The organism is Pseudoalteromonas sp. BSi20429, assembly GCF_000238895.1.
In the GTDB taxonomy this organism is placed as follows: Bacteria; Pseudomonadota; Gammaproteobacteria; order Enterobacterales; family Alteromonadaceae; genus Pseudoalteromonas; species Pseudoalteromonas arctica.
In genome coordinates, this window is record NZ_BADV01000067.1 from 1 (window position 1) to 43,153 (window position 43,153).

The following is a 43,153-nucleotide window of genomic DNA, read 5'->3' on the forward strand; positions in this document are numbered from 1 at the left end:
TACCCAATTTAAGTAATCAGCAGGATTTTTTAAACTGCCATCACTTTTATATGCGTTTTGCATTTGCGCATTAGGAAATGGCACTACATCACCATTTTTTAAAAGCTCGCCTACTTTAACCTTGGGGTTATAAAATGGATGATAGCTGAAAATAAAGCGCTTATTTTGCGTATATGTAATACCGCCTACTGCGGCATCTGTTTGTGCGTAAATCTCTGACTTAACCGTTTCAGGCTCAGCCATTACTGTTGAGCTTACAAGTATGGCAATTGCCGTTAAGCCTAATTTAGATTTATCTAAAAACATAACTTACCCTACTTTTGTTGAATGTAATTAGCAGTACCATCTATCCAGTCTTGACGCGCTGGGGCAAAAAAGTCGATATCTACAGTATCTTCACTGAAGTGAAACTCGTGCGGTACGTTAGCAGGTATTACCATCATATCGCCTGCTTTCATAAGATATTGTTTGCCACCGGAGAACACTTTGGCCTCGCCAGAAATGATCCACGTAACTTGCTCGTTTGGGTGTTTGTGTAAAGGCACTTTACCGCCTTTTTTAGCCACCCATTTCACAAACGTAGATTGTGTACCATGAAAATATTGACGTGTTAAATACGGCCCCATCTGCTCTTTAGGTTGGCTATCAAGATTGAGTAAAAATGGCGTGTTAGTGATATGTTCGTTGTAGTTTGCAAATATTCCCATGCCCGGCGCGGATGTTATTTGATCTTCAATTGTTGCCTTTGCAGCAAACGAACTTGCGCCTAAAAGAGAAGTTGCCAGCAATAACGTGTTAATTTTCATAATTTCACCTAAATAATAAACTATGTGCTGATGCACTAACTATTGAGGTAAAGTTTACAGGCTATAAATTTTTGAAAAACCCGCATTGGAGAGAAACATTTTCAAATAAAAACGAGTAATAACTTTTTTATTAGTAATAAAAACCCAGCGTCAATGCTGGGTTTTATAATAAAATGGGTTAGCACAAAGTGATTTAACCTACTTGAAGCTGCGCAGCCTGAATGTATTGCACTAAATCTTCAATAGAAACCACAGTCATATTATGTTTATTAGCATAATCACTCACCTCAGGTAAGCGCGCCATTGAACCATCTGGATTTGTTAGTTCGCAAATTACGCCAAATGGTTTTAAGCCGGCAAGCTGCATTAAATCAACGGATGCTTCGGTATGACCACGACGAACTAATACTCCGCCCGTTTGTGCTTTTAAACCAAATACATGCCCAGGGCGCGATAAATCACTTGGTTTAGCGTTATCGCCTGTCGCTGCTTTTATAGTAGTTACTCTATCAGCAGCAGACACGCCTGTTGTAACGCCATGCTTAGCTTCAATAGTGACTGTATAAGCGGTGTTATTTTGACTGGTGTTGTGGGTTACCATTTGCGGTAAGTCGAGCTGTTTAATGCGCTCCTCCCCCATGCATAAGCAAACAATACCGCTGCCTTCGCGGATCATTTCGGCCATTTGAGAAGTCGTTAAATGCTCAGCTGAAAATACAAAGTCGCCTTCATTTTCACGGTTTTCATCATCAACAACAAGTACGCCTTGCCCTTGCTGTAGTGCAGTAATTGCGCTTTGTACGCGGATATGGCTTTCGCCGAATTGAGTAAGTAGAGACTGAATCATCATTATATTCCAAATAAAAAATAATAGATTCAGGACTGTGAAAGGATCAGTAATATATCGCTTTAAATTTAAAATGATCACTACCAAAATAGCTTAAATAAAATAACAAAAAGCATGCAGCAAAAAGCAGCGCACACTGTTATACCAACTGCATTAAATTAGTGACCTATTATAACGCTAAAAAATAGCTCACTTAACGCGATACAATGATCGTGTCTTTAATAAAATTGGTATTAGTATAATAAGCCATATTCTCTTTCATCCGGACTGTAACCGTCGGCTCTGGCATCTCACCAGATCTGCTTGACCTTTACTGAACCTAGGTTAAATAAAGCGCTCGCGGGCTCGTTTAAGTTATAAATAACATTAGACATACCGCCGGTGGGGAATTTCGCCCCGCCCTGAGAATGTACTTTTATAACTAAAGCGCTATAAAAGCGGGCTTATTATACCCTTTAACTTAATTACTTATCAAAGGTAAGTGAATAAACTTCTAACAAAGCTCGGTATTTAATGAGGCTTTGACTACTTTACCTTCATTTATGTCAGCGGTGATTGTACAAGTAGCGCCGTTTACTAAATTTAAGTTAGGTGGAGCATGACCAATATCGGCATCAATAATCACAGGAAATAAACACCCACCTAGTGCAACATCAAGCGCGTGGCGGTAATCAAAAGAAGCATCTTGACCTTGAGTGATCACGCTGCGACCAATAATAATACCGTTTATATCGTCAAATATACCTGCTAATTTTAATGAAAGTAAAAACCGTGCAACGGTTGTTGGCGTCAGCTCTGAGTTTTCTAGGTATAAAATAAGCCCTTCGGGTGCACTGTGTTTTTTAAATTCATGTAGTGCCAAAAATGGAGAGTCGAGTAATAAGCCGACTGTATCTAAGCACCCACCAAATAAACGACCCGACATTTCAATAGTGCGTGCATCAAAGTAATTTAAACACTGCCACTGAGTAACTTCTGAGTGTTCAAACAATGCATTTGGGTTTTGTACGTAATCAGGTCTATTTTTTTGATAATGCGATGACGGGGCTTGCTCAAATTTGCTACCTGCTTCATAACTTAGTGTTTCAAATATTTGCAGGCAATAAGGACTTTTTTCGTCAGGATGTAACTGCATAAGATTAGCGCTGTGTAGTGTTGCCCATTGGCATTTTGCCGTGAGTGCGCATGCAATGGTGCTTACATCAGAGAACCCAACTAACCATTTAGGCTTTGCTTCTTTAATTGCATTAAAATCAAGTAGGGGCAGTATTTCCATTGCAAGCTCGCCACCAAATGGAGGCATAATTGCATCTATCTCATCATCTAATAAAAAACCCATTAACTGCTGAGCGTGCGCTTTAGCGTTAAGCTGTCCATGCGGTTTGCTTTGACGTAAAAACTCTCCTTCAACAACATCATACCCTCGATGTTTTAATCCATTAATAACAATGTCTAACCGTGCATGGTACTTTTCTTTAAGGCCTGATGAAAGTGAACAAATTGCTATTTTTGATCCTACTTTTAAAGGCGCTGGGTAAAGTATATTAGGCATATATTTTCCTTTTTAGAGAATACGTTAATACCAATTACATTAAATCAGCGAGTTATTTGATGCGCTAAATGCTCATGTTTTTAATAAATTGATATAAGTACCTACTATACCAACATAGACCATATTTATAGAATATGAATACTGTACAAACGCGCCTACCATTAAAGGTTAAATTACAGACATAAAAAAACCGATGTAATTACATCGGTTTTTATTTAAAAACGTTAAAGTGAGTTATGCGTTAAAGATACTCAACTTCAATGATTTCGAACTCAACAATACCTTTTGGCGTTTGAATAGACACTGCGTCGTCCATTTGTTTACCAATTAAGCCACGTGCAATCGGTGAGTTAACAGATATTAAGTTGTTTTTAATATTTGCTTCGTCATCGCCCACAATACGGTATTTTACTTCAGCATCGGTTTCTACATTTACAATAGTTACCGTAGTGCCAAAAATAACTCTACCGGTATTTGGCATTTTAGTTACGTCGATAATTTGAACATTTGAAAGTTTAGCTTCAATTTCTTGAATACGCCCTTCACAAAAACCCTGTTGCTCACGCGCAGCGTGGTATTCAGCGTTTTCTTTTAAGTCACCATGTTCACGTGCAACCGCAATATCACTTACGATTTTAGGACGGGTAACTGTTTTTAATTCGTTAAGCTCTTTACGCAGTAAATCTGCGCCACGAACTGTCATCGGAATTGATTGCATACTTTTCTCACTTAACACCAAGGCCCTAGTTGGCCTTGGCACATTTCCTTAGTTCAATCGCAGATGTAGCTCTTGAACTGACGTCACTTTGCTGCGGTCATCTGCTTTATTAGCAGTACAGTTAGCGAATGCCGCGTTCAAGGTTGTCGTATAGTTGGTTTTATTTTGCAATGCACCACGACGTAACACCTTCGAATCTTCGATCGCTTGGCGACCTTCGGTGGTATTAACGATATAGCTGTACTCTTTATTCTTGATATAATCAAGAATATGCGGGCGGCCTTCATATACTTTGTTTACACGTCGTACTTCAATGCCAGCTTCTTCAAGAGCTTGTGCCGTGCCACCAGTTGCGTCAAGTTCAAAACCTAAGTCGGTCATGATTTTGGCTAATTCAACAATACGTGGCTTATCGCTATTACGAACAGATAATAGCGCGCGACCACCGCGTGGTAAAGTGTTGCTTGCACCTAATTGTGCTTTTGCGAATGCTTCGGCGAAAGTATCACCAACACCCATCACTTCACCTGTTGAACGCATCTCAGGACCACGGATTGGATCCACACCCTGAAACTTAGCAAATGGTAAAACAACTTCTTTAACGCTGTAGTAAGGAGGGATCACTTCTTTAGTAATACCTTGGCTTGCTAAAGACTGACCAGCCATACAACGTGCAGCTACTTTTGCAAGCGCCACACCGGTTGCTTTTGATACAAACGGTACAGTACGTGCAGCACGCGGGTTAACTTCGATTAAGTACACTTTGCCATCTTTTACTGCAAACTGTGTATTCATCAAGCCAACAACACCAAGTTCAAGCGCCATGTCGGTTACTTGCTTGCGCATTACATCTTGCACTTCTTGTGATAAAGAATGTGCTGGTAATGAACAGGCTGAGTCACCCGAGTGAACACCCGCTTGCTCAATGTGCTCCATAATACCGCCGATAATTACTTGCTCGCCGTCACAAATTGCGTCAACGTCAACTTCAATCGCGTTATCTAAGAAACGGTCCAGTAATACAGGTGCTTCGTTTGATGCTTGTACAGCTTCGGTCATGTAGCGACGTAAATCATCTTCGTCGTATACAATTTCCATTGCACGACCACCTAGTACGTACGACGGGCGTACAACTAATGGAAAGCCAATTTCAACTGATTTAAGTAAGGCTTCTTCGGTTGAAGTTGCTGTTGCATTTTCTGGCTGAAGTAAGTTTAAACGCTCAACAAGTTGTTGGAAACGTTCGCGGTCTTCTGCACGGTCAATCGCATCAGGTGAAGTACCAATCACTGGTACACCATTCGCTTCAAGCTCACGCGCTAGTTTAAGTGGTGTTTGACCACCGTACTGTACGATAACGCCTTTTGGCTTTTCAACACGTACGATTTCGAGTACGTCTTCAAGCGTAATTGGTTCAAAGTATAACCTGTCAGATGTATCGTAATCGGTAGATACCGTTTCAGGGTTACAGTTAACCATAATAGTTTCGTAACCGTCTTCGCGAAGCGCAAGCGAGGCATGTACACAACAGTAATCAAACTCAATACCTTGACCGATACGGTTTGGACCACCACCAATAACCATGATTTTATCACGATCTGTTGGGTTAGCTTCACACTCTTCATCGTAAGTTGAGTACATGTAAGCAGTGTCTGAGCTAAATTCTGCAGCGCACGTATCAACACGTTTGTATACTGGCACGATGTTTAATAAATGACGTTTTTTACGAATTTCAGCTTCAGATACACCTGCAATTTCTGCTATACGCGGATCTGCAAAGCCTTTGCGTTTAAGTTTACGTAGGAAGTCAGCATTTAAACCCGCCATGCCTACTTTCGCTATTTTTGCTTCGTCTTTTAAAATGTCTTCTATTTGTACTAAGAACCAGCGGTTAACTTTAGTCAGTTCGTAAACATCATCAACGCTCATACCATGGCGCATTGCATCGGCAATGTACCAAATACGCTCAGCGCCTGGCTCGCGTAGTTCACGAATTATTTTTTCTTTTGCTTTAGGATCATCAAGCGCAACTATCGGGTTAAATCCCGTTGCACCCACTTCAAGACCACGTAATGCTTTGTGTAATGATTCTTGTTGGTTACGACCAATTGCCATTACTTCGCCAACTGATTTCATTTGCGTAGTTAAACGGTCGTTTGCACCGGCAAATTTTTCAAAGTTAAAGCGAGGAATTTTTGTAACAACGTAATCGATTGAAGGCTCAAAAGACGCGGGAGTTTTGCCACCAGTAATGTCGTTTTGAAGCTCGTCAAGAGTATAACCTACGGCTAGTTTTGCTGCAATTTTAGCAATTGGGAAACCCGTTGCTTTTGATGCTAATGCAGATGAACGTGATACACGTGGGTTCATCTCAATGATAACCATACGGCCATCTTCAGGATTAATACCAAACTGCACGTTAGAACCGCCAGTTTCTACACCAATTTCACGTAATACAGCCATAGAGGCGTTACGCATAATTTGGTATTCTTTGTCGGTTAGCGTTTGCGCTGGTGCAACGGTGATTGAATCGCCAGTGTGAACACCCATAGGGTCAAAGTTTTCAATGGTACAAACAATAATACAGTTGTCGTTTTTATCACGTACAACTTCTGTTTCGTACTCTTTCCAACCAATCAGTGATTCATCAATTAGTAATTCGTTCGTTGGCGATAAATCTAAGCCACGTTCACAAATTTCTTCAAACTCTTCTAAGTTATACGCTACACCGCCGCCGGTGCCGCCCATAGTAAAAGAAGGTCTGATAATACATGGTAAACCAATGCGCGTTATGATGTCTTTGGCTTCATCCATAGAGTGAGCAATTTCAGCACGAGGACATTCAAGACCAATATTTTTCATTGCTACGTCAAAGCGTTCACGGTTTTCTGCTTTGTCGATTGCATCAGCCGTTGCACCAATTAGTTCAACACCATGTTTAGCCAATACACCGTGCTTGTCTAGTTCAAGCGCACAGTTTAATGCCGTTTGACCACCCATTGTAGGCAGTACTGCATCTGGCTTTTCTTTTTCAATAATTTTTTCTACCACTTCCCAGTGAATTGGTTCGATGTATGTTGCATCGGCCATATCAGGGTCGGTCATGATAGTTGCAGGGTTTGAGTTAACTAATATAACTCTGTAGCCTTCTTCTCTAAGTGCTTTACACGCTTGAGCACCAGAGTAGTCAAATTCACAAGCTTGACCAATTACAATTGGGCCTGCGCCTAAGATAAGAATGCTTTTTATGTCGGTACGTTTTGGCATTATTACTCCAGTTAAATTAGTGTTTACGCGCTTGCATCAAATCGATGAAGTGGTCAAATAATGGGGCTGCATCGTGCGGACCAGGGCTTGCTTCAGGGTGACCCTGGAAGCTAAACGCAGGTTTATCTGTACGATGAATACCTTGAAGCGTTCCGTCAAATAACGATTTGTGCGTGGCACGAAGCGTACTTGGCAGGCTTGACTCTTGAGCTGCAAAACCATGGTTTTGAGCTGTGATCATAACTACATCGCGGTCTAGGTCTTTAACTGGGTGGTTAGCGCCGTGGTGGCCAAATTTCATTTTTTCTGTTTTAGCACCTGAGGCAAGGGCTAATAACTGATGACCTAAACAGATACCAAAAATAGGTGTGTCGGTTTCTAAAAAGGTTTTAATTGCATCAATAGCGTAAGTACATGGCTCAGGATCGCCAGGGCCATTAGATAGGAAGATACCATCAGGGTTTAAAGCCAGTACGTCAGCGGCAGAGGTTTGCGCTGGTACTACTGTAAGTTTACAGCCACGGTCTACAAGCATACGTAAAATATTACGCTTTACACCGAAGTCGTAGGCAACAACATGAAACTTTTCATCAGCAGCATCAAGGGTTTTAAATCCTTCGCCTAATGTCCAGCTTGATTCGCGCCACTCAAAATTTTCCTTGGTTGAGACAACTTTTGCTAAATCCATACCTTTTAAACCTGGGAAGGCTTGCGCGGCTTGTAGCGCTTTATTTTCGTCTAGCTCGTCGCCAGCAATAATACACCCGTTTTGTGCGCCTTTATCACGCAAAATTCGAGTTAACTTTCTGGTGTCGATGTCCGCAATACCTAAAATATTACGTTCTTTTAAGTAATCATCTAACGATTGCTCGTTACGAAAATTACTTGCTAGCAGTGGCAAATCACGGATCACTAGGCCTTTAGCCCAAATTTGATTCGCTTCTTCGTCTTCGCTGTTGGTACCCGTATTACCGATATGTGGGTACGTCAAAGTTACGATTTGTTCCGCGTATGATGGATCAGTCAAAATTTCTTGATAACCAGTCATAGACGTATTGAATACTACTTCACCGACTGACATGCCGTCAGCGCCGATTGCAGTACCGCGAAACACTGTGCCGTCTTCTAGGACTAACAGAGCGGATTTAGTCAAGTTAAACCTCCTAACAGTAAAAAACGGGAGTAAGCAATTGCTTAACACCCCGCCAATACCCAGAGGGATCGTCAAAACCAGATTTCTGTGAGCTTAAATTGTTTTACGCAGTCTTAAATGATGCAGATGTAAAGCATTCAACCTTCAATCATTTTTTCTTGCCTAAAACTATTTTTATTCCCACTGAAACCCCGGATTTACTAGCCACTTGGGTATAATTGGAAACACGCATTTAGTAATTTTTGGCAAATTGGCTGCATATTACATTAAGTTAGCTTTTAGGTCTAATATTATTTAGTAAATTGTTACAAACAAGTCACTGTAGGCAAAATTAGACCCAAACAGTTAAAAAAGTAACTAAACTACTTCAGATCTAGTACATCTTGCATATCATAAAGTCCTACAGGTTTATTTTTCAACCAGCTTGCAGCCCTTACAGCACCTAGAGCGAATGTCATTCTTGAACTTGCTTTATGGGTTAATTCGAGTCTTTCGCCCATTGTGGCGAAGTATGCGGTGTGTTCACCTACTATATCGCCCCCTCTTAGTACCGAATAACCAATTTCATTTTGCGATTTAGCGGTCTCCACTTGGCTGCGGTCATATACAGCAACCTCGTCGTGGTCCCAGCCTTTAGCCTGTGCAATTGATTCGCCAATGGCTAATGCTGTGCCCGATGGCGCATCGATTTTATGACGATGATGCGCTTCAAATATTTCAATATCTAAATCGTCACCAAATTTGGTCGCTGCGGTTTGCACAAGGTTCAGTAATACATTGACTCCTACACTGTAGTTTCGCGCAAATACAATAGGAATATGCTTAGCGGCATCGTGTAAAAGTGCCATATCGTCGCTTGTTAAGCCCGTTGTACCAATAACCATAGGAATTTTTTGTGCTACAGCGGTTTTTAAATGGTTTTTCATACCAGCGGGAAGCGTAAAGTCGATTAAAACATCTACATTATCTATTGTGGTTTCTTCTCTAAAGCTAACACTGTTATCGGCTGCGCTATTTACTTGATTTACATTAATACCTAATAACGATGAACTGCTACGAACGTATGCACCTGTAAGTTGTGTTTGCTCTTTAATTGTCGCTGCTTCTAATAGAGCTAAGCCCATTCTGCCATTAGCACCAAAAACGCCTATTCGATTTGTAGTCATTGTTTTTACCTAATTTAAATTTGGATCCGTTTTTTACTAATCTGAGTATATATCCGGTGCATTACAAATACGCGCTTGGGCATTTTTATGCAGTTGGACAAATATTAATCGCTGAAAATAGCGTTACTTTGTAGATATTATCTAAAAGTCATGCAATAGTCAGGTGACCTTTTAATTTAATAATAATAACAATACCAGTTTACTTTAGCCATCTATACATTTAAACTTCTCTTTCGCGTCGATTTGGTCTTTGGCTTGCGGGCGCTGCACTCTCCTAATTTTGTTAATGATTAACATAGTAGGTAGATTTGCTAAATTCAGCTAAAAGAGGAATTTTTGGCTGTTGTAAATTAACTGGTTTCGAGGATTATGATGCAGCCATCATTTAACAAAAATAAAGCAATACTTTCTTTACTACCCCTTTTAACCTTTGTAGCACTATTTTTGGGCTCTGGTTTATATTTACAATCGCAAGGGGTTGACTACGCTTTTTATCAACTTCCTGCTCCAGTGGCTATATTACCCGCCATTATGCTTGCGTTTATTTTAAATAAAGGCACAGTAAACGAGTGTGTAGAGACCTTTATTAAAGGTGCCGGACACAACAATATTATTACCATGTGTTTAATCTACTTACTTGCGGGTGCGTTTTCTGCTGTTGCCAGTGCAACCGGTGGTGTAGATGCGGTAGTAAATGCTGGCTTATCACTTATTCCACCTTCGCTATTACTTCCTGGTTTATTTTTAATTGCAGCGGTTGTATCTACTGCAATGGGTACGTCGATGGGAACAATTGGTGCTATTGGTCCTATTGCTTATGCGGTATCAATTAAAACAGGTATCGACCCTGCGTTAATGGCCGGTACGATTGTATCTGGCGCTATGTTTGGCGATAACTTATCAATTATTTCCGACACCACTATTGCAGCTACGCGAACGCAGGGCTGTGAAATGAAAGACAAGTTTAAAGAGAATCTTAAAATTGCAGTCCCTGCTGCAATACTAACTATTGGCTTGTTGTTTTATTTAACACCTGCAGCACAAGTAGTTGAAACCAAAGATTACGATATTTGGTTAGTACTTCCTTATGCCTTTATTTTAGTGTTAGCCGTTGCTGGCTTGAACGTATTTGTCGTGTTGTTTAGCGGTATTATTTTTGCTGCATTAATGGGCTTTACAGGAAGTTATGAAGGCGCAAGCTTTGTAAAAGACATTTACAAAGGCTTTACCGATATGCAGGAAATATTTTTACTATCGATGTTTATTGGTGGCTTATCTGAATTTATTCGTATTAACGGTGGCCTTGATTTCATTGCTCAAAAAATTCAAGCCATAACTAAAATCATTGCAAAATGGCACCGTAAAGTGGCCGATCAATTAGGTATTGCAGCATTGGTTATGACAAGTAATATGTGTATTGCTAATAATACCGTATCTATTATTGTTGCTGGCCCTATTGCTAAAAAGCTAGCAGATGATGGTGAAATAAGCGGTAAACGCTCTGCAAGTTTGCTTGATATATTTGCTTGTGTAACGCAAGGCTCACTTCCTTATGGCGCACAAGCGCTACTGTTAGGTGCTACGTTTAAAATTAGCCCGTGGGAAGTATCAACGTCTTCTTATTACTGTTTTATTTTAGCATTTACGGCGATTACTATTATTTGTTTGCGCCGTAATAAAGCGTAATAAATTGAGTCATTACATGTTGCAGCTTATTAAGTAGGCTGCAACATGTGTTAAATTAGCGATCAACAAATCAATCTCTTCTGCTATAATTGCCGCTTCCGCGTGTCACTAAAATTATAGTTATAAACAGTTATGAAATTTAAAAAATTACTCCCTTTTATTACCCTTACTTCTCTCGCTTTATCATCGTCGGCTTTCGCTGCCAATTGGAGCAGTACAGCAGTACATATAAATAATGGCAGCCAAAAAAATCCATTTTCTAAGCAAGAGTCAGACACCACTGTTTACTCGCTTCAACATGCATCGGGCTATGACTACGGCGATAATTTCTTTTTTATTGATTACAGTAAAGACGATATAGATGACGGTTACCAAGATGCTGATTTTTATGGTGAGTGGTACTCAACGGTTAGCTTATCAGCCATCACTGGTAAGCAAATTGGCTCTGGCGCATTATTAGATGTTGGCCTAACGGGCGGTATTAACGTTGCTGGTGATGCAAAAGTAATGAAGTATCTACCAGGTGTTAAATTAAGCTGGGATGTACCTGGGTTTAACTTTTTTCAAACGCTGTTCACAGCCTACATTGACGATAGTGAAGGTGTAGCAAAAGGCGGCGCACCTATTGAAACTAATAGTTGGATGCTTGATGTAGCTTTTGAATATCCTTTCACTATTGGCTCACAAAAGTTTAGCTTTAAAGGCCACGCTGAATACATCGCAGAGCGTGAAGATGAATTTGGTAACGATGTACAAGCTTGGATATTAGCACAGCCTATTTTAGTGTGGGATATGGGTCACGCCCTTCAAATGAAAGAAAACACACTACTGCTGGGAATAGAATTACAATACTGGCACAACAAATTAGGTACTGAAGTCACTGAATCGGTACCACAAATCCATATTGAGTGGACATTTTAAGCTTCAACAATCAGCTCTTTACTCAGTAATAATAAGCGAAGCACTATTTTAGCTTCGCTTTTTTTCGTCCACGTAAAACATTTAATTGAACAGGTTTAAATACTTAGTTATTGTTGTACTTCTTTTTAAGCCAAGCGCTCGCCTTTAATAGGAGTAACTGAATGTCGTCGATTAAAGTTATTTGTTTCTCTACATTATTAGTACTAACAAACAATGCCTTAGCTGGCACTTCTCAAGATACATCCGCCCTTTCTTATGATGCACTATTAAGCAATTACGAATACGACTTTAAGGTAAATTACTTTGCACTTGAGTCGCAAAAACAATCATTAAAAATGGCTTATATTTACTTAAAGCCTACTAAAGCCGGTATGCCTACAGTTACACTTATGCATGGCAAAAATTTTAATGCTGACTACTGGACTACCACTGCGCAATACCTGCAATCTTTAGGTTATGGGGTATTAATCCCTGATCAAATTGGTTTTGGCAAGTCGTCTAAGCCAACTAATTACCAGTATTCGTTTGCGACGCTTGCTCATCATACTCACGCGTTAATAGATTCACTTAATATTAAAGAGTCGATTGTACTTGGGCACTCTATGGGCGGGATGCTAGCGAGTCGTTTTGCATTAATGTACCCAAACGCCACTAAAAAGCTAATTTTATTAAACCCTATTGGGCTTGAAAACTACTTGCAGTATGTTGATTACAAAGATACTAATTTTTTCTATAAAAACGAGCTTTCAAAAACACCTGAAGGTGTAAAAAAATATCAGCAAAAAAATTACTACGATGGTAAGTGGAATACAACATACTCAGCCTTAACTGACTTTATAACAGGGCAAATACAAGGCCCAGATAAAGAACAAATGGCATGGGTGAATGCAAAAACATACGATATGATTTTCACTCAACCTGTAATAACCGAATTTAAAGATTTAACTGTGCCAGTTAAATTAATTATTGGTACACGCGATAGAACCGGTCCAGGCCGTAACTGGAAAAAAGATGATGTTGATTACGAGCTTGGTCGATACGATAAATTAGGCAAACACGCTGCAACACTTATTCCTGACGCACAATTATTCGAACTAGATAACTTAGGGCACCTGCCGCACATTGAAGATTTTGAACGCTTTAAAAATGTATTACAAAAAGCGCTTACAACTAAATAAAGGTGAGTACTGAATACAAAAACCCCTGTAAGTAATTACTCACAGGGGTTTTTATTTAGTAATTAAACTAGATTACAGCTTACATTGTGGGTTTTTACCCTGTGCTTTAGCAGTGCTTTGCTCACTAAGTGCTTTACTCATTTGTGCTTGTAAGTCTTTAATACGACTGCTTGGCGCTGGGTGAGTTGATAAAAACTCAGGTGTTGTACCACTACCTGCTGCACTCATATTTTGCCAAAGGGTTACTGATTCTTGTGGATTAAAGCCTGCTTCAGCCATTAAATCCAAGCCAATTTCATCAGCTTCTGACTCGTGCGAACGGCTAAATGGCAAAACAACACCATACTGTGCGCCTAAGCCTAGACCCTGCATAATTTCATTACGGTATTGAATGTTACCTATTTCAAGTGCTGCACTACCAAGTTGCATACCGGTATCTAAAATAGAGCTTTGTGAAACACGTTCATTAGAATGCTCAGCAATTACGTGCCCTACTTCGTGCCCTAGCACTGTTGCTAGTTGGTCTTGATTGGTGGCTATTTTTAATAAGCCCGTATGCACCCCAATGTAACCACCAGGTAGTGCAAAAGCATTAGCAGATTCATCTTCAAATACAACTACTTCCCAATTTTGCGACGCGTATTCTTTTGGTAATACAGCCACTACTTTTTCAGCAATGCAATTTACATATGCATTTGTTTTTGCATCTTTATTAATTGGTTGGCTTTTTTTCATATCTGCAAAACTAGCAGTGCCCATTTCACTCATTTGTTGATCTGAGTAAAGCGCTATTTGAGTGCGTCCTGTTGGTGACGTTTTACAACCGACTAAAACGGCTGTCGCTAATACTGCAAGTACTAGTTTTTTCATGATAATTCTCTTAAGTAATGAATTTTTTATTGCTTGTAGAATAGCAAACACAGTACCAATTTAAAATATTTGCTTTATATACCTTTATATTAAAAGGATGCGATAAGACGATAAACTTAGCAGGCAAACTAAGTTTATCCAAATACAATGCCCTGTTACACTATAGCCCTTGTTTTTAGTGATTGTTGAGTTTACACATGGACGCCTCAGCCTCGTCTTTTAATACCCGTATTTTATTGCCTTTATTAGCCAGTATCGTGGCGATTACTCCTTTGGCTATTGATATGTATTTGCCCGCCATGCTGGTAATTGCAAGCGATTTACAAACTAATATGCCAAATGTACAAATATCGTTGAGTATTTACTTAGCGGGTTATTCATTGGGGATGTTATTTTTTGGCCCTATTGCCGATCAAATTGGCCGCCGTAAGCTCGCACGTATTGGCTTAACCCTATTTGGCGCAAGCTCACTTGCACTCGCATTTACAACCGAAATCCATGCGTTTTGGACTATTAGAGCAGTGCAAGCATTTACCGGAGCGGCAGCAACCGTAGTCGTACCGGGTATTATTCGCCATATTTATCAGCAAAATACAGCTAAGGGAATGTCGTATGTGTCGATGATCATGATGGTAGCACCGTTAGTAGCCCCCTCTGTTGGTTCGTTTATTTTAGGATTTTCTGTTTGGTCAACCATATTTTTGGTTCTTGCTGGATATAGCTTTTTAATATTAGCGTTTGTACAAGTGTATTTAATAGATATACCTATTCATAAAAATGAGAAAAAAGGCCTCGCTCTGTTTTTTGATAGCTATAAAACAGTACTCAGTAATAAAGACGCACGTGCGGATATACTCAGTTCTATGTTTGTATCGTTTGGATTTTTTTGCTTTTTGACCTCAGTACCATTTATTTATTTAGATTTATATGAAGTGTCAGAACAGTTATTTGGTGTGTTATTTGCGTTTAATGTAATGGCGCTTATGTTTGGTAACTTTTTAAATACGCGAATTGTACCAAGGCTGGGCTCTCGAAAAATGCTCTATATTGGGCTTGTATGTGGGTTTGTATCGGGGCTTGCGCTGTTAACATTTAGCTTATTGCACTTATCACTTTATTATATTGTGGCTGCTATTGCGCCATTAATGATGAGTTTAGGTGTCACTGCAAGTAATGCTGATTCGCTAATATTGATGAAGTTTGAAAGAAACACAGGTACAGCAACGGCCGTAATTGGCACACTTCGTTTTGGTAGTGGTGCATTAGTTGGCCCGTTACTCGCCATTATGCATGCAAAAAGCGCAGTACCATTTTCAAGTTTAATGTTTAGTGCTGTGTTACTCACTATGCTCGTACAGCTAATTCACTATAAAAAAGACAAAAAAAATGCCTCAATATGAGGCATTTTTATCAAAGCTAATAACCTTAAATTAATTAAGCGTCAGCAGCTTTAGAAACCATAACCATTGCAGGGCGTAATAAACGACCATTCAATGTGTAACCTTTTTGCATAACAGCAAGTACTGTATTAGGTGTTACATCGTTACTTGGTTGAATTGACATTGCTTGATGAAAATCTGGATTAAACTGCTCACCTTGTGGGTTTACAATTTCAACACCAAATTTAGAAACAGCGTCATTAAAGCTCTTAACCGTCATATCGATACCTTCAAGCAACGGCTTTAGTGTCTCATTTTCTTTATCAGAAAATTCAATAGCACGTTCAAGGTTATCAATTACAGGTAGTAATTCGTTAGCAAATTTTTCTAGTGCAAATTTATGCGCTTTTTCTACATCTTGTGCTGCACGACGACGAATATTATCTACATCTGCTGCGGCACGAACAACACCGTCTTTTTGATCAGCAATTGTTTGCTTTGCAGCTTCAAGCTCTGCATATAACATCGCAATTTCTGCTTCAGGGCTTTGTTCTTGTTCTGCATGCTGATCAGCGGCTTCTACTGCTGCTTCTACATCAGCCTGCATTTTAGAAATTTCTTCGTTTAATTCTACTTCTTGCTCAGGGTTTTGTGTCTGCTCAGACATAAAATACGTGCTCCAATTCTTTACAACTGCGGTAATTATGGGGATTGAATAAAAAGATTCAAGAGTTAGATGCCTCAATTAATTTAAATTCTTGAATTATTTCTTCAATCTGCGCTGATTTAGGACAAATTATACAAAAACGGCTTTGATATTCTTGATTTTTAAAGTACGGCACGCTTATTACAATTAATTCATCGCACTCAGTAAAAGGTAATTTTTCGCTATTAAGTACCGATACACCATTTTTAAAAGCGAGTTTATCTTCTACATAATTTAAAAACGAAACACCAATATTTAAACTTTGTTCGCAGTCTATTTGTTTGTAGAGGTAATTTTCACCAACAACAATACTATTATCTGAGCCTAATTTTTGGCTTAGTTGTCGCGTCCATTGATTAAGCGAATCATGGCAATTTCGAGGCGCTGTATTTGCCATAGCTTGCATACGGTACAAACCTTCCATTAAGGTTTGTTGGCTAAATACAGTGTTCAACCAAGTGGCAAATTGATAACGAACAGAGTCTGACGAATCATGAGGTTTATCAATACAAATATTGTGACTCTGCCCTGCCCTATCTATTAATAAAATAAGCCAGTCGGTAGAATCAAAATCAAGCACTTCTACTCTAAACATTTGCTGTGAACTGGCTTGAGGTAAACCAACACAACAACATACTTGGTATTTTTGGCTCAAACCATGCGCTAGCTCAACGAGTTGTGACTGCTGTGGTTGCCAATAATTAGCAATATCAGCAAGCACAAAAAATTCGTCAAACCAATAATCAAACCCTTCATTTGTCGGCACTCGCCCTGCGGATGTATGAGGTGAATACAATAAGCCCACTTTTTCTAAGCGAGCCATAGCATTACGAACCGTAGCCGAACACACTGCCATGCCTTTGAGCTTGGCAATTTTTGTTGATGGAACAGGCAAGCCTTCACCATTACAGTACATGTTCATAACAGCTGAAAAAATTTGCTGATCTCGTGGGTTTAGTTTCATGGTATCTACATCTTGTTGCATGAAAGAGATATCGGGGCGTTTAGTTCTTTTTCAAGTCGTGCAGCTAACTCACTGCGAATAAAATTGAAGGTTTATAATATTGCTATAATCTGTATTTTCAAACACTTCTGTTTTGAGTTACTCTACTATTATTAAATCTCTTTGTGCGTACATTATGGACTCTCCTTTTAACACCATAGGCCTAATTGGCAAACCTAATCACCCGGGAGCCGCTGCTACCCTTCAGCGTTTACATACCTTTTTACTTGCGCTTGGCTTTGAGGTAATAGTAGAAAAACGCACAGGGAGTCAGTTAGACGATATTCCGCATGACAAACTTGTTAAGTTAGTCGACTTAGGTGAACAAGCCGATTTAGCCATTGTTGTAGGCGGTGACGGTAACATGCTTGGCGCAGCTCGCGTACTTGCGCGCTTTAACATTGCTGTAATTGGTGTAAATAGAGGCAACCTTGGCTTTTTAACTGATTTAAACCCCGAAGGGTTTGAAGCGAGCTTAGAGCAAGTACTCAGTGGTGAGTATCTTGAAGAAAAACGTTTTTTATTAGAAGTAGAAGTATATCGCCACAACGAATTAAAAAGTGCAAACTCAGCCGTTAACGAAGCGGTACTTCATGCCGATAAAGTAGCGCACATGATTGAATTTGAAGCTTTTATAAATAATGACTTTGTGTTTTCTCAGCGCTCCGATGGTTTAATAGTATCAACCCCGACAGGCTCTACGGCGTATTCACTTTCAGGTGGCGGTCCAATATTAACGCCAGAACTAAATGCTATATCGTTAGTACCTATGTTTCCTCATACCTTATCTAGCAGACCTTTAGTGGTAGATGCCGATAATGAAGTTCGTTTAAAGCTAAGCCTAGAAAATACAGATAGCCTACAGGTAAGCTGCGACAGCCACGTAGTGCTAGCCGTATTGCCCGGCGATGAGGTAGTAATTAAAAAAGCCGATAAACAATTGCGCTTAATTCATCCAAAAAATTACTCTTACTACAACGTTTTACGTACAAAACTGAATTGGGGTAGTCGTTTGTACTAATTTTATTGCCAAATTTAGTACTATAAAGCAAAATGGCGACTTAAAATAATAATCAACTAATTTAGGAACGAGTAGCAATGACTTATGTAGTATTCTTTGCTTTACTGCTATTAATTACACTTTTATACAGTTACCTCAAAATTGAGAGTAACCGTAAAAAAGCGATAGAAGCTAGAAAAAAGCTATTTAATGAACGTGTTTCGCATGTAAATACGCGCCTTAAAGCAAAGCTTAATGATCTACTTGATGCTAAAATAATTCGCCCAAAATACGTTCCTCGCATTCAAGCTATTGTAAATAATTTTTTTGTTGTTCAATCACATACAGACGAGAACTTGCAACAGCTTGAAGATACCGCCGACCTACTAATTAATACGTTGTCCAACGAGTTAATTAAAATCAATCAAACAAATATAATTCAACCATTGATTGATAATATACAGTACTTTGTATCTGAGTTGCCCCAGCAAGGAATTTTGTACAATAAGAGTTTTTATATTAATACATTACCTCCCCTCATTGCTCTGCTTAAAACCGAAGAAAGTATACAACCTACTGATATTGTTGATGATCAAATTGATGCATCTTCCCAAACTTCCGATACACAGTTTACTCAAGATGTAAGTGTTGCTTAAATAATAAAAAATTAATTTGCAAAAAACCAAAACACTGTATAAATTAACAGTTAATTGACTGGATGGATAAACAGTATGTTAATTGGTTTAGAAGTTAAAAATTTTGCAATCGTAAGTAATTTAAGCACCGAATGGCGCAGCGGTATGACTGCGATCACAGGTGAGACAGGTGCTGGTAAATCTATTGCTATTGATGCCCTATCGCTATGCTTAGGTGAGCGCGCTGAAGCATCAGCAGTTCGCCCAAGCTCTGATAAAGCGGAAGTATGTGCACAATTTGACTTAACAGATCTACCGCTTGCTCAAGCATTTTTAGAGCAACATATGCTAAGCACTTCTGACAACGAGTGCTTATTACGTCGTGTTGTTTGTAAAAATGGCCGTAGTAAAAGCTATATTAATGGTAGTGCAGTTACCGCATCACAATTAAAAGAACTTGGTCAATATTTAATATCTATTCATGGACAACATGCCCACCAATATTTATTAAAAGCTGAGCATCAGTTACAGCTTTTAGATGCCTATGCAGGGCATCACCACTTAGTAAACTCAGTAAATAAAAACTATAAACAGTTTGCTAACTTACAAAAAGAATTTAAACACTTAGAACAACAACAGCAGCAACAAGCAGCGCAAAAACAATTGTTAGAGTATCAAGTTGCTGAGCTTGATGAATTTGCATTACAAGAAAATGAGTTTGATTTAATTGAGGCTGAGCATTACAAACTAAGCAATAGCCAAACAATATTAGAATCGTGCCAACGTGAGTTACAACACTTATATGAAAGTGATGAGCAAAACGCTTGCTCATTACTACAGCACAGCGCTCAACAATTTACCGAACTGGCTCAATATGACGAAAGTTTAGCAAGCGTAGCTGCTATGCTTAGCGAAGCCGCTGTACAAGTTGAAGAAGCAAGCCGCGAAGTGCGCAATTACACTGAGCAAGCAGATTTAGACCCGGCACGCTTAGTTGAAGTAGAAAATAGGCTAAGTGGAGCGATGGATTTAGCGCGTAAGCATCATATAAAACCACAGCAGTTAGTTGAGTTTCATCAATCGATTGCTCAAGAACTTGAGTCAATAAGTAATAATAGTAATCGTCTGGAGCAGCTTGAGTCAGAAATAGAAAGCGCGTTACTTAGTTACAAGCAAACTGCTGATGAATTAAGTAAAAGCCGCTGCGAGTATGCTAATACACTTAACACACTAATAAGTGAAAGCATGGCTAACTTATCAATGGAAAACGGTGTTTTTGAAATAGCCTTAACTCAAGAGAGTAATCGTACACCAAACAGCCTAGGCTTTGATAATGTCTCGTTTTTAGTATCAACTAATCCGGGGCAACCACTTCAGCCATTAGCTAAAGTAGCATCAGGTGGTGAGCTTTCTCGTATAAGTCTTGCTATACAGGTAATTATTGCCCAAAAAGTAACAACCCCAACACTTATTTTTGATGAAGTTGATGTAGGTATTTCTGGCCCAACGGCATCTGCTGTAGGTAAGTTATTACGCCAATTAGGTAAATCAACTCAAGTAATTTGTGTTACTCATTTACCGCAAGTTGCCAGTAGTGCACATCAGCAATTTTTTGTAGCTAAAGAAATAGCACAAGGCGAAACGTTTACTCATATGCTGCCTTTAAATAAAGATGGCCGTATTAATGAAATAGCCCGTTTACTTGGCGGCGATAACATAAGCAAAACAGCTAAAGCAAATGCTAAAGAACTAATAATGGCTCACGCCTAATGTGTTAGTAAATAACGTCTTCAAGGATTAAATAATGCACAGTACTTTAGTTGATTTATGTATAATTTTAAGTTGGTTGTTATTAGTACTAAGCACCTGTTTAATTATATTTAGTAAATATAAACATACTTGTTTTAAACAACGTTTATTTAAGTTTTTAAATAGCTTTTTAGTTTTTCAACTAGTCGTTGTGGCCTATTACTTTACTAGCGAAAAAATAAATGGACTAAGTGATTTAGGTGTTAGTTATTGGGTTTTAATTACAATGCAGATTGCGTGTATTGTAATATGCTACATGAGCTTAAAACGCAGAAAGGCTAAAATAAGGCCATCCCTTGATTCGTTTTCAATGGATTAAAGTAAATAAACATTTAAAAAGAGCACGTTCTGTTCTTACCTTGCTCTTTTGCTTTATAAAGTAGTTCATCAGCATGCTTAATATCTAGGTCAATTGAGCGCTCAGCGTTTGCAGCTGTGATGCCAATACTTAGCGTTATATTTACACTATCTGAAAATAAGCTTACAGCTGAAGCTTTAAGGGCATTATGGATTTTTTTTGCAACGAGCTCGCCCTCATCAACGGTTACATTTGGAATCACAATTAAAAACTCCTCACCGCCCCAACGTGAAGCAATCGCATTTTGCGGAATATTATTTTCAAATGTTTTGGCTAAATGGATAAGAGCTTCATCGCCAAAATCATGGCCGAATTGATCATTAATTTTTTTAAAATTATCTACATCAGCTAATAATATTACAAACGGGATATTATTGTTTTTAAGCTCATTTTTAAAAGCTATAAGCTTATTCATAGTGAAACGACGGTTTGGCAGATTAGTGAGTGGATCTATAGTTGCTAAAAATTCATTTTTTTGGCTTAAAGCAATTAATTTACTGCTGTATTTTTCTCTTGAAAATTCGTAATAACCACTCAGCGATGCAACAATTATAAAAGCGAGTATGATTCTGACTGGAAACTGCTCTGGATTGTAGTCATATATATTAAATGTATCAGCGCAATAGAAACCGAGAACAATCGCCGATAAAAATAAAACAATATCAAACGTCCCTCGTTTAAGCCCTCGAATTGAATAAGTAACAGGAGACACTATAAATATCCATATAGGCCCTGTACCTTGTGCTCCTCCTGTAAGTACAAGATAAAACATCAGTGCATACAGGTTATATAAAATTACAGTTGCAGACTTCTCTACACCTCTGCCTATATTAAACGCAGATAAGTAAACAAACGAAGAAACAACCAAAGTAAATGCTAATAAATAGCTGCTGTTAATAAATGCTAAGCTAGCCATCGAAAACGTTGCTATAAAGCCTATTGAGGAAAAGAACCGAACAATGAGCTTCCTTTCTAAATTGTTTGAATATTCGTACATAATTTCTATTTATTTATTAATGTATAAAAGCAAACTTATAGATATAAAGTAAGCAAACCGTAAACAGCGTGCAATAATGAACCTACTTTATATTTAAATCAACTATTAAGGTTAGTAATTAGCACTGACAATTGTGCACTTATTTTTAGCCTCTTGCATTTATCTCAGGTAAGTACATTTTTACGATATTAAATTGCTTGGCACTAATACCATTTGCTAAATTATATAAGTACGCCCTTTCATTCCTGCAATAATCGAACTGACTGGTAGTCAAAAAATAATATAAACCTGCACAGTTAAAAATGGTAATAACTATTCTATGAATTGTGCCTGGATCGAGTAAACAACACATTAATCAATAAAAGTGCCGTTACAAAAAAATACACGCATTATACCAATCCGCGATAATACTCAATCAATTTCAAGGATTGAACTTGGCGCTAACTGCATTAAAACTTTCGAGATACGACTGCATGAATACAAAGCAATGTAGAGGTAATTACCGAGAACACCTAAGTAGCGAAACTTTAGCCTCATTATCGACATAATTTTGTTATCTCAAAATAGATCACTTAATTAAGCGAATTGGTATTAGAGTATATAAACGACATAGAAGAAAGAAGTGTCGATAACGTTTATATATATGAAACGAGCCCTGAAAGCCGCTTAGTAGATACCCAAAGAAATCGCATTTGGCTTATAAAGAACAACCCATAATAACAAAGCAGTTTCTCTGAAAGTTACTATATAAGGTTTCTACATGAAGTTACTAACAAAAGGTGTTGTTCAAGAAAGCCATACAAAAGGTGGTATAAATATAGCCCCATTTGTCACTAATTATGTTGACATTACATTTGGATAAAACAAATAAAAAAGCAAGCCACTTGGCTTGCTTTAAATATCGTTATTTTAACACGAAAAATTAAACTTTTAAGTAATCCATAATACCTTCTGCAGCGTTACGTCCTTCAAAAATAGCAGTTACCACTAAATCTGAACCACGTACAATGTCGCCACCAGCAAATATTTTAGGGTTAGTAGTTTGATGTGTAAACTCACCTTGCTCTGGTGCGTTAATACCGCCCCAGTTGTTTATTTCTACATCGTATTTTTCTAACCAATCCATTTTGTGAGGTTGGAAACCAAACGCCATAATAACTTGATCTGCTTCAATAACATGCTCTGAACCAGGTACTTCTTCAGCACGGCTTCTGCCTTTTGCGTCAGGTTCACCTAATTTAGTTTTAACCATTTTAACGCCGGTCACTTTACCTTTATCGTTCAATACAATGCCTTTAGGCTGAACGTTATACGTAAATATAACGCCTTCTTCTTTCGCATTTTTAACTTCACGTTTAGAGCCTGGCATATTTTCTTTATCACGACGATAAGCACACGTTACTTTTGCAGCATTTTGTCGAATAGACGTACGCACACAATCCATCGCTGTATCACCACCGCCAAGTACAACTACTTTTTGATTAGCCATATCAATACACGGTTGTTTTGTCTCGTCGTAGCCCATTACACGGTTCGTGTTACCAATCAAAAACGGCAATGCATCGTGAACACCCGCTGCATCTTCATTTTCAAGACCTGCACGCATACTCTGATACGTACCAACCCCTAAAAACACAGCGTCGTAATCAGCTAAAATTTGATCAAGTGTAATATCAACACCTACTTCAACATTTAACTTAAATTCTACGCCCATTTCAGTGAAAATTTCACGGCGCTTTTGCATTACTGATTTTTCAAGTTTAAAAGAAGGAATACCAAATGTGAGTAGTCCACCTATTTCTGGGTGACGATCAAACACTACTGGTTTAACGCCATTTCGCACTAAAATATCAGCACACCCTAAACCTGCAGGGCCCGCACCAATAATGGCTACTTTTTTGTCAGTCCATGTTACATAAGACATATCAGGCTTCCAGCCCATTTTAAATGCCTCATCAGTAATGTATTTTTCAATATTGCCAATTGTAACCGCACCAAACTCTTCATCGAGCGTACACGAGCCTTCACACAAGCGGTCTTGTGGGCAAACACGCCCACAAACCTCTGGTAAGCTATTTGTACGATGAGAAAGCTCAGCCGCCTCTATAATACGGCCCGTGCGTATTAACTTTAACCATTGTGGAATGTAGTTATGTACTGGACATTTCCACTCACAGTATGGGTTACCACAATCTAAACAACGGTCAGCTTGTGAGTTAACCTGATTCTCTGAAAAGGGTTCGTAAATTTCTACGAAAGATTTTTTACGTGACGAGATTGGTTTTTTGCGTGGGTCTACACGCTGCACGTCTATAAATTGATATACATTTTCGCTCATACTGCCCCCTTATTGCGCCTGAACACGTAGTTCGGCACTACTGCGAGCGCGATGCCCGAGTAAACTTTTTACGTCACTTGATATTGGTTTTACTAATTTGAACATCGGTAAGTACAATTCAAAGTTAGCCAAAATACTTTCTGCTCTGCACGAACCCGTAAGCTCTAAATGCTCAGCAATTAAGCCGCGTAAATGTTCTTGATGCGACGTTAATTCGTCTAGTGTTACTATTTCGACAAGCTCTGGATTAATGCGTTTTTCAAAATCATTTCGCTCATCTAAAATATAAGCAAAACCACCTGTCATACCCGCGCCAAAGTTAACGCCTACATTGCCCAGTACACATACAACGCCGCCCGTCATGTATTCACAACAGTTGTCACCTACACCTTCAACAACCGCTTGCACACCCGAGTTACGAACTGCAAAGCGCTCGCCTGCACAACCTGCAGCAAACAGTTTGCCGCCTGTTGCACCGTATAAACATGTGTTGCCTGCAATTGTGGCTTTGTGACTTTCGAACGACGAGCCAAGTGGTGGACGAATAACTAACTTGCCACCCGCCATGCCTTTACCTACGTAATCGTTTGCATCGCCAACCAGTGTCATTTCAAGGCCACCGGCATTCCAAACACCAAATGATTGACCCGCAGTACCATGTAGCTCAATTGCTACAGGATCTGCCGCCATACCTTGGTTGCCATATTTATCAGCAATATAGCCAGAAAGCATTGCACCTACCGATCTGTCCGTATTACAAATACGACTTACTAGTGAAATACCGCTTGAAGCATCAATTGCTTCTTGCGCCTTAGCAAGTAGGCTCTCATTAAGTTTTCCTAAATAATGTGAGCTATTAGGCGCACTGCAATAAAGTGTTTCACCTGTTGGGTTATTAGGCTGAGCAATTACGGAAGATAAATCAATTTTCTTCTGTTTTGCTGTTTTGCCTTCAATTGCTTCAAGTAAATCTAAACGACCGATTAAATCAGTTAAATTTACAACACCCAAGCTTGCCATGATTTCACGTGCTTCTTGCGCTATAAACTTAAAGTAGTTCATCGCCATTTCTGGTAAGCCGTGGTAATGCTTTTGACGAAGTGTTTCGTCTTGTGTTGCAACACCGGTCGCACAGTTATTTAAATGGCAAATTCGTAAGTATTTACAACCAAGCGCAACCATTGGGCCGGTACCAAAGCCAAAGCTTTCTGCACCTAAAATTGCCGCTTTAATTATATCTAAACCCGTTTTTAAGCCACCATCTGTTTGCAAGCGAATACGATGACGTAGTCCATTTTCAACAAGGGCTTGCTGCGTTTCTGCAAGTCCTAGTTCCCATGGGCTACCTGCATATTTAACTGAAGTAAGTGGGCTTGCGCCTGTACCGCCGTCGTAGCCAGAAATAGTAATTAAATCGGCATACGCTTTAGCAACACCCGTTGCAATGGTTCCTACGCCTGGTTCTGAAACCAGTTTTACAGAAATTAGCGCTTTAGGGTTTACTTGTTTCAAATCGAAAATTAGCTGCGCTAAATCTTCAATTGAGTAAATATCGTGATGTGGTGGTGGCGAAATTAACGTAACACCGGGAACCGAATAACGAAGCTTAGCAATATATGGGGTTACTTTTTCACCCGGTAATTGACCGCCTTCGCCTGGTTTTGCACCTTGCGCTACTTTAATTTGAATAACGTCAGCACTGCGTAAGTAATGCGGCGTTACGCCAAATCGACCTGAAGCGACTTGCTTAATACGCGAGTTTTTCTCGGTACCATAACGCAGCTTATCTTCACCGCCTTCACCAGAGTTTGAACAACCACCTAAGCGGTTCATTGCAATTGCTAGAGCCTCATGCGCTTCTGGCGATAATGCACCAATACTCATTGCTGCTGAATCGAAACGCTTGTATAGGTTTTCTGCAGGCTCTACATCATCGATGCTAATGCCTTGCTCTGGAATTTTAAGCGCAAGCATGTCACGTAAAGTGGCAATAGGACGCGTATTAACAAGTTTTGCATATTCACTGTAATCACTATATTCACCAGAACGAACTGCTTTTTGCAGGGTTTGGATTACATCAGGATTATAAGCATGATACTCGCCGCCATGTACGTACTTAAACAAGCCGCCGTGGCTTAATAATTTACGCTTACTTAGAGCGAGTTTGTGTAAGCTTTGCTGATCGTCATCAAAGTCGGTAAAGCATGCGCCCTGTATGCGACTTGCCACACCTTTAAAGCACATTTGTACAATAGCGTCAGATAAACCAACCGCTTCAAACAACATTGAGCAGCGATATGACGCAACCGTACTTATGCCCATTTTAGACATGATTTTGTATAAGCCCTTGTTAATGGCTTTACGGTAAGCAAGAGTTACTTCGCAATACGACTTATTAATAATTTTGCTGTCGCTCATCGCAACTAACGATTCATACGCAAGGTATGGATAAATTGCCGTAGCACCAAAGCCTAATAACACAGCAAACTGATGCGCATCACGCACGCTACCGGTTTCAATGATAATGTTTGATTCACAGCGAAGATTGTTATCAACTAATCGTTTTTGTACCGCACCTACAGCCATAGCCGCTGGAATCGGCAAATTTGCTTCATCAAAGTTACGGTCAGTTAAAATAAGCATGATACAACCAGCGGCTGCTTTTTCTTGTGCTTGGTCACAAATACGCGTTACCGCATTTTCTAAACCTTCTTCAACTGTGTAGGTAATATCAATTTTACAGTAGCTGTAATGCGCTTCATCAGCATTTAATAGCTGCTGCATGTCTGCGTACATTAAAATTGGCGTATCAAACTGTAGGCGCTTAGCATGGCCTGTTGTTTCGTTAAATACGTTTTGCTCACTACCAATACATGTCGCAAGCGACATTACATGATTTTCACGCAGTGGATCGATAGGTGGGTTTGTTACTTGCGCAAATTTTTGGCGGAAGTAATCATACAGCGAACGATGCCCTTCACTAAGCACTGCAAATGGCGTGTCATCACCCATTGAGCCGGTTGCTTCTTGGCCGTTTTCACCCATTACACGAATAACGCTATCAAGCTCTTCGTTGGTATAACCAAACATTTTTTGATATTTAGCTAGCGTTTCGTCATCAAATGAGCGATTACCGGCGTCTTGTTCAGTAAGCTCTTCAAATGGAACTAAACGCTTAACGTTCTCCTCAAGCCATGACTTGTAAGGATGGCGAGACTTTAAATCTTGATCGATTTCATCTGAGTGCCAAATTTTGCCAAGCTTAGTATCAATAACTAATAATTCACCTGGACCAACACGGCCTTTTTCAACTACTTCATCGGCAGTGTAATCCCAAATACCCACTTCTGATGCAAGCGTAATAAAGCCATCTTGTGTAATTACATAACGCGCTGGGCGAAGTCCATTACGGTCAAGGTTACAAGCCGCAAAACGACCATCCGACATAACAATACCTGCCGGGCCATCCCATGGTTCCATATGCATAGAGTTAAAGTCGTAAAATGCACGTAAATCGTCGTCCATTGCACGGTTTTTCTGCCATGCAGGTGGTACGAGCATACGCATAGCGCGGAATAAATCCATGCCACCAGCTAAAAATAGCTCAAGCATATTATCTAGGCTTGATGAATCAGAGCCGGTTTCGTTTACAAACGGTGCTGCGCTTTGTAAATCAGGAATAAGCGGTGACGCAAACTTATATGAGCGTGCGCGTGCCCACTGGCGGTTACCTTCAATAGTATTAATTTCACCATTGTGTGCTAAATAGCGGAAAGGTTGAGCTAAAGGCCAACGCGGCTGAGTATTAGTAGAAAAGCGCTGATGGAAAACACAAATCGCACTCGTCATACGAATATCAGCTAAATCTAGGTAAAAATTTGGTAAATCTGCAGGCATCATTAAGCCTTTATAGATAGTTACCAAACCAGATAGACTTGCGATATAGAAAGCTTCGTCATCAACAATGCGTTTTTCAGCGCGGCGGCGTGCTACATATAAGCGACGCTCTAAGTCTTTAGAACGCCAACCTTCTGGCGCGCTAACAAAAATTTGTTCAAAACCTGGTAATTGCTGTACAGCAATAGGACCCAGCATAGATGGGTCAGTTGGCACAACGCGCCAACCTAAAATATTTAACGTTTCTTTTTCTAATTCTTCGCTAAGTATTTGTTTTGCAGCTTGCGCTAAAACAGGGTCTGAATTTAAAAATATCATACCCACTGCGTAGTTTTTGCCTAAGTGCCAGTTATGTTCACTAGCAATAGCACGGAAAAAGCTATCTGGTTTTTGTAATAATAAACCACAGCCATCACCTGTTTTACCATCGGCAGATATACCACCACGGTGCTGCATGCGATCAAGCCCCGTAATAGCAGTACGAATAAGCCTATGACTAGCTTGACCATTAACTTGGGCTATTAAGCCAAAGCCACAATTTTCTTTTTCTAACTTTGAGTCGTATAACATAGACCCCTCCCCTTGCTGCACTGTTAGCGTGGATGAACTGCTCGACGATTTGCTAACAGACGGACAAAACTAGCCTCTATCTTAAATAGAGTCAATAGCACTTTGAATACATATTCACATTCTTGAATATTTCTCACTTCATAGCAAGATTTCTTTTTATCATTATTTTTAACATTTAGCGTTATTTTAACCACTATTTTTTCATGACACTGGTGTCAAGTTTAACATATTGTAAAAAACACGAGTCTCCAGCGTGCCAGCTTACGTAAACGTAAAGGCAACCGAAAGTGAATAAGTATTCAGCGCTAGAGAGGCTATTCAGTTAACATTTAGATAGTTTTATGCCATTTCATTACTTTAATGGCTTAACATCCCCGATTATTGCTGCTCATTAGTATAGTTATGAAAGTTCATGTCATTTTTTGTACGTTAATAGTGAATTTTTATTTAAAACTATGTCCGATGCGGACACATAAACTGTCCGCGGACATAAATTTCAATAACAAAAAAATAAAATCACTTAAATATCAAGGCCATAATAGTTGGCATATTAATCGTATAGCTATATATATAATCGCTAATTGGAATTACTATGTTTACTCTAAGCTTATTTTTACTCTCTCCTATTGCCGCTATTTGCACAGCAGCTTTATTACTGCTGTGCGAAAAATACATAAAAGCAATTTAGGGGAAATTAAATGATTAAAGATACCAGCGCACAAGACGTACAGGTAAAGGCACCTATAAGCTATAAAAAATACGCGATGATCACTGCGATTGTTTTCATTGTAGTCTCTGCAATTGCTTATATTTTTTTAACTAACCATAGCGCTAAAAGCTCTATTAGCCGCTCAAAAGTACAGATTGCAAAAGTACATGTTAAAGCGCTCATTCGAGACATTGCCGCCAGTGGTAAAATTGTTGCTGCTAATGCCCCTAAAATCTACAGTCCAGAACGGGGATTTATAGATTTAAAAGTAAAGGCCGGCGATACAGTAAAGCAAGGCAACACACTTGCCCTGCTGCAAAGCCCTGAGTTAACTAATGAATTAAAGCAACAGGAGTCTGTACTTAAAAGACTTGAAGGCGAACAGCAAAGGCAGCATTTGCAAGCAAGACGCCAAACACTCACCTTAAATAAAACACTCGATATGGCACAAGTCGAGCTTAACGCCGCTGAGCGCGAAAATCGTCGCGCACAGTTATCAATACAAAAGCACTTAATTAGCCAAATTGATCTAGAAAAAGCAGTTGATGATTTATCCCGAGCTAAGCTCTCCTATAAGCATGCGCAGCAAGAGGTATTGCTTGCCAAAGACACGCTCACTTTTGAACTACAAGCTGCTAAAAGTGATGTGACCCGCCAACAACTTATTGTTGATGACTTAATCCGAAAAGTAAGCAACCTATCTATTAAGGCTACCGTTACAGGGATCGTGGGTAACCTATTAGTGCAACAAAAAGCCGCAGTGACGCAAAGCCAACCTCTTATGACTCTCGTCGACTTAAGTAATTTTGAAGCCGAACTCCAAGTTCCTGAAAGTTACGCAAACGAATTAGGGCTCGGTATGGAAGTAGAGCTTAAGTTAGGCAATGAAACAGTGATGGGGAATTTATCCGCCATATCACCAGAAGTTAATAATCGTGAAGTAATAGCACGCGTCCGGTTTAAAGGTGTTACTAACAACATTCGTCAGAACCAACGCTTAACTGCACGTATTTTACTCGACAACCGAGAAGGTGTAATGCAAGTAAAGCGTGGTGCATTTATGCAGCAAGGCGGAATTATAGCTTATAAAGTCGATGGCAATATCGCAAAGCGTATACCTATTACAATAGGCGCCACCAGCATTAATGCGGTTGAGCTTTTAAGCGGTGTTAAAGAAAACGATGAAATTATTATTTCAAGCTACAGCGACTTTAAGCAAGCCGATACGATTTTATTAAATTAAACAGACGTTCTCAACCAACGCTAAAAATAATTAGGAACAACCATGTTACAAATGAACAATGTAAGTAAGGTATACCAAACAGAAATGGTACAGACCCATGCGCTTCGAGACTTTAACCTGCAAGTAAACGAAGGCGAATTTATTGCTGTTACCGGTCCTAGCGGCTCAGGAAAAACAACCTTTTTAAATATTGCAGGTATGCTCGAGCCTTTTAACGAAGGTGAGTACCTGTTAGATGGCGTTAATGTTGGCAGCCTAAACGATAACCAACGTGCTGATTTACGTAATCAAAAAATTGGCTTTATATTCCAAGGCTTTAATTTGATCCCCGATTTAAATTTATATGAAAACATAGAAGTTCCTCTTCGCTACAGAGGGATTAAAGCAAATGAGCGAAAACGTCGAATTGAACAATGCCTTGAACAAGTTGGTTTAGCATCTCGCGCTAAACACTTACCTCAACAACTCTCTGGTGGCCAGCAACAACGTGTGGCAATAGCCCGTGCGCTTGCCGGTGAACCTCGTTTTTTACTTGCCGATGAGCCAACAGGTAACCTTGACAGCTTAATGGCTCGCCAAGTTATGGAGTTACTTGAGCAAATAAATCGCGACGGTGCCACTATTGTAATGGTAACGCATGATAGCGAATTAGCCCGCCGTGCTCCGCGTAATATTCAAGTAGTTGATGGACAACTTGCCGACTTTACGCTTTATCAGGGCGCGCAAACTATAAAAACAGCATCGGGAGTTTAACTAATGTTTATTCATTATTTAGATTTAAGTTGGCGCAGCTTCAAGCGCACCCCACTGGTTAGCTTTTTAATGGTACTTGCCATTGCGATAGGTATAGGCATAACAATGACCAGCCTAAGTGTTTACCACATGATGTCGGCCGATCCTATCCCAGAAAAAAGCAGCCAACTTTACAGTGTGCAACTACAAACAATGGACGACGGTAGTACGTGGCGGACAGAAGATAACGTGCCACTACAACTTACCTATCAAGATGCAGAGAACTTATTAAAGGCACCCTCTTTAGATAGGAAAGTGGCCATGATGCGTACCGGCTTTTCGGTTTATCTGGACTCCGACAAAATAAAACCTTTTATTGGCAGTGCCCGCATGACAACGCCAGACTTTTTTAGCATGTTTAATTTGTCATTTTTATATGGCGGAACGTGGAGCACAGAGCAAGAAAATTCAGCCGCACCCGTTGTAGTTATTACACAAGAGCTAAACGACAAGCTATTTGCAGGAAAAAACTCCGTTGGAGAGCTAATTTACTTAGATGATGGCAGCTATCAAGTAGTTGGCGTTGTTAAGCACTGGCCTCTGAATATTAAATATTATGATTTAAATAACGGCGCATTTAATCAAGCCGAAGATTTATTTATGCCTTTTAGTTTAATTAAAGCAAAAGAGCTCGTTAGTTGGGGTAATAGCAATGGTTGGAAGCACGAAAACACGCCAACCTTTGCCGATAAACTGCAATCGGAGCAAGTATGGATCCAGTTTTGGGCAGAGCTAAATACGCTAGAGCAAAAACAAGCCTATCAAAATTACTTATTAGCCTACATGCAAGAGCAGCAAAAGCGTGGTCGATTTAATCGTAAACAACTGGAGTATAAACTTCGCGATGTAAACCAATGGATGCAGTACAACAACGTCGTCACCGAAGACAATAAAATTTTAGTGGGCTTGAGCTTTATGTTTTTAGGTGTCTGCTTAGCCAATATTTTAGGTTTACTTTTAGCTAAATTTTTACGCCGAGCACCAGAGGTCGGTGTAAGGCGCGCATTAGGTGCAAGTAAAAGACAAATATTTTTACAGCACTTAGTTGAGGTCGCCATGCTTGGCTTTATAGGTGGCCTACTTGGAATTGTAATAGCACAACTTGGCTTAATGGGCGTAGGGCAAAGCTACGACTACTATGAAAACTTAGCGACTATGGATTTAACCATGCTATTGAGCGCCCCATTAATTGCAATTACAACCTGTATTTTTGCTGGTTTGTACCCTGCTTGGTTAGTGTGCAAAACCAATCCTGCTATTTATCTTAAGAGCCAGTAAGGGAATACCACAATGTTAGAAATAAAACCTATATTTAATGCCTTATGTCGCTCAAAGGTAGGCGCTGTTTTACTGCTAATTCAAATTGCAATCACCACGGCAATTGTCAGTAATGCTGCATTTATTATTCAAGATAGAATTAGCTATTTAAACCAAGAAACAGGCTACCCTGAGCAAGATATATTTAAGTTTAATGTAATGACTTTTGGAAAGGATATTAACTTAAGTCAACAATTTGAGCTTGATGAAACCATGATCAGAGAAATGCCAGGCGTAGTCGATGCAGCGCTAAGCAGTAGCATCCCGCTATCCGGCGGTGGTAGTGCCTCTAGTTTTAATTTAAAACCAGCTCCTCAAGAAGGCCTAAGTGTCAGGACCGCTTATTTTTTTATAGATGACCACGCAATTAATACCTACGGCGTTAACTTAATTGCTGGGCGAAATTTTACCGAAGATGAAGTGCTTGTAACAAATGAAATTACGCAAGAGCGCACCAATGTCACTATAGTCACTAAAGCCCTACTTGATGAGCTATATCCTGAGGGAAATGGTTTAGGGGAAATAGTTTATTTTGGCGACATACCACTTAAAATTATTGGCGTGATTGAAAAGATGAAAGGCCCGTGGCTTAAAGACAGTAAACCCGATAATCTTGCGTTTATTCCTTATATTAAAGCAGCAAGCTATGCACAAGTAGCCGTTCGTACTAAGCCTGGTCAGCGAGCAGCTGTAATGAAAGAAATAGAAAATGCTATGCTCGAAAATTACAGCAAACGCGTTATTAACAACATTAAAGGGCTTGATGAATTAAAAAATGAGTATACCGCTCAAGATCGCCTTATGATGCGCATGCTCATAGTATTAATCACTATTTTAGTGCTTATAACCGCTCTCGGTATTTTTGGCTTAACCTTATTTAATATTAGCAAACGTACTAAGCAAATTGGTACACGCAGAGCACTTGGCGCAAGAAAGTTAGCTATTGTTAGCTACTTTTTAGTAGAAAATGCATTAATTTGTAGCCTAGGTTTAGCCTTAGGTGTAGTAACAGCAATACTACTTGGGAAAATGTTAATGCAGTATTTTTCTGTAGCCGCACTACCGCCAAGTTATATAGCCGTTACCGCCATTGCCGTATTTTTAATGAGTTTACTTGCAGTATTAGCGCCGGCTAAACGCGCTGCAAATATTTCGCCCAGTATCGCAACTCGCACTATTTAATAATATGTAAATCACTATGCTACACTGCTTAGTAAGGCAGTGTAGCCATTAAAAAATTATAAAAATAACCTATGACTCATAAAATACTCATTGTTGATGATAACCAAGCAGTACTCGACGCACTTTCATTGTTGCTCGAGATCCACGATTTTTCGGTTGTTACTGCAACAAATCCATTTGATGCTTTGCAAATAGTTCGCTATCAACGAATTGAGCTTGTAATTCAAGACATGAACTTTACCAGTGACACCACCTCTGGCGAAGAAGGTAAAGCGTTGTTTTATGAACTACGAGAAATAAACCCACACCTACCTATTATACTTATTACAGCCTGGACCGAACTTGCCACCGCCATTGAGCTTGTAAAAGCAGGTGCTGCTGATTACTTACCAAAACCCTGGGATGATGCAAAACTACTAGTTTGTATCGGTAACTTAATAGAGCTAGGCAGTGCTAAAAAAATAGTGGCGACACATAATCGCCATCAACAAGAACGTGAAGGTACATTTAAAAGCGCAGACCTTGCTGGGCTAATATTTAAAAGTACTGCGATGGAACGACTGGTTACTATGGCGCTTCAAGTGGCTAAATCTGATATATCTGCATTAATTACAGGCCCTAATGGGAGTGGTAAAGAGTGTATTGCGCATATTATTCAAAAAAACTCCCCGCTTGTATCGCAGCCTTTTATTAAGGTAAACGCAGGTGCACTACCGCAAGAACTTATAGAGGCCGAACTTTTTGGCGCTGAAGCCGGAGCATATACGGGGATAACCAAACAACGTATTGGTCGATTTGAAGCAGCTGATGGCGGTACGTTATTTTTAGATGAAATTGGTAATTTACCACTTTCAGGACAAATAAAATTACTACGCGTACTACAAACCGGCGAGTTTGAACGTTTAGGCTCAACACAAACACGAAAGGTAAATGTGCGGGTTATATCGGCCACTAACGAAAACTTACTACAAGCAATTCAACAAGGTCGATTTAGGGAAGACTTATATTATCGCCTTAATGTAATTGAGCTCAATGTGCCTGCCCTAAGTGAAAGACAAGATGATGTTTTAGCACTTATTAGCCATTTTTTACCTCACCGAGAGCTGACTATAAACACAGAGCAAGCACTTCAACATTACAAATGGCCGGGTAACGTTCGAGAGCTAGAAAACGCTTGTAAACGCGTAGCGGTACTAAAACCTACAGGTGCGCTTACAGTCGATGACTTTGTACTTTCGTCACAGGTCTCTTCCCAACAAAAAGCAGAGCCGACCAAACAGGAAATAGAACATGCAATGCGCGCTCATCAAGGTGTTATAGCCAAAGTGGCCCGTGAATTTGGTTTAAGCCGACAAGCACTTTATCGTCGATTACAAAAAATGGGTATTGATTATTAATGCCAAACATTATTAGCCACTTTACCCTAAGCCAAAAGGTTGTGTTAATTTGCGCACTTTGTAGCGCGCTGCCTGTTTTTATTATTGCCGCACTTAGTGGTTTTGATATGTACTACACTCTGTTTTTAATATTACTAACGCTTGCATTTAGCACCTTGCTTTCAAGAGCTCTCACCAAACCAATAAAGCTTGGCATGCAATCGCTCGAAACCGGGTTGCTTAATTTTAAAGATGGTGAGCTCTCCAGCTTACTAGCGTATAAAAGTAATGATGAACTTGGAAAACTATGCCGACTTTATAATCAAACCGCTAAACAGCTTCGCCAAGAAAAACAATGGATTTACCAGCGCGAGTTAATGCTTGATAAAGTATTGCAAAGCTCGCCGCAAGCGTTATTACTGGTCAATGATAATAATACGGTGGTATTTAGTAATTTAATTAGCCGTAGTTTATTTAATAGCGCAACCCGCCTTGAAGGTATGCAGCTAAGTAAATTACTCGAAAATTCCCCTCTGCAATTAATAGCAGCTATTGAGCATGGTGTTGATGGCCTCTTTAATATAGAAATAGAGAATCAAGACTCGCAAACTTGGCATTTAGCTACCGGGGAGTTTTTACTCAATAACCAAAAGCATCATTTATATATATTTAAACAATTAACCCGTGAGCTTAGTCGCCAAGAAGTTGCCGTGTGGAAAAAGGTAATACGCATTATCAGCCACGAATTGAATAATTCACTCGGCCCTATGTCGTCCATGTTACACAGCGCACAATTGCTCGCAAATAAAGTCGATGAGCCCCGCCTTGCCCGTGTATTTGCAACTATTGATGAGCGAATTAGTCATTTAACTGAATTTGTACAAGGCTATGGCAAGTTTGCTAAATTACCTCAGCCACAAAAAACACGGATTAACTGGCAAAACACACTCAATAATTTAAAAAATCACTGGCAATTTAGCTACGAAATAAAAAATTCACACAATGAATTACAAGCTGATCAAGCCCAACTCGAGCAGCTGCTCATAAACTTATTAAAAAATTCACACGAGTCAGGCTCCAACGCCAATGAAATACATATTCAGGTCGAATTTGTGCCCCAAGCTTGTGTTATAAATGTGAGTGACTGCGGCAAAGGAATGAGCGAGCAAGTAATGGCAAATGCTTTAGTGCCCTTTTATTCAACAAAAAGTACGGGAAGTGGTTTAGGGCTAGCCTTATGCAGAGAAATAGCAGAAGCGCACCAGGGGCATATAAGTTTACACAACAAAATAGAGGGCGGCTTAAACGTACAAGTGAGCCTTCCTTATTCGTAAATTCACAAAAATTAAAAACAACAAAGCCACTTAAAAAGTGGCTTTGTGTTTAAAGAGCTTAATAACCTGATAGCAGGTTGAGTAATAAATTACTCTGCGTCAGCTTCTTTATATTTAGCAGCAGTTTCTGTAATTAACGGCTGTAATTCACCGCGTTGAAACATTTCGATAATAATGTCACAACCACCAACTAATTCGCCATCTACCCATAATTGCGGGAATGTTGGCCAATTTGCGTATGCTGGAAGCTCAGCACGAATGTCTGGATTAAGTAAAATATCAACGTATGCAAATGGTTCACCACATGACATTAACGCTTGCGATGCTTGTGAAGAAAAACCACAATTTGGTAATTTTGGTGACCCTTTCATGAAAAGGATTATTGGGTTTTCTGAAATTTGCTGTTTAATTTTATCAATGGTTTCCATCTACAACCTCAAAGTAACGATAGCTAAATATATTTAGGTCTTGAAAATAACTCATCGTGACCACAAATATATAACTTAAAATGGGCAAATAAAGCCGCAATTGAAATAGTCTTTCGCAATAGCATTGCTGTTTGCTTAAACTTGAGTAAAATACTCAACAATTATAGTAACACTATATTACCGCTTGGTATAGGTAACTGGTCTGTTTCAACAGGCATTACGTATTACCAAATGGACTATCAACCAAAGAAGATGGAGATAAAAAAATGGCATTTGAACTACCGTCACTACCATATGCAATCGACGCACTTGAGCCACATATTTCAAAAGAAACACTAGAGTTTCACCATGGCAAACACCACAACACTTACGTGGTTAAGCTTAATGGTTTAATCCCTGGTACTGAGTTTGAAAACAAATCTCTAGAAGAGATCGTATGTTCATCAGAAGGCGGCGTATTTAACAACGCAGCACAAATCTGGAACCATACTTTTTACTGGAACAGCTTATCTCCAAACGGCGGCGGCGAGCCTACTGGCGCAGTTGCTGATGCAATCAACGCTAAATGGGGTTCTTTTGATGCGTTTAAAGATGCATTAAATGACAAAGCAGTAAATAACTTTGGTTCAAGCTGGACGTGGTTAGTTAAGCTTGCTGATGGTTCACTAGACATCGTTAATACATCTAACGCTGCTACACCATTAACTGATGATGGCGTTACTCCAATCCTTACAGTGGATTTATGGGAACACGCTTACTACATTGATTACCGTAACGTTCGTCCAGATTACCTTAAAGGTTTTTGGTCGCTTGTTAACTGGGAATTCGCGAACGCTAACTTCGCTTAATTAGCCTTTAAACGCTAATGTAAAAAAGACGCTTAGGCGTCTTTTTTTGTTTGTTGTTTATCACACCTAAGCGCCTCATCATTTAATAAAACGCTTTTAGTAACATGATCTTTTTTCACTTAAATTTTTAATTTTATTGCACAAAAATACACATTCGTGACTAGACTTTAAAAGGTAAGCACCTTTTTACAGCGGGTTTCGGAGGTTATTATGACGATTTTTGAGCATTACCAAGCACGATACGAAGCGGCACAGGAAGAAGAATACAGTATCGCTGAATTTCTTGAGATTTGTAAAACCGATAAGTCTGCCTACGCCAGCGCACCAGAACGCCTACTCATGGCAATTGGCGAACCAAACATGGTAGATACCGCAACGGATGCACGACTAAGCCGGTTATTTTCTAATAGAGTAGTTGCACGCTACCCTGCCTTTGCTGATTTTTATGGTATGGAAGACGCCATTGAGCAAATAGTCTCTTATTTAAAACACGCCGCCCAAGGGCTTGAAGAATGCAAACAAGTACTTTATTTACTTGGACCTGTTGGTGGGGGTAAATCATCCATTGCTGAAAAACTAAAATATTTAATGCAACAAGTGCCTATTTATTCAATTAAAGGCTCTCCGGTAAACGACCATCCTCTTGCATTATTTGACCCAATAGAGGACGCCGAGGTACTTAAGCAAGAATACGGTATTAAACCGCGCTACTTAAAAACCATTATGTCCCCTTGGGCTGGCAAACGCTTAAAAGAATTCAATGGTGATATTAGCCAGTTTAGAGTGGTTAAGCGCTACCCCTCAATTTTAAACCAAATAGGCATTGCCAAAACCGAACCTGGAGATGAAAACAACCAAGATATTTCGGCGCTAGTGGGCAAGGTCGATATTCGCCAGCTTGAGCACTTTGCTCAAAACGATCCTGATGCATACGCCTACTCTGGCTCTTTATGTTTAGCTAACCAAGGGCTGATGGAATTTGTAGAAATGTTTAAAGCGCCTATTAAAGTGCTGCATCCTTTACTTACCGCCACCCAAGAAGGTAACTACAACGGAACAGAAGGCATTAGTGCTCTGCCCTTTAATGGCATGATCCTCGCTCACTCTAATGAGTCTGAGTGGCAAACCTTTAAAAACAATAAAAACAACGAAGCATTTTTAGACCGTGTTTATATTGTAAAAGTACCTTACTGCTTACGTGTAACTGAAGAAATTAAAATTTACGACAAATTACTTGAGCACAGCGAGCTATACAACGCGCCATGCGCACCAGGTACACTTAAAACATTGGCGCAATTTACGACGCTATCACGTTTAAAAGATCCAGAAAATTCAAGTATTTATTCTAAAATGCGGGTATACGATGGCGAAACTCTAAAAGACACCGACCCTAAAGCAAAATCGTATCAAGAGTATCGTGATTACGCAGGTGTTGATGAAGGTATGACGGGGCTCTCTACTCGCTTTGCGTTTAAAATTTTATCCCGCGTGTTTAACTTTGATACCACAGAGGTTGCCGCAAACCCAGTGCATTTGTTCTATGTGCTTGAGCAACAAATAGAGCGCGAACAATTTTCAAGCGAAATAGAAGAGCGTTATTTAAGCTTTCTAAAAGGCTATTTAATTCCGCAATATGTAGAATTTATAGGTAAAGAACTGCAAACCGCTTATTTAGAATCGTATTCAGAGTACGGGCAAAACATTTTTGACCGTTATGTTATTTATGCTGACTTTTGGATACAAGACCAAGAATATCGCGACCCTGATACGGGACAACTATTTGACCGCGAGGCACTTAATGCCGAACTTGAAAAAATAGAAAAGCCAGCAGGTATTTCTAACCCTAAAGATTTTCGTAATGAAATAGTGAACTTTGTATTGCGTGCCCGTGCGCATAACAACGGTAAAAACCCACTATGGACAAGCTACGAAAAACTACGCACGGTGATTGAGAAAAAAATGTTCTCTAATACCGAAGATTTACTCCCTGTTATTTCGTTTAATACTAAAACGTCTGCAGAGGATCAGCAAAAGCACGAAGACTTTGTGAACCGTATGGTCGAAAAAGGCTATACACAAAAACAAGTTCGCTTGCTTTCTGAGTGGTATTTACGGGTTAGAAAATCGCAATAACCTTCATAGTCGTAGTATATAGGAGGTCAATATGGCGCATTTTATAGATAGGCGTTTAAACGGTAAAAACAAAAGTACGCTTAATCGCCAGCGCTTTATTAGGCGCTATAAAAAGCAAATTAAAGAAGCAGTTTCAGATGCGATTAACAAACGCAGCGTTACAGATTCAAGCTCTGGTGAGAGTATTTCTATTCCACAGCGCGATATCAGCGAACCTACGTTTCATCAAGGGCAAGGCGGGAATAGAGAACAAATTCACCCTGGTAACGATCAGTTTTCTACAGGTGATAAAATTGAGCGCCCTAAAGGCGGACAAGGCGGCGGTGCCGGTGAAGGTGACGCCAGCGATTCGGGCGAAGGACAAGATGAGTTTGTATTTTCAATATCAAAAGATGAATACCTTGATTTACTGTTTGAAGATTTAGAACTTCCTAACTTACAAGAGAACCAGCTTGATAAGTTAGTGCAAATGAAAACCCATCGCGCAGGGTTTTGTAGTGATGGTATACCTAGCAATATTGATATTGTCCGCTCATTACAAGGCTCGCTTGCACGGCGTGTTGCCATGAGTGCAGGTAAAAAACGCCGTTTAAAAGAGCTCGAAGAACAACTTGCTCTGCTGCTTGCTGGTCCACATAACGATAAAGCAGCAATTGCTTTATTACAAAAAGAAATTGCAGCATTAAAAGTGGAAATTAAGTCGGTTCCGTTTATTGATAACTACGATTTACGTTTTCGTAATTACGAAAAGCGCCCTCACCCCACCAGCAAAGCGGTGATGTTTTGTATTATGGATGTGTCAGGCTCAATGGATCAGCCAACAAAAGACATGGCAAAGCGTTTTTATATTTTGCTCTATCAATTTTTAACACGCAGCTATAAAGACATAGAAGTTGTTTATATTCGCCACCACACACAAGCAAAAGAAGTAGACGAGCAAGAGTTTTTTTATTCTCAAGAAACTGGCGGCACTATTGTTTCAAGCGCTCTTAAATTAATGAACGAAATAATAAAAGAGCGTTATCACGCAAACGAGTGGAATGTATACGCCGCACAAGCCTCTGATGGCGATAACTGGGCGGACGACACCCCGCAGTGTGGTGAAATTTTGCGTAATAAGCTCTTAAGCGCAGTACGCTATTTTGCTTATATTGAAATAACCACTCGTGCCCATCAAAGCCTATGGCGCGAATATGAATCTATAACACACAGCCATAATAATTTCGCCATACAGCATATTCAAAGCGTTGAAGATATTTACCCAATTTTTAGGGAGCTATTTAAAAAAGGTCGTCAACAGCAAAACTCTGCATAGCCTAAAGCGAGGTAGCATTATGAAAGACAAACGAATGAGTGATGGCCCAGATTGGACCTTTGATTTATTAGATGAGTACCAAGGTGAAATTGCCCGTGTTGCAGCTCATTACAGGTTAAACACATACCCTAATCAAATTGAAGTGATAACCGCAGAGCAGATGATGGATGCTTATTCAAGCGTTGGTATGCCTATTGGCTATAGTCATTGGTCTTACGGTAAAAAGTTCATTCAAACAGAGCAAAATTATAAGCGCGGACAAATGGGTCTCGCTTACGAAATAGTGATAAATTCAGACCCTTGTATTGCGTACTTAATGGAAGAAAATACCTTACCTATGCAAGCGCTTGTAATGGCGCACGCATGTTACGGACATAACTCATTTTTTAAAGGTAATTACTTATTTAAAACCTGGACCGATGCTGGCTCAATTATTGATTACTTGGTATTTGCTAAAAACTACATAAGTCGCTGTGAAGAAAAGCACGGCATTACACAAGTAGAAGCTCTACTCGACTCATGTCATGCGTTAATGAATTACGGAGTGGATCGCTACAAACGTCCACAACAAATATCGTTATTTGAAGAACAAAAACGCCAACAAGAGCGTGAAGACTACCTTCAATCGCAAGTAAACGAATTATGGCGGACTATTCCTGAGCAACAGCAAGAAACCAAAAAGAAAGTACGCCATTTTCCTTCTGAACCCCAAGAAAATATTTTGTATTTTATTGAAAAAAATGCCCCATTACTCGACTCTTGGCAACGTGAAGTGATACGTATTGTTCGTAAAATTTCGCAATACTTTTACCCACAAAAACAAACTCAAGTAATGAATGAAGGTTGGGCAACTTTTTGGCATTACACCATCCTTAATCACTTATATGATGAGGGAAAACTCACCGACTCGTTTATGTTAGAATTTTTACAAAGCCACACCAACGTAGTTTATCAGCCACCTTATAACAGTAAGTATTATTCAGGCATTAACCCATATGCTTTAGGCTTTAATATGATGGTTGATATTCGCAGAATATGTGAGCACCCAACTGAAGAAGATAAACGCTGGTTTCCTGAATATGCAGGCAGTAATTGGCTAGATACACTGCATTTTGCAATGGAAAACTTTAAAGATGAGAGTTTTATTAGCCAGTTTTTATCGCCAAAGTTAATTCGTGATTTTAAATTATTTACTATTATTGACCATACTAATAATCCCCATTTAGAAATTGGCGCAATACATAACGACAACGGCTATAAAGCAGTAAGAGAAGCGCTCTCAGCACAGTACAACTTGAGTAATCATGAGCCTAACATTCAAGTATATGACGTTGATATTAGAGGTGACCGTTCACTAACCCTACGCTACGTACCTCATAACAACATTCCTTTAGCAAACTCGCACGAGGAAGTGCTTAAGCATCTTTACAGATTATGGGGCTTTAAAGTAAAACTAGAGCAAGAGTCAAATTCTGGTGAGGTTTCAATGATTGGTCAATGCCCAATAGATGACTCTCGACACACAACACAATAATGAAGAGCAATAAAATTTTCATACTGATTGGGTTTGCTCAGCAGGTTATAAAAACACGGTATTATTTAACCCTAAATTCTGGATAT

31 protein-coding genes, 1 pseudogene and 1 riboswitch are annotated in these 43,153 nt (G+C 39.5%); of the genes and pseudogenes, 17 read left to right on the plus strand and 15 right to left on the minus strand.

Annotated features, from left to right (window positions below; translation table 11 throughout):
• The 8 genes and pseudogenes from P20429_RS19715 to dapB all read right to left on the minus strand — a co-directional run.
• A pseudogene (locus P20429_RS19715) lies at positions 1-306 on the minus strand (hypothetical protein); the annotation flags it as partial.
• Between the two features lie 8 nt (positions 307-314).
• Entirely contained in the window at positions 315-806 is a 492-nt protein-coding gene (locus P20429_RS07085; RefSeq protein ID WP_007584521.1) for a cupin domain-containing protein, read from the minus strand.
• Between the two features lie 193 nt (positions 807-999).
• Positions 1,000-1,653 (minus strand): 3,4-dihydroxy-2-butanone-4-phosphate synthase, encoded by a 654-nt coding sequence (ribB, locus tag P20429_RS07080; RefSeq protein ID WP_033026936.1) that lies wholly within the window; start codon positions 1,651-1,653, stop codon positions 1,000-1,002.
• A 246-nt stretch (positions 1,654-1,899) separates the two neighbouring features.
• Positions 1,900-2,066, minus strand: a riboswitch (FMN riboswitch).
• An 80-nt stretch (positions 2,067-2,146) separates the two neighbouring features.
• Complete coding sequence (locus P20429_RS07075; protein ID WP_007584524.1) at positions 2,147-3,205, minus strand: S66 peptidase family protein; 1,059 nt, start codon at positions 3,203-3,205, stop codon at positions 2,147-2,149.
• Between the two features lie 241 nt (positions 3,206-3,446).
• Positions 3,447-3,923 (minus strand): transcription elongation factor GreA, encoded by a 477-nt coding sequence (gene greA / locus P20429_RS07070; protein WP_007584535.1) that lies wholly within the window; start codon positions 3,921-3,923, stop codon positions 3,447-3,449.
• 48 nt (positions 3,924-3,971) lie between these two features.
• Positions 3,972-7,190, minus strand: a complete 3,219-nt coding sequence (carB, locus tag P20429_RS07065) for a carbamoyl-phosphate synthase large subunit (RefSeq protein ID WP_007584537.1) — start codon at positions 7,188-7,190, stop codon at positions 3,972-3,974.
• 16 nt (positions 7,191-7,206) lie between these two features.
• Positions 7,207-8,343 (minus strand): glutamine-hydrolyzing carbamoyl-phosphate synthase small subunit, encoded by a 1,137-nt coding sequence (gene carA / locus P20429_RS07060; RefSeq protein WP_007375827.1) that lies wholly within the window; start codon positions 8,341-8,343, stop codon positions 7,207-7,209.
• Positions 8,344-8,705: 362 nt separating this feature from the next.
• Complete coding sequence (dapB, locus tag P20429_RS07055; protein ID WP_007584539.1) at positions 8,706-9,509, minus strand: 4-hydroxy-tetrahydrodipicolinate reductase; 804 nt, start codon at positions 9,507-9,509, stop codon at positions 8,706-8,708.
• 372 nt (positions 9,510-9,881) lie between these two features.
• On the opposite strand from dapB, the gene P20429_RS07050 reads away from it, so the two are divergent.
• From P20429_RS07050 to P20429_RS07040, 3 genes are all read left to right on the plus strand, one after another.
• Complete coding sequence (locus P20429_RS07050; RefSeq protein WP_007584540.1) at positions 9,882-11,195, plus strand: Na+/H+ antiporter NhaC family protein; 1,314 nt, start codon at positions 9,882-9,884, stop codon at positions 11,193-11,195.
• A 132-nt stretch (positions 11,196-11,327) separates the two neighbouring features.
• The gene (locus P20429_RS07045; RefSeq protein WP_007584541.1) at positions 11,328-12,116 is read left to right on the plus strand and encodes a hypothetical protein; all 789 of its coding nucleotides are present in this window, start codon (positions 11,328-11,330) and stop codon (positions 12,114-12,116) included.
• Positions 12,117-12,277: 161 nt separating this feature from the next.
• Positions 12,278-13,294, plus strand: a complete 1,017-nt coding sequence (locus P20429_RS07040) for an alpha/beta fold hydrolase (RefSeq protein ID WP_007584542.1) — start codon at positions 12,278-12,280, stop codon at positions 13,292-13,294.
• A gap of 72 nt (positions 13,295-13,366) precedes the next feature.
• Here P20429_RS07040 and P20429_RS07035 read toward each other — a convergent pair whose 3' ends face one another.
• Positions 13,367-14,164, minus strand: coding sequence for a M48 family metallopeptidase (locus P20429_RS07035; RefSeq protein WP_007584549.1), 798 nt, complete (start codon positions 14,162-14,164; stop codon positions 13,367-13,369).
• Between the two features lie 197 nt (positions 14,165-14,361).
• Between P20429_RS07035 and P20429_RS07030 the strand changes: the two genes are divergently transcribed.
• Positions 14,362-15,564: a Bcr/CflA family efflux MFS transporter gene (locus P20429_RS07030; RefSeq protein WP_007584552.1), complete on the plus strand. Its 1,203-nt coding sequence runs from the start codon at positions 14,362-14,364 to the stop codon at positions 15,562-15,564.
• A 34-nt stretch (positions 15,565-15,598) separates the two neighbouring features.
• On the opposite strand, the gene grpE is transcribed toward P20429_RS07030, so the two are convergent.
• Entirely contained in the window at positions 15,599-16,210 is a 612-nt protein-coding gene (grpE, locus tag P20429_RS07025) for a nucleotide exchange factor GrpE (RefSeq protein WP_007375833.1), read from the minus strand.
• Between the two features lie 58 nt (positions 16,211-16,268).
• Positions 16,269-17,234, minus strand: a complete 966-nt coding sequence (locus tag P20429_RS07020; protein WP_007584555.1) for an HrcA family transcriptional regulator — start codon at positions 17,232-17,234, stop codon at positions 16,269-16,271.
• A gap of 154 nt (positions 17,235-17,388) precedes the next feature.
• Between P20429_RS07020 and nadK the strand changes: the two genes are divergently transcribed.
• The 3 genes from nadK to recN all read left to right on the plus strand — a co-directional run bounded on the left by nadK (position 17,389) and on the right by recN (position 20,657).
• Entirely contained in the window at positions 17,389-18,273 is an 885-nt protein-coding gene (gene nadK / locus P20429_RS07015) for an NAD(+) kinase (RefSeq protein ID WP_004335384.1), read from the plus strand.
• A 77-nt stretch (positions 18,274-18,350) separates the two neighbouring features.
• A complete protein-coding gene (locus tag P20429_RS07010; protein ID WP_007584558.1) occupies positions 18,351-18,908 on the plus strand; it encodes a hypothetical protein in 558 nt (185 codons plus the stop codon).
• Positions 18,909-18,983: 75 nt separating this feature from the next.
• On the plus strand, positions 18,984-20,657 hold the full coding sequence (recN, locus tag P20429_RS07005; protein WP_007584560.1) for a DNA repair protein RecN: 1,674 nt from the start codon (positions 18,984-18,986) through the stop codon (positions 20,655-20,657).
• A gap of 371 nt (positions 20,658-21,028) precedes the next feature.
• Here recN and P20429_RS06995 read toward each other — a convergent pair whose 3' ends face one another.
• From P20429_RS06995 to gltB, 3 genes are all read right to left on the minus strand, one after another.
• Entirely contained in the window at positions 21,029-22,051 is a 1,023-nt protein-coding gene (locus P20429_RS06995) for a GGDEF domain-containing protein (protein ID WP_370494019.1), read from the minus strand.
• 922 nt (positions 22,052-22,973) lie between these two features.
• Entirely contained in the window at positions 22,974-24,389 is a 1,416-nt protein-coding gene (locus P20429_RS06990) for an FAD-dependent oxidoreductase (RefSeq protein WP_007584567.1), read from the minus strand.
• A gap of 9 nt (positions 24,390-24,398) precedes the next feature.
• The gene (gene gltB, locus P20429_RS06985) at positions 24,399-28,856 is read right to left on the minus strand and encodes a glutamate synthase large subunit (protein ID WP_007584569.1); all 4,458 of its coding nucleotides are present in this window, start codon (positions 28,854-28,856) and stop codon (positions 24,399-24,401) included.
• 698 nt (positions 28,857-29,554) lie between these two features.
• On the opposite strand from gltB, the gene P20429_RS06980 reads away from it, so the two are divergent.
• From P20429_RS06980 to P20429_RS06955, 6 genes are all read left to right on the plus strand, one after another.
• On the plus strand, positions 29,555-30,808 hold the full coding sequence (locus tag P20429_RS06980; RefSeq protein ID WP_007584578.1) for an efflux RND transporter periplasmic adaptor subunit: 1,254 nt from the start codon (positions 29,555-29,557) through the stop codon (positions 30,806-30,808).
• A 42-nt stretch (positions 30,809-30,850) separates the two neighbouring features.
• A complete protein-coding gene (locus P20429_RS06975; RefSeq protein ID WP_004335374.1) occupies positions 30,851-31,561 on the plus strand; it encodes an ABC transporter ATP-binding protein in 711 nt (236 codons plus the stop codon).
• A gap of 3 nt (positions 31,562-31,564) precedes the next feature.
• The gene (locus P20429_RS06970) at positions 31,565-32,878 is read left to right on the plus strand and encodes an ABC transporter permease (protein WP_007584580.1); all 1,314 of its coding nucleotides are present in this window, start codon (positions 31,565-31,567) and stop codon (positions 32,876-32,878) included.
• A gap of 12 nt (positions 32,879-32,890) precedes the next feature.
• On the plus strand, positions 32,891-34,099 hold the full coding sequence (locus P20429_RS06965) for an ABC transporter permease (protein ID WP_007584581.1): 1,209 nt from the start codon (positions 32,891-32,893) through the stop codon (positions 34,097-34,099).
• A gap of 71 nt (positions 34,100-34,170) precedes the next feature.
• The gene (locus P20429_RS06960; RefSeq protein ID WP_007584582.1) at positions 34,171-35,496 is read left to right on the plus strand and encodes a sigma-54 dependent transcriptional regulator; all 1,326 of its coding nucleotides are present in this window, start codon (positions 34,171-34,173) and stop codon (positions 35,494-35,496) included.
• Positions 35,496-36,809: a PAS domain-containing sensor histidine kinase gene (locus P20429_RS06955; RefSeq protein WP_007584583.1), complete on the plus strand. Its 1,314-nt coding sequence runs from the start codon at positions 35,496-35,498 to the stop codon at positions 36,807-36,809. The genes P20429_RS06960 and P20429_RS06955 overlap by 1 nt, the downstream gene beginning before the upstream one ends.
• An 89-nt stretch (positions 36,810-36,898) precedes the next feature.
• Here P20429_RS06955 and P20429_RS06950 read toward each other — a convergent pair whose 3' ends face one another.
• Entirely contained in the window at positions 36,899-37,237 is a 339-nt protein-coding gene (locus tag P20429_RS06950; protein WP_004335359.1) for a Grx4 family monothiol glutaredoxin, read from the minus strand.
• A 266-nt stretch (positions 37,238-37,503) separates the two neighbouring features.
• Between P20429_RS06950 and P20429_RS06945 the strand changes: the two genes are divergently transcribed.
• From P20429_RS06945 to P20429_RS06930, 4 genes are all read left to right on the plus strand, one after another.
• Positions 37,504-38,085 carry a superoxide dismutase gene (locus P20429_RS06945; RefSeq protein ID WP_002960323.1) on the plus strand — a complete coding sequence of 194 codons (582 nt, stop codon included), beginning with the start codon at positions 37,504-37,506 and terminating at the stop codon, positions 38,083-38,085.
• A gap of 210 nt (positions 38,086-38,295) precedes the next feature.
• Positions 38,296-40,218 (plus strand): PrkA family serine protein kinase, encoded by a 1,923-nt coding sequence (locus tag P20429_RS06940; RefSeq protein WP_007584584.1) that lies wholly within the window; start codon positions 38,296-38,298, stop codon positions 40,216-40,218.
• A 31-nt stretch (positions 40,219-40,249) separates the two neighbouring features.
• On the plus strand, positions 40,250-41,533 hold the full coding sequence (locus P20429_RS06935; protein ID WP_007584585.1) for a YeaH/YhbH family protein: 1,284 nt from the start codon (positions 40,250-40,252) through the stop codon (positions 41,531-41,533).
• 19 nt (positions 41,534-41,552) lie between these two features.
• The gene (locus P20429_RS06930) at positions 41,553-43,067 is read left to right on the plus strand and encodes a SpoVR family protein (RefSeq protein ID WP_007584588.1); all 1,515 of its coding nucleotides are present in this window, start codon (positions 41,553-41,555) and stop codon (positions 43,065-43,067) included.
• The last annotated feature ends 86 nt before the right edge of the window (positions 43,068-43,153 follow it).

Excerpts from the sequence above, each read along its gene's own strand:
- grpE (WP_007375833.1), bottom strand. The coding sequence starts at position 16,210 with ATGTCTGAGCAGACACAAAACCCTGAGCAAGAAGTAGAATTAAACGAA.
- P20429_RS07035 (WP_007584549.1), bottom strand. The coding sequence starts at position 14,164 with ATGAAAAAACTAGTACTTGCAGTATTAGCGACAGCCGTTTTAGTCGGT.
- P20429_RS06970 (WP_007584580.1), top strand. The coding sequence starts at position 31,565 with ATGTTTATTCATTATTTAGATTTAAGTTGGCGCAGCTTCAAGCGCACC.
- P20429_RS07050 (WP_007584540.1), top strand. The coding sequence starts at position 9,882 with ATGCAGCCATCATTTAACAAAAATAAAGCAATACTTTCTTTACTACCC.
- P20429_RS06945 (WP_002960323.1), top strand. The coding sequence starts at position 37,504 with ATGGCATTTGAACTACCGTCACTACCATATGCAATCGACGCACTTGAG.
- nadK (WP_004335384.1), top strand. The coding sequence starts at position 17,389 with ATGGACTCTCCTTTTAACACCATAGGCCTAATTGGCAAACCTAATCAC.
- P20429_RS06940 (WP_007584584.1), top strand. The coding sequence starts at position 38,296 with ATGACGATTTTTGAGCATTACCAAGCACGATACGAAGCGGCACAGGAA.
- P20429_RS06950 (WP_004335359.1), bottom strand. The coding sequence starts at position 37,237 with ATGGAAACCATTGATAAAATTAAACAGCAAATTTCAGAAAACCCAATA.
- P20429_RS07020 (WP_007584555.1), bottom strand. The coding sequence starts at position 17,234 with ATGCAACAAGATGTAGATACCATGAAACTAAACCCACGAGATCAGCAA.
- P20429_RS06990 (WP_007584567.1), bottom strand. The coding sequence starts at position 24,389 with ATGAGCGAAAATGTATATCAATTTATAGACGTGCAGCGTGTAGACCCA.
- P20429_RS07075 (WP_007584524.1), bottom strand. The coding sequence starts at position 3,205 with ATGCCTAATATACTTTACCCAGCGCCTTTAAAAGTAGGATCAAAAATA.
- P20429_RS06975 (WP_004335374.1), top strand. The coding sequence starts at position 30,851 with ATGTTACAAATGAACAATGTAAGTAAGGTATACCAAACAGAAATGGTA.
- P20429_RS07085 (WP_007584521.1), bottom strand. The coding sequence starts at position 806 with ATGAAAATTAACACGTTATTGCTGGCAACTTCTCTTTTAGGCGCAAGT.
- P20429_RS06930 (WP_007584588.1), top strand. The coding sequence starts at position 41,553 with ATGAAAGACAAACGAATGAGTGATGGCCCAGATTGGACCTTTGATTTA.
- P20429_RS06955 (WP_007584583.1), top strand. The coding sequence starts at position 35,496 with ATGCCAAACATTATTAGCCACTTTACCCTAAGCCAAAAGGTTGTGTTA.
- gltB (WP_007584569.1), bottom strand. The coding sequence starts at position 28,856 with ATGTTATACGACTCAAAGTTAGAAAAAGAAAATTGTGGCTTTGGCTTA.
- ribB (WP_033026936.1), bottom strand. The coding sequence starts at position 1,653 with ATGATTCAGTCTCTACTTACTCAATTCGGCGAAAGCCATATCCGCGTA.
- dapB (WP_007584539.1), bottom strand. The coding sequence starts at position 9,509 with ATGACTACAAATCGAATAGGCGTTTTTGGTGCTAATGGCAGAATGGGC.
- P20429_RS06935 (WP_007584585.1), top strand. The coding sequence starts at position 40,250 with ATGGCGCATTTTATAGATAGGCGTTTAAACGGTAAAAACAAAAGTACG.
- P20429_RS07010 (WP_007584558.1), top strand. The coding sequence starts at position 18,351 with ATGACTTATGTAGTATTCTTTGCTTTACTGCTATTAATTACACTTTTA.
- P20429_RS06965 (WP_007584581.1), top strand. The coding sequence starts at position 32,891 with ATGTTAGAAATAAAACCTATATTTAATGCCTTATGTCGCTCAAAGGTA.
- P20429_RS07045 (WP_007584541.1), top strand. The coding sequence starts at position 11,328 with ATGAAATTTAAAAAATTACTCCCTTTTATTACCCTTACTTCTCTCGCT.
- recN (WP_007584560.1), top strand. The coding sequence starts at position 18,984 with ATGTTAATTGGTTTAGAAGTTAAAAATTTTGCAATCGTAAGTAATTTA.
- P20429_RS06995 (WP_370494019.1), bottom strand. The coding sequence starts at position 22,051 with ATGTACGAATATTCAAACAATTTAGAAAGGAAGCTCATTGTTCGGTTC.
- greA (WP_007584535.1), bottom strand. The coding sequence starts at position 3,923 with ATGCAATCAATTCCGATGACAGTTCGTGGCGCAGATTTACTGCGTAAA.
- P20429_RS06960 (WP_007584582.1), top strand. The coding sequence starts at position 34,171 with ATGACTCATAAAATACTCATTGTTGATGATAACCAAGCAGTACTCGAC.
- P20429_RS06980 (WP_007584578.1), top strand. The coding sequence starts at position 29,555 with ATGATTAAAGATACCAGCGCACAAGACGTACAGGTAAAGGCACCTATA.
- P20429_RS07030 (WP_007584552.1), top strand. The coding sequence starts at position 14,362 with ATGGACGCCTCAGCCTCGTCTTTTAATACCCGTATTTTATTGCCTTTA.
- P20429_RS07040 (WP_007584542.1), top strand. The coding sequence starts at position 12,278 with ATGTCGTCGATTAAAGTTATTTGTTTCTCTACATTATTAGTACTAACA.
- carB (WP_007584537.1), bottom strand. The coding sequence starts at position 7,190 with ATGCCAAAACGTACCGACATAAAAAGCATTCTTATCTTAGGCGCAGGC.